The organism is Rhodoferax sp. GT1R46, assembly GCF_056521285.1.
Genome location: NZ_JBWMBC010000006.1, coordinates 55,627 through 109,660, shown reverse-complemented (window position 1 = coordinate 109,660; position 54,034 = coordinate 55,627). Strand labels below are relative to the sequence as shown.

Sequence of the window (54,034 nt, the reverse complement as noted above, 5' to 3'; positions counted from 1 at the left end):
ATTGATTCGCCGCACATAAACGCGACGCGAAGGATCTGCTTGCAATGTCACTTCAACACGGTTGGTTGAACGGTCAATGTCAGTGCGTGCCTCGGCCCTGGCGAAGGCGAAACCAAAGTTGCCAAAGTAGTCAGTAAACGCTTTGGTGGTTTGCGTGACTTGGTCGGCGTTGTAAGCCTCTCCAGCCTGAATGGTGATCAGAGATCTGAATTCTTCTTCCTTGCCCAGGAAGTTGCCCGCGAGCTTGATCTTGGAGACAACGAATCGTTCACCCTCCGTCACGTTAATGGTGATGCTGACATCCTGCTTGTTGGGGGAAATTGCGACCTGTGTCGAATCAACCTTGAACTCAAGGTATCCACGCGTCAAATAATAGGAACGCAACGACTCGATATCTGCGTTCAACTTGGCCCGGGAATAGCGATTTGACTTCGTGTACCAACTTAGCCAGCTACCCGTATCCTGATCGAATAATCCCTTCAGAGTTGACTCTGAAAACGCCTTGGTTCCGACAATCCGGATGTCGTTGATCTTGGCCGTATCGCCTTCTACAACCGCAAAGCTCAGATTTACCCGATTTCGCTCAATAGGAGTCACTGTCGTAATCACTTCCGTCGCATACATGCTGCGATTGATGTACTGACGCTTCAATTCCTGCTCAGCCCGATCAACCAATGCTTTGTCGAACGGCCGTCCATCTGCCAGACCGATATCGCGAAGGGCCTTTTTCAACACGTCTTTGTCAAACTCTTTCGTTCCAGTGAACTCAACATCGGCAATGGACGGCCGTTCTTCAACGATGACCACCAGCACACCGGCATTGACCTCAATGCGAACATCCTTGAAGAGACCTAATCCAAACAGCGCGCGAATGGAGGCTGCGGCCTTTTCATCGCTGTACATATCCCCGACCCTGACAGGTAACGAGGCAAAAATGGTTCCAGCCTCGACCCGCTGCAATCCCTCGACACGAATATCGCGCACAGCAAAAGGCTCCACGGCCCAAGCGACCTGCAAAACCACCAGTGAAGCCACAGCGACACCGGTACGATGCAAAAAACTACGATCAAAGTACATTTTTTAATTTAATTGCGCCGGAATTCCACTGGAAATTCAGACGATCAACCCAACAAACGAGTCAGGTCATTGAAAACGGCGACGGACATCATCAATAGCAAAATGGCCACTCCCATTCGCTGCAGCGCGTCCATCCACGATTCTGACACGGGCTCTCCGGCAAGCAACTCCCAAAGATAATACATCAGGTGTCCACCATCCAGCACGGGCAGCGGTAACAGGTTCAAGACCCCCAAACTGATGCTGATCAGAGCGAGAAACACTAAAAACTGAGAACCACCCATGGCAGCCGACTTTCCAGCGTAATCAGCAATGGTAAGCGGCCCGCTCAGATTTTTCAGAGATGCATCTCCAATGATGATCTTGCCCATCATCTTCAGTGTCAGAACAGACACCTCCCAAGTCCGCCCTAACGCCCGCGCTAAACCATCAACCGGACCATACCGCACCGTTGTAAAGACCGGGAGGGTTCCGATGTAGGCCCCGACTCGTCCAACGGACCCATCGACATCTTTTTCAATCTTTGGCTTCACCGTGATGGTGATTTGACCTGTTCCACGCTGAACCAGCCAGACCTGCGGCATCGGAATTCCGCTCTTGCCCGACTGGCGTATCAATTCGCGCAACTGCGCAGCATCGACAATGCGCTTTTCATCCACCCGCAAGACCAGGTCTCCAGTCTGCAATCCGGCGCTTCTCGCAGCTCCGTCTTCTGACAACTCACCCAACTTTGCGTGTGAAAATGGACCCAGCACACCAATGTCCCGAAACAACTGTGCATCCGCATTACGCGCATCAACACCGCTCAGTGTCAAAAGAGCCTGCTTTCGCTGATCTACACCCTCAGGTGAAAACTCAACTTGCAAATTCTTTCCTGCCAGCACCCCACGCGTGAGCCACCAACGAAAATCATCGAATGAGACGACGTCTTCAAGTGCGTCCCCCTCAAAACCTGCCTTGGTGATCCGCTCGGCGCCCGTAAATCCGGCTTGTGCAACTACCGAGCCCGCGAGTGGTTGTGCCAGCACGGCTTGCGGTTGCTCGACGCCCATCCAATTAACCAAGGTGTACAGGACCACTGCGAATACCAGGTTCGCCACTGGCCCCGCCGCAACAATCGCTGCCCGACTCTTGAGTGGCTGGGTATTGAAGGCTTTACACCTTTCATCCTGTGCCACAGGGCCCTCCCGCTCATCCAGCATCTTCACAAAGCCACCAAATGGCAGCATTCCCACCACAAATTCAGTGCCTGAAGTTTGCGAGCGCCAGCCCCACAATTTAGGACCGAAACCCACTGAAAATCGCAAAACTTTTACGCCACACACACGGGCTGCACCATAGTGACCCAACTCGTGTACAGCGACCAAAAGGCCGATGGCAACAACGAATGCAACGAAGGTCAGCATGTCAACAACCCAGGGGGATCAATCAGCAAACCGTGCTATCGCGTCTTCAGCCGCTCGGCGCGACAGCTGATCAAGCCCCAATAAGTCAGCCAAGGATCCCGGTGGCTGAGGGCTAACCCTGTTCAATGTTTCTGTGTTCACACTGTGAATCTGGTCATAGCGGATCCTGCGCTCCAAAAATGCAGCTACGGCAATTTCGTTGGCAGCATTCAGCACCGCTGTGGTCCCTGCCGGAGCCCTCAAAACAGCCCAAGCCAAGTCCAGTCCCGGGAATCTCTCTTTATGCCCTTCAGTATCGAGTGCTTCAAACGTCAAACCAGACATAGTTGAAAAGTCTAAAACTGAAGCTCCCGACGTCACGCGATCCGGCCAGGACAAGCCATAGGCAATGGGGCCACGCATGTCAGGAGTACCCATTTGGGCGATCACTGAATGGTCCACGTATTGAACCATTGAATGAATAACGCTCTGGGGATGTATCACAACCTCGATTTTGTCGGGTGCCATGCCAAACAGGAATTTGGCCTCAATGACCTCAAGCGCCTTGTTCATCATGGTTGCAGAGTCGACAGAAATCTTGCGCCCCATTACCCAGTTTGGGTGAGCGCAGGCCTCTTCCGGAGTAACGTCCCGCAGTGTCTTGGGATCTCGGGTCCGAAACGGGCCACCCGACGCGGTGAGAATGATTTTGTCGACACGAGCGCCCCAGTCCCGCGGATCTTGCGGCAGTGACTGAAAAATTGCCGAATGTTCACTGTCAATTGGCAATAAGGTAGCACCACCAGTAGCAACAGCATCCATAAAAAGTTGCCCCCCCACCACGAGCGCTTCTTTATTGGCGAGCAAGAGGCGCTTGCCCGAGCGAGCAGCTGCCATGCAAGGAGCCAGTCCTGCGGCACCAACGATCGCCGCCATGACGATATCGACCAATTCATGCTCGGCAACCATTTCAATCGCGCTGGCACCCCAAAGGACTTTTGTGCGCAATCCGGTGGAGCGGCATATCGCCTCCAATTGGCGTCCATGGGCTTCACTGGCCATGACTGCACAAGCCGGCTTGTGCTTGGCACACTGCGCGGCCATGGCATCTACGCTGGTAGAGGCGGTCAGCGCAAAGACCTCAAACCGATCAGGATGCCGCTCGATTACATCCAGCGTATTGACACCAATGGAGCCTGTAGAGCCCAACACCACAACCCGCGATTTTTCAATATTCATAGTGTGACGAGCATCATCGCAAGGGGCAGAATCGGGAGCAAAGCATCCACACGGTCAAGCACACCCCCGTGACCGGGCAACAACGCACTGCTGTCCTTGACGCCGGCGCTGCGTTTGAAAAGTGATTCCACCAAATCTCCAACAACACTCATCATTGCCATGAAAACCACGGCGAGCAGCAAAAATGGGACACCAAAATTACCCAATCGGGTGTAAATGCTGGATTGCCCCTGAAGGCCCACATGGTCCAGGCTGCGCCACAGCAACGCGCAAATCACTACACCTATCATGCCACCACAGACACCCTCCCAAGTCTTGCCAGGGCTAATGGTGGGAGCCAATTTCTGTTTAAAGAATCGACCGCCGAACAGGCGACCAGAAAAATAAGCAAATATGTCGGCAATCCAGACCAACACGAGTACCGAAAAAAGAAAGTTGACGCCCATCATGCGGGCTTGGACGACGGCAAGCCAGGCTACCCAGAGCGCGAAGACACCTCCCGCTAGACGTAACAAACGTGGCACTGCAGACCACCCCTTGACTCCGACATACAGAAGCCAGGCGCCAAGAACAACCCACGCGCTTCCGGCAATCAGCCAAAGCAACCTCTGCGGCAAATAGACAAACCCGGTAACCCAGGAGGCAACGCATAGCCCCGCGCAAAGCGCTGATACGGCGAGGGAAGTCAATGGCTTGCACAGGTTCAAATTAGCCCACTCCCAAGCACCTGCGGAAATCAGAATCACCGTGATGACGCCAAAAGCCTCGGGTGATGGGTAGAAAACTGATGGAAGCAAAATAGCCAGCAACACCAGAGCGGTAATGATTCTTTGCTTCAACATGGGCAATCCTTGATTAGGTCCGGGTCTCAACAACAGCAGCGACCTGGTCCGAGGTTTTCCCAAATCGGCGTTCGCGCGAAGCATATTCAACCAGGGCTTTGTCCAACGCAGATTCGTCGAAATCTGGCCAAAGCAACTCACTGAAATGCAGTTCTGAGTAGGCTGCTTGCCAAAGAAGAAAATTGCTTAGTCTTTTTTCACCGCCGGTACGAATCACCAGATCGGGATCGGAACAATATGCCATTGACAAGGCTCTGGACAGGCTATCCTCCGTAATAGGCTGTCCAGCGGCTGCCAAGCGAGCAGCAGCAGTTGCAATGTCCCATCGACCGCCGTAGTTGAAACAGACATTCAGCACTAGCCGGGAATTCATCGCGGTCGCTGACTCCGCCTCTTGCAGACCTTGCCTGACGCGCGCAGACAACGCATCACGAGCGCCCACAAAATGCAGCTGTACACCATCACGCTTGAGTTGTGACACTTCTCGCGACAACGCCATCACCAGAATATCCATCAGACCCGACACTTCCTCCGCAGGTCGATTCCAGTTTTCCGAAGAAAATGCAAACACAGTCAGCACCGCGACACTGCGCCGGGCACACGCGCTGACCATTCGCTTCAGCGTTTCTACGCCTTGCTTATGACCGGCAATTCTGGGAAGGAATCGCCGTGATGCCCAGCGCCCATTTCCATCCATCACGATAGCTACATGGTGAGGTACAGCCACCGGATCTGTCATATCAACAATCAAATCAGGAACGAGATATGTCCGAGTCAAACCGCCATGATGTCGTGCTCTTTGGCTGTTACCAGGCGATCCACATCGGTAATGTGCCTGTCGGTAAGCTTCTGGATTTCCGATTCAGATCGTTTCTGATCATCTTCAGAAGCGACTTTGTCTTTCACCAGCTTCTTGACGGCCTCGTTTGCATCGCGCCGGAGATTGCGTATGGCGATTTTCGCATTTTCACCTTCGCCGCGAACGACTTTGCTGAGCTCACGTCGACGCTCCTCGGTCATTGCCGGCATGGGAACACGTATCAGGTCGCCCATGCTTGACGGGTTCAAACCAAGATCGCTGTCGCGAATGGCTTTCTCAATTTTGGCAGCCATCCCTTTTTCCCAAGGTTGCACGCTGATAGTGCGAGCGTCCAGCAGGGAAAGGTTGGCAACCTGGCTAATCGGTAAAAAGGAGCCGTAGTAATCCACCTGCACTGAGTCCAGCAAGGCGGGATTGGCGCGCCCAGTCCGTATTTTTGTGAGGTTGTGCTTGAATGCCACTATGGACAGATCCATTTTGGATTCAAGATTTTTTTTGATTTCATCGGTTGCCATAGTTCCCCCTCAGCTCATCAAAGTCATCGAAAAAGCACTAAACCGCTTGTCAAACGTGAACAAGCGTACCTTCATCCTCACCCAAAACCACGCGCTTGAGTGCACCGTGCTTGAAGATTGAAAAAACCTTGATCGGAAGTTTTTGATCCCTGCACAGCGCAAACGCGGCCGCATCCATAATCCCCAGATTTTGCGACATCGCATCATCGAATGAGATTTTTGCGTAGCGGGTTGCGTGTGCATCTTTTTTGGGATCAGAGGTATAGACTCCGTCCACTTTAGTGGCCTTGAGGACTATTTCCGCTCCAATCTCAGCCCCCCGCAAGGCAGCCGCGGTGTCAGTCGTAAAGAACGGATTCCCCGTTCCTGCGGCAAAAATCACCACTTTGCCTTCTTCCAGATATTGAAGCGCTTTGGGCCTCACGTAAGGCTCGACTACTTGCTCAATACCGATAGCGGACATCACACGGGCAATCAGGCCAGCCTTGTTCATCGTGTCGCCCAAGGCCAACGCATTCATGACCGTTGCAAGCATTCCCATGTAGTCAGCGGTTGCACGGTCCATTCCAACCGATCCACCGGCAACGCCCCTGAAAATATTACCACCGCCGATAACAACGGCCACTTCAACCCCCAGTCGGGTCACCTCGGCGATTTCGTCAACCATACGCACGATAGTGTCCCGGTTGATGCCAAATTGGTCGTCACCCATCAGAGCCTCGCCCGACAATTTCAGCAAAATTCGCTTGTATGCTGGCTTCTCTTGATTCATGGATGACTCCCGATGATGCATGGTTTCAGGGCTGGCGCTTTCGAGCTGTTGGCGATCAAGCAGCCTGCTTTGACGCTGCAACCTGAGCAGCTACTTCGGCAGCGAAGTCGTCTACTTTCTTTTCAATGCCCTCACCCACAACGTACATGGTGAACCCCTTAACGGTGGTACCGGCAGCCTTGAGCATTTGCTCGACTGTCTGCTTGTCATTCTTGACAAAAGACTGATTGAAAAGCGACACCTCCTTGAGGTATTTCTGGACACCACCATCGATGCGCTTGGCAACAATTTCTGGTGACTGCACTGGCTTGCCTGCAGCGGTTGCCACTGAAGCGTCTTCAGCCGCCTTTGCCGCTGCAACAGAGCGCTCACGCTCCACCAGCTCGGCAGGCACATCGCCACTGGACAAGGCAACAGGCTTCATTGCCGCGACGTGCATTGCAACATCTTTTGCAGCAACGTCATCTCCCTCGAACTCCACCACAACGCCGATACGCGTGCCGTGCAGATACGACGCGAGCTTGGCACCGGATGCAAAGCGCTTGAACCGGCGAAAGGTCATGTTTTCGCCAATTTTTCCAATCAAACCCTTGCGAACATCTTCCAGTGTCGGTCCAAAGCCATCCTGAGAATATTCCACGGCACCCAACGCTGCAACATCAGCCGGATTGTGCTTCGCCACCAGGGCAGCAGCAGCATTGGCCAACGAGAGGAAGCTGTCGTTTTTGGTCACGAAATCAGTTTCACAATTGACTTCGATCATGGCACCAACGGCACCATCCATATGGGTCGTGACAACGCCTTCTGCAGTGATGCGCGCAGCAGCCTTGCCAGCCTTGCTTCCCAACTTCACACGCAGCAATTCCTCCGCTTTGGCCATATCGCCATCAGCTTCAGTCAAAGCTTTCTTGCACTCCATCATTGGTGCGTCAGTTTTTCCACGCAGTTCAGCGACCATGCTTGCGGTAATTACAGCCATCTTGCTTCTCCGAAAATCGTTTCAATATTTCAATAAAGACTAAAAAAAAGGGGCCACTAAGCCCCCTTTTTAGGGCGAAAGAAACTTCAGGCAGAAGCTTCGCTCACCTCAACAAACTCATCCTTGCTTTCGGCCGCAACAGCCTTGACAACATCATCCACCGCGTTGGAGCGACCTTCAATGATTGCATCGGCAATACCACGTGCGTACAACGTTACAGCCTTGGCCGAGTCATCATTACCAGGAATCACGTAGTCGATCGCTTCAGGAGAGTGATTGGAATCAACCACACCAATCAGTGGTATGCCCAACTTGCGCGCCTCAGCGATAGCAATTTTGTGGTAACCGACGTCGATCACAAAAATCGCATCCGGCAAGGCCGTCATATCCTGAATGCCACCAATGTCTTTTTCGAGCTTCTGCAATTCGCGAGCGAACATCAACTGCTCTTTCTTGCTCATGCTTTCAAGACCGGCTTCTTGCTGGACCTTCATTTCCTTCAAGCGCTTGATTGACGTCTTGACGGTCTTGAAGTTGGTCAACATGCCACCCAACCAGCGCTGATCCACATAAGGCACACCAGCACGTTGCGCCTCTGCAGCTACTGTTTCGCGCGCTTGGCGCTTGGTACCCACCATCAAAATGGTGCCACGTTTAGCCGACAACTGGCGAACGAACTTGGCCGCATCCTGGAACATCGGAAGCGACTTTTCCAAGTTAATGATGTGGATTTTATTGCGATGACCGAAAATAAACGGCGCCATCTTGGGGTTCCAGAAGCGAGTTTGATGTCCAAAATGAACACCCGCCTCAAGCATCTCACGCATTGTTACAGCCATAAATTACTCCAAAGGTTAGATCTAAAACTCAGCCCCCTTATCACCACAACGAGAACATCTCGATCGAGTGACACCTTGACGGGGCTGGTTTGCGATTGAATTGCCAATAGCGCGGCGCGCAGGCAGCAAAGCCGTTGGAGTATAACATGGCGTGGCCCGCCGACACCCCTGCATAACGGCTTGCCACTCAAGTATCCGCAACTTAAGGGCTCAAGACTAGACGCCCGTCTTTTTATAGTACGCGATCTGCTGACACAATGCGTGAATCGTCACACTTAATGCCCATGAGTCCAGAACTATCCCAAAAGCTTGCCGCTGCGGTCGATGCCATGCCGGCATTCCCTAAAAGTGTCCAAAAAATTCTGGAATTGACGCGGGATGTCAACAGCACACCCAAGGACCTGGTTGAGGTGATTGACAAGGACCCGGTTGTAACCGTCAAAATTTTGAAAGTAGTCAACTCGGCCTACTACAGCCTTCCCAGACAAATTACTTCAGTGGGCCACGCCGTCGTCTATCTGGGCTTCAACACCATCAAGAATCTGGCTCTCAGCATTGCCGCGATTGGCATGCTACCTAAAGACAATGAATCGGGATTCGACGTACAGAAGTACCTTTTGCACTCTTTGGCCACAGCAGGAATTGCAAAGCAACTGGCAGCGAGAGTCAGTGATGCTGACCCGATGGACTGTTTTATCGCAGGACTGTTGCATGACTTCGGTAAGGTTGTTTTTGCACAAATAATGCCCCATGAGTTTCGGAGGTCGCTGCTTATCAGCCAGGAAACCGGAGGTTCGCTGCACGCGGCGTTGCAACAGGAAATTGGCGCCGATCACGTGATTGTCGGTGCAATGCTGGTCGAAAAATGGCGGTTTGCGCCCCACCTGATCGAGACCATCCGCCATCAACACGTCGCTGACTTCAAAGACACCGACATGATTGCATGCGTGTTTGGAGCCAATCAGATCAGCAAAAAAATGAATTTCGGCTTTGGCGGAAATCTGTTTATTGACGAGTTTCCGGAAACCGTGCAACAACGCTTGGGGGGCACTCTGGACCAAGTCATCGCTTCATTGGGAGACTTGAATCCTCTGTTTGAAGAGGCTAAAGTCTTCGCGAGAGGCTAAGGAATCGACCATGAAAGTAAGATTCTGGGGAGTTCGTGGGTCCATTGCGTCCCCTGGACCAAAAACCGTACGGTATGGCGGCAACACGACTTGCATCGAAATACGCACGGACGATAACGAGCTCATCATTCTGGATGCTGGAACGGGTATTTTCCCGCTCTCACAAACGCTGTTGGCAGAACTCCCCGTTACAGCCAACGTGCTGATCACCCATTCCCACTGGGATCATATTCAAGGCCTTCCCTTTTTCATACCAAACTTTATCCCGGGCAACACTTTGCGCTTGCATGGTGGCTTTGATCCGGTATCTGGGAAAGGTATTGAACAAGTCATGGCAGTACAACTGCAGTACAGCTATTTTCCGGTTCGCGAAGCAGAAATGAAAGCGCGCATTGAGTACGTGACCCTGACGCCAGAACAATCCATCCAAATTGGATCAGCAAAGGTTACACCCTACCTGCTGAACCATCCCGTGATTGACTTCGGCTATCGCATCGAAAGCAATGGAAAGTCCGTCTTTTTTACCGGCGATCACGAGCCACCGTATAACATTTACGAGCCCACAGATGTAGGCTTTGGAGAATACCAGGTGTTTGTTGATGAGAAGGCCCAAGCGATTCAGGATGCGATACGTGGTGTCGATGTTTTCATTGCAGATTGTTCCTATACTGACGCTGAGTACCCCGCCAAGAAAGGCTGGGGGCATGGCACGTATAAATCCAGCATCGCAAGCGCCAAGGATGCAGGGGTGAAGGTTCTGTTTTGCACCCACCACGAGCCGACGCGAAGTGATGACGCGCTGGAGGAGGCGTTTAGTTCAGCACTCAACGCCAATGCGGCGCTTGCAAACGGGATGGATATACGCCTCGCGCGCGAAGGAGAAACCTACGAATTCTGAGCGCATTCTGAGCACCATCGATTTCGGTGCAATCGCTGCGAGAAGCCTTTTCAGTCGCGGTGTTGCGCGCGCCATTGAAGAGTCCGCTGCCGCCGAATTACCAGCGCATGCGCTTATTCAAAGGGCGGGCCTTTCCATCGCGCGCTTTGCTATGGCCATAGCACCCCACTCCGGGGTGATATGGATTCCGTGCGGCCCCGGAAATAACGGGGGTGACGGTTTTGAGGCAGCTGTGCACCTCAAGCACTGGGGGAAAACTCCCGTTGTCACGTGTCTATCCAGATCGGGAAGTCTGCCTGCAGACGCGGCCGCTACCCGACGGCGGGCGTTGCAGGCAGGCGTGACATTTTCTGATGAGAGACCTGATCACTACGACTTGTGCATTGATGCCTTGTTTGGAATCGGCCACCTAAGGGGATTTGACGATCGATGTGTGGCTTGGATCAAGCAGATCAATTCGGGCGCAGCGCCAGTCATTGCCGTCGATTTGCCGTCGGGACTTGACGCGGATACAGGCGCGGTAAATACACTGTGTGTCAAAGCCGATTTCACGCTGAGCTTGCTGACACTGAAGCCCGGCCTTTTCACGGCAAATGGACGTGATGCGTGCGGCGCCATCTGGTTCAATGCATTGGGAGTACCGGAAGCCTCCGGCGCCTGTGCACAGCTCAACGGTACGCCCCTGCCCTTGGCACGCCCGCACAACTCCCACAAGGGGAGTTATGGCGATGTCGGCATAGTAGGCGGGGCTTCTGGCATGGCAGGCGCAGCGCTGCTTGCTGCCAAAGGAGCGTTGCATGGCGGTGCAGGACGCGTCTATGTCTGCCTATTGGATGCAAGCCTGTCGCTACTGGACATCGACCAACCTGAACTGATGTTCCGAAAGCCGGCGCAACTTGCGTACGAGGCAATGACAGTGGTTGCAGGGTGTGGTGGTGGTGACAGCATCCACGCGCACTTGGGTGACATCCTGGCCCGTTCATCCCGATTGGTGCTTGATGCCGACGCACTCAACCACATTGCAATGGACCCAGCGCTTCAGGATCAATTGACGCGAAGAATCAAAAACACAACCGTGCTGACACCCCATCCACTGGAAGCCGCTCGCCTGTTAGGCACAGACAGCAAGCACGTCCAGTCCAATCGGCTTGAAGCCGCGCAGGCCTTGGCCGATCGATTTGGCGCCACTGTTGTACTAAAGGGATCTGGCACGGTGATCGCTGCGCCAGAGACGCTGACCCGCATCAACCCCACGGGGAATGCCCGACTGGCAACGGCAGGCACGGGCGATGTTCTCGCCGGACTGATCGGTGCCCAGCTTGCCGCCGGAGGCACTGTTTTCGAAGGCGCATGCCAGGCAGTCTTCCGGCACGGCCACGTTGCGGACATGTGGTGCGCCAAAACAACCATGACAGCCCAGGATCTTTCACACGCTTTGTGAGCACGTCGCCCAGTCAATCCTGAACGGGAGTTGAAAACCTCGCAAACACCCGGCTTAACGGCGTTTTCGGGGCGCCTTTTTTTGCGGGGCCGCTAACTTGTCCTGGGTTCTGGAAGTCTTCGGGCCTTTGCCAGTTGTGCGCTTGCGTGATTCCGCCATGAAAGCAATGGGTTGGCTATCCGATTGCGAATCGAATCGGTCCGCCGACTGTGCGCGCGCCTTCGTATCCCGCTGCCCGCCTTTGTCCGCCACTGGGCGGCCCACAAGCCCTTCGCCCTCTTGAACCAGGCGAAAGTCAATTTTGCGACCGTCCAGATCAACACGGCTCACCTGAATACGCACACGGGTACCAATCGCGTAGCGGGTCCCGGTTCTCTCTCCGCGCAACTCTTGTCGCGCTTCATCGAACCGGAAATACTCCCCTCCCAGTTCAGTGATGTGCACCAATCCTTCCACAAACATTTCGTCCAGCGTCACGAAGACTCCGAATGTCGTAGCAGCAGTCACCACACCACCGTATTCTTCGCCGAGGTGCTCTTTCATGTATTTGCACTTCAGCCAAGCCTCCACGTCCCGACTGGCTTCGTCCGCGCGGCGTTCATTGGCACTGCAATGCAGCCCGGCGGCCAGCCACGCCATACCCTCGGCATTGGTTTTTTTCGGTGCCAGAGTCGGTTGACCTACTTTGGAAGCCAAACCTTTTTCCAGGCGACGAGCCAACTTGGCATGCGCCTCCCCCGGTGTTGGCAAAACGGGCAACTGGTATCGCGTCTTCGCCAGAACGGATTTGATGACCCGGTGTACCAATAAATCCGGGTATCTACGGATGGGGCTGGTGAAATGGGTGTACGCGACAAAAGCAAGGCCGAAATGCCCGCTGTTCGCCGGCGTATAAATTGCCTGCTGCATGGAGCGTAACAACATGGAATGAATTTGTTGCGCGTCAGGCCGCCCTTTGGTGGCTTCGGCAATCGCCTGAAACTCACCCGGTGTCGGATCGTCGCTGATCGTCATACCGATACCGGTTGCCTTGAGGTAACTCCGCAAGATTTCCTTCTTCTCAGGAGTCGGGCCTTCATGCACGCGGAACAAGCCAGGGTGCTTGCTTTGCGCAATAAAGTCAGCGCTGCACACATTGGCAGCCAACATGGCCTCTTCAATCAAACGGTGCGCCACATTGCGGGTGCGCGGAACAATCTTTTCGATTCGTCCGCTCTCATCACAAATGATTTGCGTCTCAGTGGTCTCGAAATCCACGGCACCACGTTTCTGGCGCGACTTGAGGAGGGCCTGATACACACCATGCAAATTAAGCAAGTCACCCACACGCTCTTTGCGTTTGATTGCTTCAGGTCCACGGGTATTGCCGAGAATCGATGCCACCTCGGTGTAGGTAAAGCGCGCATGACTCCACATTAAGGCGGGATAGAACTGATACGCGCTGACTTCGCCCTCAGAGGACACGAACATGTCGCAGACCATGCACAGACGTTCCACCTCCGGGTTGAGAGAGCACAAACCATTGGACAACTTTTCCGGCAGCATCGGAATGACACGACGCGGAAAATACACGCTGGTTGCGCGGTCATAGGCATCCACATCAATCGCTGATCCAGTCTCGACATAGTGACTCACATCGGCAATGGCGACCAATAGCCGCCATCCCTCGGCTGCGGATTTACCCCTGCCCTTGGTGGCGGGTTCGCAATAGACCGCATCATCGAAATCGCGTGCGTCTTCACCGTCAATGGTTACCAGCGGGATGTCGGTGAGATCAATGCGATCGACCCGATCCTGCGGACGCACCTTGTCAGGCAGGGTCCGAGCCAGCGCAATACATGATTCGGAGAACTCGTGCGGCACGCTGTACTTGCGAACGGCGATTTCAATCTCCATCCCCGGGTCGTCCACCTCACCCAGCACCTCTTTGATGCGGCCAACCGGCTGCCCAAAGAGCGCCGGTGGTTCCACCAGTTCGACGACAACCACCTGCCCCACTTTTGCAACACTAGTGGCCCCTTTGGGAATCAGTACATCCTGCCCATATCGCTTGTCTTCAGGTGCCACCAGCCAGACGCCACTTTCCTGCAGCAGCCGCCCAATAATGGGCTGGGTCGATCGCTCGATGATTTCAACAACACGCCCCTCAGGTCGCCCTTTGCGATCACTTCGAACGATGCGAACCTTGACCCGATCCTTGTGCAGCACCGCACGCATCTCGTTTGGGGGCAAATAGATATCGGGCGCGCCGTCATCACGAGACACAAATCCATGACCATCACGGTGGCCCTGAACTATTCCCTCGACTTCATCCAGCAAGCCGCTGGTCTGGCTAATATTTTTGATAAAGATGCTCTCTTTCCTGAGACGCCCAGGCGGCGGAATGGGTAGATTAACCAGCAGTTACGCTGGTAACACCCTACCCATACTATCCGCCAAGCACTGGAAATAATTGGTAGTTTCAACAACTCGATTCCCGCGCCAATCGACTGGCAATGACTGCGGTAACCGCAGTAGATGATAGGGTTTCCCGATGGCAGATTTGTTTCCGTAGCATCAAATATGCGCTAAAAATTTCGGCTATAATTTGAAGCGTTGCCCGGGTGGCGGAATTGGTAGACGCATACGGTTCAGGTCCGTACGCCGCAAGGTGTGGAGATTCGAGTTCTCTCCCGGGCACCACCATCATACAAAAAGCCTGTTACGAAAGTAACAGGCCTTTTTCTTTGGTCGCAGCGCAATGTACACAGTGCATCCACTTGTACACATGTATATCTCTTGAGTAGCCGCTGATCTTCAGCGGCTACTTTGAAGGCAACCTGCGGTACTGCAACCCCAGCTATATCGGCATTGCAACCAGATCGTGACCTTGCGCGCCCACAATACGGGCCCGGGTAAATTCTCCCACTTTCAGTGTCTTGCTGATTTTCTCAGGCGGCAATAGTCGCACCACGCCATCAATTTCCGGGGCATCTGCGTAGCTGCGGCCAATTCCACCCTTTTTACCCATACCCGGCGCTGAATCAATCAGCACCTGCATGGTGGAGCCCACCCGGTTTTGAAGTCGCGTGGCAGAGACTTCTTCCGCCACAGCCATGAAGCGTGCGCGGCGCTCTTCCCGAAGTTCGATGGGCAGCATGCCTGGCAGGTCATTTGCAGTGGCACCCTTGACGGCACTGTAGGCAAAACAACCTGCACGGTCAATTTTTGCCTCACGAACAAAGTCCAGCAAATGCGCGAATTCTTCTTCCGTTTCACCTGGAAAACCCGCAATAAAGGTGCTGCGAATAACGATTTCTGGACAGGCATCACGCCATTGCTGCAGGCGCTCCAGATTGCGCTCCCCGCTCGCAGGGCGTTTCATGCGGCGTAGCACATCCGGGTGGCTGTGCTGCAGAGGCACATCCAGGTACGGCAACACCTTGCCCGTAGCCATTAGAGGGATGATCTCGTCCACACTCGGATAGGGATACACGTAGTGCAGACGCACCCAGGCACCATAAGGCTCAGCGATTTCCCCGAGCGCTTGCACCAACTCCAGCATGCGGGTTTTGATGGGTTTGCCGTCCCAGAACCCAGTTCGGTATTTCACGTCCACACCATACGCAGAGGTGTCTTGACTGATCACCAGCAATTCCCGAACGCCACCTTCGAACAGCGCGCGAGCTTCTGTCAGAACATCTCCGATAGGCCGGGAAACCAAATCGCCCCGCATGGACGGAATGATGCAGAACGTGCAGCGGTGATTGCACCCTTCGCTGATTTTCAGATAGGCATAGTGCCGGGGCGTTAACTTGATCCCTGCAACGCCAAAACTGTTGGGCACCAGGTCCATAAACGGATCATGTGGTTTGGGCAAATGAATATGCACCGCATCCATCACTTCTTGCGTCGCATGAGGTCCAGTCACCGCCAGCACCTTCGGGTGCATTTGCAGCACCAGATTTTGGCCATCGTCAGCCGCTTTGGCGCCCAGGCAACCCGTCACAATCACACGCCCATTTTCGGCAAGCGCTTCGCCAATGGTGTCCAGGCTCTCCTTGATTGCATCGTCAATAAAACCACAGGTGTTAACGATCACCAGATCTGCGCCCTGGAAGGTTTTCGAGGTCTGATACCCCTCTGCACTGAGTTGGGTCAGAATTAGCTCGGAATCGGTCAATGCTTTGGGGCACCCAAGGGATACCCAACCTATACTCGGGATTTTGTTCTTAAGTTCTATCATAGGGGCGTAGTTTGACAGGTCTTGTTTATAGTTACACGCGGTTTAGTGATCCGCGTCAGGCCACAGGGCATAGTAGTGAGCGCCAGATGGCCTATGCCGCCAAGTGGGCGGCTGAACATGGGCTGCTGCTGGACGATAAGCTATCGCTGAGAGATGAGGGATTATCCGCCTACCACCAACGCCACATCAAATCCGGGGCTCTAGGAGTCTTTTTGGTCGCGGTAGAGCAAGGCCGAATACCCCATGGGTCCGTACTGGTGGTGGAAGGCCTTGACCGCCTCTCGCGGGCTGAGCCCATCCAGGCGCAGGCACAACTGGCGCAGATTGTAAATGCTGGCATCACAGTAGTCACGGCGAGCGATGGGAAAAAGTACAGCCGCGAACACCTCAAAGCCAACCCGATGGACCTGGTGTATTCGCTCCTGGTCATGATCCGCGCCCACGAAGAGAGCGACACCAAGAGCAAGCGTGTCACGGCCTCAATTCGAAAACAGTGCGAAAACTGGATTGCCGGAACGTCTAAAAATGTGATCAGAAACGGGAAAGATCCCCTTTGGCTGCAGCGTGTCGATAACGAGTGGCAGCAGATACCCGACCGGGTCATAGCCGCCCGAGAGGCCATCGCGCTCTACAAGCGCGGGTATGGCGCAACAGCCATCATTAAAAAACTGCAGCAAGACGGCTTGTCGCTGACTGGCGGAGGGCCGCAGACACTGCAAATCTACCGACTGATCAAACAGCGGGGGTTGATTGGTGAAAAGGAGCTGGAGATCGATGGAGAAAAATTCCAGCTGCAAGGCTACTACCCGCCCATCCTATCGGCCAGCGAGTGGTCCGAATTGGAAGCAATCGCCAACGGCCGCGCCAGACGACAAGGTAAGGGCGTTGTTCCCCACATCCTCACCGGATTGGGCATCACGGTGTGCGGATATTGCGGCCGCGCCATGGTCGGGCAAAACATAGGCACCCGCAGAAAGAATGACAGCGACCCTATTCAAGACGGCTACAGGCGTCTGCACTGCACCAGCAACTCCCACGGCGGATGCAACGTGTATGGGTCAACCTCGGTTGCCCCCTTCGAGCGGGCGCTAATGGCCTACTGCTCGGACATCGTCAACCTGCAGGCACTGTACGGTGCGGATCGTTCTGCAGGACCACTGGCGGCCCTGCAGAACGCCAGGCAGCAGCTGGCCGACGTGGCTACCAAGCTGGAGCGCCTGACCGATGCCATGCTGGCCAGCAGTGAGGGCGGAGTGCCGGCCACCTTCGCCAAGCGAGCACGCGAGCTGGAAGCCGAGCAGCAGCGACTGGAGGCCACCGTCCAGGCGGCTGAGCGCGATCTAACGGCGACGGCTCGCACTGACATCAAGGGCACCGATGAGGCATGGAAGCGCCTGGTGGACGGCGTGGAGGCCCAGGACTACGATGCACGCCTGCAGACCCGCCAGCTGGTGGCCGATACCTTTGAGCGCATCGTGATCTACCACCGGGGCACCCGCCCATCCCCCAAAGGTGACAAGGGCCCAATGGACATGATGCTGCTGGCCAAGGGGGGCACGGCCCGCCTACTGCGCATCGATCGCGCGGGGAAGCTGATCATGTCCGAGAGCCTGGCCGGCGCATAGGCACAAGCGAAAAAAAGCCCCCCACCCCGTGAGGGATGGAGGGCATAAAGGCCGTGAACCTTGGCACGGCAGGAGACAACTGAAAATTGTCAGTTTGCACAATTTCGCAAACTCAAGGGATCGACCTCACTGCGTAGGCGTCTGCACGGCAGCTGGCGTAGGCGACGTTGATGGTGTCGGCGTCTGCTGCTTGTCCGAGAAGAAATTCAGTAAGCTGTTTTGATAAAAGCCCACCGGCTTCGGCAGGGTCTGCTGTACGACCACCGGGGGCGGGGGCAGCTTCACCTGGGGCGCTACCACCACTTGGCCCACATCCAGAGGCCTGGACTGCATATGGGTCGCGCAACCGCCCAGAGGAAGTAGCGAGAGTGCGTAAACGGCTAGACAAATCAGCAACTGTCTTCTGATGGGTAGCATCTTGTAACTCCTGGGTATTTTTGAAATCCTGCAGGGCCTGTTCGGCGGTGCGGGTTTTGTTGGTCTCGATGAGAAGCTGGCCAGCGGCCTCGCGCTTCACTTTCTCGATGGCCGCGTTGTCCTCGGCCCTGGCGCGGTCGTAGCCGCGCCCCTCGATGTACTGCTCGCCGAAAAACAGCGCGGCCAGCAGCGCCACCACGACGGCGATCTTTATGAGGATGTCGGTCATGCCAGCACCTCCTTCGCCGCCTCATACAGCGCTAGGCGCTCGTCATAGCCGTTGAGTCCACCGTTGATGCGTCGAGTGACGCGCATGAAGTCGCCCACATCGGCCAGCTCGTTCAACCCATGTTCTTTCCAAAACCAAGCAGCTGATCGCGCTGCCAGCTCGGGGGTGGACAGTTGCTCGGGATCGGCCATCAGGTCAATGCCCAGCGCATCGCCTACTGCCTGAAAATTGGACCGGCCAGTGATCTGAATCAGCCCACGACCACGGAACTTGAAGCCGTCGCCCGCCTCAGTGTTTCCCAGATCGGTGCGGCCCTCGTAGTGAGACTGGGCCAGTGTTGGGCCCCAAATCTCCACCAGCCAGTGCAAACCACCAGACTCATGGCCCACTTGCGCCAGGAATGCCGCCTGTCGCTCGGGGGTGTTGATGTCAAACTCAACCATAGCCGCTTCTATGACGGCCTGAAACTCGGAGGCACGGTCAATCCGCGCACCGGTACATTGCGCAATTTCTGTGGGTGTCATGGTTTATCCTTCTTTGACGCGGGTTCGGATGATCAGGACAGCAAACCCCAGCAGCACGGCGGTTTCTGCGAATGACGGCGCTTGATGCAGCACCATCTGTGATGTGCTTGAGTGCACACCCATAGCGCCCAAGATGGGCGTGGCTACAGCGCCACCGGCACCGATGGCAAGGAAGCACCAGGCCAGCGCCTTGAGGCCGTCCACGATGCGGTCGTGACGGGTCAGGCCCGGTGCAAACGGCGTGGTGCGCTCCAGCTTGTTGAGCGCCTCGGCCAGGGCGATGAATCCGGCCAGCCAATGCAGGATCTGCAGCGACGTGGTCATTGGTTGGCACCTCCTGTGGGAGCCGGTGGAGCACCGAGCCTCAAAATGAACATGAGCAGCACCCGCTGGGCAAATCCCCCTACGCCAAAGGCGGCGCAGAGGAACATCGGGTCCGGCAGGTTGGCCACCAGCAAGGCAAGCGGCGTCAGGTAGCCCGCTGTCACGCTGCTGGCCACCGCCACAAACATGCGCTTGAAGGTGGTGCGCAGCAGATGCTGCCAGGTGTCACCCTCGCTGGGAACGCTGTTGAGCAGGATGATCGCCACCAGGCTGCCGAAGAAGCCCGCAATGAGGATGTCCGCTCGCAAGCCCAGCGGCACCCCGAAGGCGGTGATCATGGGCACGGTAAGTCCTGCAGCGGCGTAGGTAGCAACCGCCGCTGCAGTGGTTGTAGTTGGCTCTGGCATCTGTGCCCTCTCAGCGTTTTGAAAGGGCATAGAGCCCGTATGTGGTGTGCTGGCCGGTCTTATCGAAAGGCTCCAGGAAGCGGCCGACAACTTGCACCGCCAGCGCCTTGCGCCACCCTGCGCCTGTACGGATCAGGTCATCCATGCGGGCACTCAAGAAGCCGCGATCAAGGGACGGCGGCTGCAAGAACAACACCGTGCCCCAGGTGATGTTGACCCACACATCCATCGGCGCACCGACAAGAAAAAGGGCCATTGCGATGGCCCTTAGTGGAGTGGGTATGGAACCCTGCGTTTTCTCTCGCCCCAGTATCCAGTACAGCGGCACGAAGATCAGCCACAGCAAAACTGGAGCCACCAGGGTAAACAAGCCCAGATTCGTCCAAGTCAAATAGGCCATCCAGTTCATGGCTGCACCCCGTTGAAGGCGCTGGCGACATTCGCAGGCGCTGCAGCCACCACAGCCAGCCAGGCAGCCGTGAATGCGGCTTCGATGTCGGCCTGTGTCTTGGAGCCACTCAGGTCAATGTCGGGCAAGACCTTGAGCATGTCTTGCAGGCCGCTGATTGCCATAGCCGTGGTCGTGTCACCGCTGGCCAGCGATTGAGACTGGATGCCAGCCAGCGTGGCGAACACGGGAACGCGCATGGTGCGGACCTTGGTTTTTGCAGTCGCAATCAGGTCAGGCAGCGGAGTAGGCACTGGGTCGGTCAGTACCGGCGCACCGTTGGTGTCAGCCGTAATGACCTTACCTACCGACTGCCCAGCCAAAATGGCAGCATACGCATCGGTGGTGATTTCAATGGCATCGGAAGGGATGTCGTCACCGTGAATTTCTGAAAGATAAAAGCCCTTGGTGGATTTTGAGTAAAGCATTTTTTTCCTTTATTTTCCGATTGCAAACCAGTATTTCGATTCAACGGAGGCATAGTTGTTTTGCAAGTTGTACTGCGATGCCGACACAATCCCGGCGCATACAGTCTGGGTGCTACCAGGCGTCGAAGTGCTCGCAACGATTGCAAAGCAGGCGGTTGGAAACGCTATCGGGAATGAATAAGTCGTAGTGGTTGAGCCCGCAATAGATTGATTTCCCCATTGAATAATCAGCCCACTCGGCAGCTTCTGGTAGCCACTGCCAGAGAGGGATGATCCAGGGTTTACAAATGCTGTGGTCGCTACTTTAGTGCTGCTGTCATTGGTCGCTTGAGTCTGGAATACACCAGCTGCACGAAGTGCCTGCAGAAGCTGCGTAACGTCCCCCTGTGCGGGCGTCAAACCAGCAGCAACCAGCACACCTCGAATCTCCTCCGTCATCATGTGATACCAGTACGGCCCCGGCTTGGTGGCCGGTGTGCCGGTGCCCGGGTTACCCGAAGTGGGGTAACCAATTGAAGGGCTGCCAGGCGCGGCCGGTGGGCTGGCCGAAGACCCGGATGAAAAAGCACGATCCATGTCGATCTCTCCTGTAATAGGTTGGTGGTGGGTTAGGTGTAGCTGAATAAAACGGTTGATTGCGCAGGTGCCAGGCGCCTGATGACGCACTCCAGCAGGCTGTTGCCCCAGATGGCCAGTGCGTCGTCCACGGTGCTGTCCACAGTCAGATCCGTGACGGTGTTGAGCGCGGCATTGACCTGCCAGGCGAAGTTCCAGGCCGCATCAAACAGGTAGCAATTCACATCGTCATTGACCGAGTGCTGCTGGAATTCGGTGATCGTGATGGCATAGCCCAAGGCCGCTGCCACACCGATGAAATAGGCGGGCGAGGCCCCACCGAGCGTAGTCAAGCGCCCAATGAGCGCCGAGCGGCGCTGCGCCACGGTCTGGTCGCCGCCAAAGGCCACGGCGCAGGCATCAGGCAGGCCTGCCACACGCTCCCAGTCGCTGAAAAGCTCCGCCACCGTGCGAGGGTCTGCCTCTTCCACCAGCTGCAGCACGCGGCCGTCTACGCGGGCCAGCTCTTGCGCCAGGCCGTTGAATAGGTGGGTGATGAACGAGGTGTCATCGCTGGACCAGGCCGGACCCGGTGGCAGGAGCGCCTGCAGCTGCTGCAGGTAGTCCGAACTAGTCAGAGCCATGTGATGGCCCCCATCGTGCTCATGTTGCCGGTGGTGCTCACTACGTTGGCGACCGGGCTGGTAAGGACGAAGTCGGTCTCACCAGCGGCGCTGGAAATCGCCGCACGGATATGGCTGAGCAGCAGCGTGCCGCCTGGTGTGGCTTCCCGCAGCAGCAGGTCCTGCAGCTCAGCCAGCACAGCGGCCTGCACCGTGGTCGTGGCGGGCACCAGACCGCTGATGGTGAAGTTGAGCGGCACCGCAGCCGGGGCCACCACAGTGCACTGCGCGGTGACCGGGCGACGTGCGTCGATGTAGGCCTGCACAGCGGCCACCTCGGTGCTGTCCGGGATGATGAGCGATCCGCTGCCGTCGTTGTCGCGCACGAAACGCACAGTGACCGTGCCAGCGCCCAGCTCTTGCGCATACACCCAGGCGCGCGTGACGCCCGGCACTGCCAAGGCCCAGGCCACGTAGTCGGTGGAGGTACCACCTTGTGGCGGCTGCTGGATACGGGCCAGCAGCCGGGCACGCAGCGCGTCGTCCGTTTCTACGTCTGCACCGCCACTCAGCAAGCCTGCCGTCGCGGTGGACTGCACGCCGACCACCGGCGAGACCAGCGCCAGGATCTGCCCGGTGGCGCGATTGCTGGCCGCTGCAGCCACCACCGCCACGACCGGCGCGGTGGCCGTGGGTGCGGTCACCGTGGCGTCTGCCGTGGTCTGGTACTGCACGCCATCAAGCGCCTGCAGCAGCGTGCCGGAAGCTATTACCGCACCGGCCTGGACCGCGAAAGTCACGGTGCCAGTTGATGCGGCCGCAGCCTTGCGCGTGAGGCCCCAGATCGAGCACCAGCGCTCCAGGTATTCCACCGAGGCGGTGTCATAGATCACCTGGTCAGAGAGCCAATCGATGAAGCCATACAGGCCGTGGGCGACACCGCCCATCACGCGGGCAAACACCTCGGCATCGGCCCGACGCAATACATCGTCAGTGGTGAGGCGCGACAGCACATCGGTGCGGACGCGCTGCACCAGGTCAGCCAGAGCGGGACGGCTATACATTGAGGAACCCCCATACATCGGTAAATCGGATGTCCACCGGCACCGTGCCGTCAGACTTGTAAATGCGCACACCAATCGCCAGCGTGGACAGGCCTTGACGCTCTGTGCGGACGTCTACACGCGCCGCCACGCCGTCATCCACCAGCCAGGCCAGCGCCTCTTCGGCATACTCCTTGGCAAGCGCCACCGTCTCAGGCAGCAGCTTGGAGCGGCTCAGCAGCCAGAGCCGCGAGCCGATCCGGTCGTTGTCCACCGTGGCGAAGGTGTCCCCCCACCAGCCCATGCGCCCAAAGTTGTCGGCACTGCCGGGCAGCTTGTCGTCCGGGTTGGCCCGCCGCCAGGTGAACAGGCTCATAACGACAGCACGCACCAGCGGCTGCACCGATTGCAGGCCGAGCGAGACTGTCTGGCCATCCAATTGAATGGTCAGTGGTTGGTCGTTGATCATGGTTTTTAGTTAGGTGCGCCGGTATTACCCGCGCCGGTTTGAACGCCGGAGTGCGTATGCGTAATGCCGGACTTGCCGCCGAATGTGACGTTGGTGGTGCCCACCAGGTTGGGTGCGGTCACCGTGGTGCCTGCTGTGATGCTTCCAGCCACCTGCAGGTTGCCGCTCATGGTGACCAGCGGGCTGGTGATCTGCGCCTTGGTCTGCGCGATCACATCGAGCGTGCCGTCTGCCTTCAGGTGCACCTTGTTGCCATAGGCATCGTGCAGTGCCACCTCGCCATCCGCCAGCGTAGTGAGCCGGTAGCGCCGGTCTGCCACCACCACCGTGACGCCATGCGAGCGGTCGCCATCAAAAAACAGGGTGACGTGCTCAGCACCGGCCAGCGGCTTGCTGGTGAAGCCAAACGGCTCGAAGTGCTCCACGTTGTCCTTCTGTTCGTCGGACATCAGGCGCAGCTGCAGCGTCTGCATCTTGGTGGTGGACTTCACCGCGCTCACGGCTCCCCGGCTGACCAGGTTGCCCAAGCGGCGTGCGTAGGGCCCAAGCAGTTTTGCAAACTCTTTCATTTCATATCACTCCATGCGGGTCCACCGCCTTTTTGCGATTTCTTGAGCTTGCCTGCCTTGGACACATAGCCGTCTTGCGGGCCGACGCGGATCTCGGTGCGCAGGCCCTGGCTGTCCATTACCCAGGCCGCCTCGGCGATCACCATCTCGGTGTCAAAGCCGATCACCTTGTCGCGCACGCGCACCAGCTGATTGGGCAGCCACAAGCTGCCGTCAGCCTGCCGCCACCCAGCCAAGGTGTACGACGTCTGCAGGGCCTGCGCTGCGCGGTGTGCCCGCTCGTAGTCAGCGCGGTCCTGGCACGTTCCCTCATCAGCTTGGCCAGACTGCTTGATGACCAAGATGCGCATGCGTTTGGCGCGGGCGTCTGCCGTGATGGCGGTCTCGCCTGTCACCGTGGTGGTGCTCACGTCAGAGGCATCGCCCTCCTCTTCTGACACGTCGCTGGCGTAGGTGTCATCGGTACCAGCGCGCTGGCCCTTCACGATGTACTGGCTGAAGACGCCTTTGTAGTCCAGATCCGCACTGCCTGCCATTACGTTGACGCCCAGCTCGATGGCAGTACCGGCCCGCCCTGCACTACCCACGTCGATGAACACCAGATCGCCACGCTCGTTGTCTGTGCTCAGCACATGGCGCAGGCGCATCATGCGGTCGATGCTCTCGAATACGCTTTCGCCCACTTGCACCTGGTGGTCACTGATCACGCGGCCGGTGTCGGTCTCGGAGATCACGCGCACGCCATAGGGTGCCGCAAGCGCTGCAGCGATCACTTCGAGCTTGAGGTTGCGCCACTGTGCGGCTGACTTGGAAGGCGGGGCGATCACATTGGGCTTCTTACCGTCCGGGCCGATCACGTCGCGCCAGGAGCCGCCACCGGAGCCGATGGCCTTGCCGGTGGGCATAGGGCAGCAGTCCACCAGGTCAGCGGTCTTGCTGCGGCCCTTGACGCCCACGCTCACGCTCTTGCCGTCGTATTTGATGGGGGTGGCGTCCACGTAACCGGTCATCACCAGATCCGTGCCGATGTACACCTGGCACGCATCGCCGGGTTGAATGCGCCGTGGCACGTTCGTCTGCCCCGGCCAGCGGTCGGTTACTTCCAGCTCGAAGTCCCGCGCCTGGCGCTCGATGCCCGCGCTGATGCGCACGGACTTCCAGCCGCCATACTCGGCCCCGCCGACAACCAGGCGAACGCGGTTGATGGTGGGGTTGGCGGTATCTTGTGGATCACTCATCGTGTCAGTACTCTCAGTGGCACGGGTGGCACAAAGCCGGGGTGGCGCACCCGGTTGCGTGTAACGATATCGGTGGCGCGGTTAGCGTCTTCATACAGGTCGTATGCAAGCGCCAGGGCGGGCATAGTCTCAGATGGCGTGGTGGTGGTCAGGCGGGCACTATCACGGGCTCGGGTGGTCAGGTCGCGCCACACAGTCCCGCGTGCGTCGACCAACGCGGTGAAAGCAGTGTCTGACGCATTCAGCGCCTCGGCATCCAGCGCACTGGCAATAAAGCTGCGCAGCGCCACCGTGTCGTCATGCACGCTTGACGCCGTGAAGCTGGTGGCACCCACCGCTTGCGCCAGGATCACCTGCCGAGCCAGGGAGTTGACGGCCTTGGTGTTGGTGAAGGCCTGCTGCCGCGATGGCGTGTAGGTCACCGGCACATAGGGCGGCGTGAACGCGTTGTGCTGGCTCAGGCGCACCAGTGCGGTAGACAGCGCGGCCCAGCGGTAACCGGTGTTGATGTAAGGCGCAATGCCCAGGAAGCCCACAATGCCCCAACCCAGCGACGTGGGCGAGGCCAGCAGGCTGATGGCGCTCTGTAGGTAGCTCGCAGCCCGGTTGGCATAGCCCAGCGCCGCCAAGCCTGGCACGCTGCCACCGCTCACCACACCGAACAGCGCCGTGATGTCAGCCGTGGCCTGCGAGGTCACAAAGTCCTGCACCTTGGCCACCGAGAAGCTGCTGGCAAAGTCGGCCACGGCGGCAGTCTGAATATTCTCGGCTGCAATGCGCGAAAGCGAGGGAGTGGAGTCACCCGCTACCGGAAACTCCAGCTCACCCGACTCAACAAACGACAGCGTGAAGCGCGCCTGCCCGAGCTGTGCATTAAACGACACACGGGCCATATCCTTCTGGCTGACCTTGAGCGTGCCAAACCACGGATGCACCAGCGTGGCAGTGCCTGCCTGCTCCAACGCAGCCAGCAGGCGGTTGGCCTGCGCCACATAGTCAGGCCCCACCACAAAGCCGTCAAACGACAACTCGCGCGCGGCGCGGCCCAGGTCTTCCACCCAGGGCGTGTCTCGCTGCGGATACTCATGCAGCTGCGTTCGACGGCCCACACCCATGTCGGTGCTGTCTACCTGAAACGGCACGCCACGGTAGCTGGCAGGGCGTAGGCTCTTGGAGAGTTTTTCGGCCATTACGGCATTCCTGTTGCGAAGGAGTTGATGCCCATATCGAGGTTGATCGGCATGGTTCCGCTACCCAATTTATCTACCCGTGCGCCCTGCGGCATGCCATCAAACCTGATGGTGACTTGCCCATCAACCCGGCTTTTTGCCTGGGGAGCGACCAAGGAGCTGCGACCACCATTCGGGGCGGCATTGCTGCCTGAGGGCGATGCGCCTGCGGCACTGCTGCCGCCAAAGATGCTGCCCACCGAATGGGCCAGATCAGAGGCCCAGCCCACGATTGCCTGGAACTTGTCACCAATCCAGCCAAAGAAGTTGGTAAACCAGACCTTGAGCGTGCCCCAGTTTTGGTAGATCAGCACGGCCGCAGTGGCAAGGCCCAGGATGATGCCTAGCGGGTTAGCCAGCAGCGCAGCACCAATGCCTCGGACCGCCAGCGTGACCATTCCCATGGCACCGCTGATAATGCCGCCCGCTGCCGCAGCCGACGTGCCAACCCAGGCGAACGCAGCACCAATGGCACCGATAGGGCCAGCCGTTGCCACGGCGACCACTGCCAGGCGTGCCATGCTGAGGAGCCCCGCATTGCCCGCCACATAGGCTTGTGCCGCCATCACCACGAACGCAAGACCCGCCTTAACCACGCCCGCCACGATGCCGTACAGCGCCGCAATGGTCTCGATGTTCATGTACAGCACCAGGGCGATCAGCGCATTCTTGGCACCGCCCACCATGTCCACAAAGCTGCCAAAGCCTTTGACCAGGTCACCCACGCCCTGCAGGATGGCCTTGAAGTCGATGGTCTTGAGGTAAGCGCCCAGATCTTTGGCCATCTTGGACACGTCCTGCGCAATGAGCTGCTTGTTCGCTGCAAACCAGTCCACCAGGTCTTTGATCATGGGCTGCAGCACCGGCACCAGCGCCTTGGCGATGGTGTTGGAAAAGCCCTTCAGGACAATGTCCATGTCCTTCATGGTCTTGCCGAATTCGACGGCACCTTTAATGTCATTCGCGCTCATCACACCTTTGAGGCGCTTCATCCGCTCCAGGCTCTCGCTGATGCCCTCAGAGCCTTCCATGAGCATGGGCAGCATGGCTTGATACTGCTTGCCAAATACAGCCATGCCCATAGCGCCGACCATGCCGCTGTCTTTGTTGCGAGCAAACCCATCGGCCAGCTCGGGCAGCAGGTCGATGCCGTCACGGATATGACCATTGGAATCGCGCATATTGATGCCCAGACGCTGCATAAGCAAGGCCAGGTCTTTGCTTTTACCATTGGCTGCCTTACCCATATTGATGCTGAGCTTGCCCATTGCCACTTCCAACGACTCAGCGCTGATGCCAGCCTGATCAGCAACATACTTCATGCGCTGGTACTGCTCTACAGACATCTGTGCCCGCAGGCTGCCCCGATAGATGGCCTCGCCCATCTCGCCAAAGCCCTGAACCGCGTCCTTGATTTTGGCGATGCCAAAGCCTGCCAGCAGACCAGACATTGCCGCAAAAGGCAGCCCAATCTTGCCGCTCAACTTGCCCGCAGAGCTGGCCACATCGGACAGGTATTTGCGGGTGTCCTTGGACATGGCGTTGACGGTTTTAAGCGCGCCAATCATGCTGTCCGCTTTTGCAGAAATGACTGCCTTGAGTTGCCAGTTGTCAGCCACGTTTTACTCCTCAGATTGAGCTTGTCTCAGCTCTGCAATGCGGCGGGCCTGACGTTCATACGCATCGAAGCGTTCCAACGTCAGGCCCAAGATGACGGCAGGGTCAACCCGCCAAAAATACGCTACGTCGAAGACGGTGTCGTTGAAGTCGGCGTCGTTTCGCCACCGCCACTGAAGAAAAAACCCATCACCGCGCCTTGCAGGCTGGTGAAGTCGCCCAAAGACAGCGCCTTGACGCTGGACAGCGGAATAGCACCCAGGCGCATGATGTATTGGCCGATGACTTTGGCGCGAATTTCAACCGCCACGCTTTCACCATCGGCAGTAGGCACCAGCAGCTGGGGTGAGCCCACCTGCATGACATCGTCCGCAGTGGGTTCGCGCAAAGTGATTTCGCTGATCTCTTCACCGTGGGCGGTAATGGGCTTAGCCAGTTTGATGGTGATGCTCATTGCCATTGCCCCTTGGTGCCGCCAAATTCCAGATCTACGGTGCCCTCTTCGCCCTTGATGGTGGGCTCACCCTTGATGAAGGCGCCCGACAGGGTGTAGACCTTGCCGTTGGACAGCTCAGCAGTCACGGTGATTTCGGTATTGGTACGCAGGGCTTCCAGTGGGAACGACGGCATAAAAATAGCCGTCACCTTCACAAAGGGCTCCAACGCTGTTTCCTTGTAGCCCGCGGGGCCCGCCATGCCCATGACGGTTTCCCGTTTGACGTCGACCAGCGGCACTTCAATGCCGCCTGACACCTCAAGCTGCTCGCCGTCGCATTTGATGTAACAAATGCCAGCAATACGTTTTGCCATGATTTTTTTCCTTTCAAAGGGGGGCGCATGGCCCCCCGGTTGTTATGCGTTGGAGGCGTATTGAAGCCTGAATTGTTGCAACACGGCGAACACTCTGAGCTGGTTGACAAGGTCAGGCGGCAGCAGCACATCCAGCCGGTTCGGGTTGGTGGCGTTGCGCTCGACGATCAGATACTTCTTGAACAGTGCGGCGTTCTCCACCAAGCCCAGCAGCTCCATGTCGGCGTACTCCGCAATCAGCTCACCCTTGATCACGCTGGGCGTGACGATGGCCTGGCCAGCGCCGAAGCGGGTGCCATCGTTGGCCAGTTTGTGGCGCGGGTACTTATTGGTGATGCGGCTGCGCAGGCGGCGGGTGATCTCGGTGAGCTGGTGCAGCGTCTCGCTGTCCAGGTAGCTTGGATCTGCCTGACTGAATGCGTTTTTCTGGTACGTGGTGATGGCACGTTCCACACGCAGCACGCCGCCCGACACATAGCTGGTGGCAATGCCGTAGTTGAGCAAGCTCTGGCGCTCGGTCAACAGGAAGCGCTTGCCTGCGCGGGGCACCAGCACGCCGTTGAGCATGGTGGTCTGCGTGGGGCGGGCCACATCGCTATTGAGGCACACCGCGTTGGCTGCACCATAGGCTGCGGCGTATTCCCACAGCGGTGTTGGGCAGTCCAAATCGATGCCCGCAATAGTCTGGTGCGGGTCGTTGCGTAAGGCACCGGCCGTGGTGAGAGCGCTCAGCGTGCCACGCAGGGTGGTGTACACATGCCCATAGACCTGACGGCTCCAGCTCCAGCGGCCAGCGGCGTCGCCGTATTCAGCCAAAAAGGCATCCAGGCTGGTGCTGTCGTTGTAGGGGTGGATGACGTAGTCATATTCATCGTCGCCCATGGCGGTGATCACGCCAGTGGTCAGCGTGGGGTTGGTGGTGCCGCCCGTGAGGAAGTTGCTGCCGGTGTAGGCCAGCGCAATGCCTGCAGGCAGGGCCTGGCCACCGCTGAAGCCACGGAAGCTGTCTTGCACGTTGATGTCGTTGCCGGTGGGGCCTTTCCAGCGGGCCGTCAGGGTGACTACGCTGGTTGCCACGGTACTGGTGACCGGCAAATCGAGCGAGGCATTGACGGCCGTGTTGATGTTGGCTGCGATCGCAGTGGCGGCATCGCCGGACGCCACTGCCACGCTGACCAGCTGGCCACCGATGTACAGGCCGATGGTGCCCGATGCCGTGGCCGGGCCGGTGACCGTGATGGTGCCGGTGGCGGCAACACCCGCGCCCGCGTCTGCAACCGCAATGCACCAGACCTCACCAAAGGGGTCTTGCGCACGGTAGGCGGCATGCATGCGGGCCAGCATGGACCCTGTGCCAAACAAGGTCTTGGCCTGGTCAGTCGTGCTGACGATGGTCGCGGCATTCACAGCCTGCGTACCTGCTGCGAGCTTTTGCCCGATCAGCAGTGCCCGCTTGTTTTGCGTGAAGTACCCGGCTTGGGTATTGTCCATTTCCGCATAGAACAGCGGTACCCGGACATTGGCGGGGATGTTGTTAAACGACATTGGCATGACTGATTACTCCTTGCTTTGCTTGGATACGGGTTGAGGGCTGGCCTCGACCACATCGCCATCGGAGATGCGGCGCTGCCAGTACTGGGTGGGCTCGACGTTGCGGCCTTCGGGCGGAAGGACGTCACCACGGTCCGGGTCGGGCACTTGCGTGCCCTGGGTGGGCTTGAGAAACATGGGTAGGTCTCCAGGGGGTTAATGGGGAAGCGGGGGGTTAAAAAATCAGGTCGGCAGGTTGCCGGTTTTGGGAAACACGAAACCGGACTCGATGCGGCCATCCGGTGCAGGCGTCTGCACCATGTTGGCATCGTGCGGGTCAATCGCATCGACTTTGAGCGTGCCGCCGTCAAAGTGGGTGAGCGTGGCCAGGTAAATCTCTTGCCAACCGTCAGAGGGTTCGATCTCCATGGCTGCGGCAAAGTCAAACTGGTACCAGAGCCGGGCGCGGTCCATGGCCAGCAGCTGGCCGCCCTGGTAGGTGATGCCGTCATACCGGGAAGCTGGCTGCCAGCCTAAGAGCGAGGCCCACAGCACGCTGCGGATGGCATCGATGGTGTGCACGCCGCCCTGCCCTTTTTCATCGGCCACGTTGCTGACTGCCACGACCACGGCAAAGCTGTCTTGCAGCATCTGGCGCACGCTGTTCATGGCCATGGACTCGCCGGGGTTGTCATCCAGCGGAATGACAAAGGCACAGGGCACGGGCAGCGCGGCGTTTTCTTGCAGCTGCTTAAACTCTGCCGCGCCTGCGATGTAGGTGCCAAACGTGGCACCGGCCCGCGTGCGTAGCGCGGAAATAATGGGTTCGAGTTGCATGGTTAACGGGGCACTAACGAGTCTTTGAGGGCTGAGCGGATCACGCTGCGAACGGCATCACGCTTGTTTTGCAATGCATCGACCATGAAGTTGTTGCGCTTCTTGATTGATCCGTCCAAGCGCCCGTAGAACAAGATGGCAGGATAAAAAAAGTTTGCGGCCATGCCCGCCTTACTGAATGTGCGAGGGCCGACTTTGATCCAGCCATCCTGAGTTCCCTTGGTAATCACTCCAAGAGAACGCTTGAGGCGACCTGTCACAACACCGGGGTCTCCGCCAGGCGCAGAAATCGCCCGACTAGACACCAGTCGCCGCGCTTCTTGAATAACTCCTCGTGCACCACCACGCAGCGCCTTGCGCATCGCCTTGCGGTCGTAATCAATCGTTTTATGGAACTCAAGGCCAACTTCAATACGGCCAAGGCCCATATCGTTGCCAGATATAAATTTCGCTTTGTTCATCTTTGCCATCAAATCGCTCCCAGGTCTTTTGCAGTGATGCGGGTGAATTCGTGCAGGTCTTCCACGTCGATGGTGTCCAGCACCCGGTACCGGCGCGAGGCGTACTCGATCACATGGGCTGCAGTGAAGTCGGCCGGTTTGGTACCCGAGGCCCAGCGCACCCAAAACAAGTCGGTGGGGGATTCGTCGGTGTTCATGCCGGCGCGGATGGCGATGCTGTGGATGGGCTCTTTTTTGGCCCATCGCCAGATGCCTGCGCTGAATGTCTGGTCCACACCAAACTGGGCGTTTGGTACATCGATTTGCAGGCGGATCAGGATGCGGCGGGTGAGGTCGCCAGCACTTGGAATCTTGGCTTCCATAGTCACACGCTCCAGACTTTGTAGCGATCGAGCAGCCGGTCAGCAAAGCCCAGCGACAAGAGAGCACCTTTTTCAACGACTTCGGACTGGCGGTGCAGGTACATGGAACCCACCTGCAGCTTGATCCAGGACTTGATGCTCTCGGGCACATTGGCCGCCGTGGCGTAGCCGGCCACGTAGCGCAGGGCTACTGCGTTGATCTGGTCTCGGCTGGTGGGCCAGGCACCGCTGTAGACCGGCACCACGTAGGCGTTGCCAAAGTCGTTAGTGCTGTCTAGCGTGTACAGGTTGTTGGCCAGCGTTTGCTGCGCACCGGTAATGTCCCAATATTTGAGACTGGTGATGCTGGCAGCGGGTACGCGGGTTAGCTCGAATGCACTGGGGAAGGCGTCCAACGTCAGCTCCCAGGTCTGGGGCATAAGTGCCCGGCCGGTGGCCTGCTCGGCCATTTCAGTAGCCGCCGTGATGTAGGCGGCGATCAGCGTGTCTTCATCCGTCGTGTCCACACGCAGGTGCAGCTTGGCGTCTGCCAGGCTGAGGGCCGGGTCGGTCGCTGGGGTGATGAGTTTGAGGGCCATATTGACGTAAAAAAAAGCACCTTGCGGGTGCTTGCGTTTGCTGTGTGTCGGCTATCGCGCCGGTCTGCTTCCTGTCTGTACCCTCGCAGGGCGAGTGCTGTCTGCTGCCATCCTCGCAGGGCGAATGCTGTCTGCTGCCATCCGTCTACCTGCCATCGCGCCGGGTATGTACGCCTCAAAGACGCCTGCATAGGCTATTGGCAAGCCAATAGAGCCGACAGCCGATGCGCCTGCCGGATATGCACGCGCCGCGCCGGTTGCTATCACGGTGCCGATATAGCTGAGCGCCTGCACGCCAGATGGCTGCACAGTGGCTGCACCTGATATGCCAGCGCTTACAACTGGCGTTCCGACTGCCGATGCCGCCTGTACGCCTGCCGGGAGTGCCGTCGCGGGTATTGATGTGCCGCCAAATGCTGCTGGCGTGCCAACGTTTGCTGCTACTGATACGCCCGCGGGCATTGCGTTTGCCGCGCCCGTAGCAGAGGGAGTGCCTACGCTTGCCGTTGCCGATACACCAGGCGGCGTGACGGTGGCAGGTATCGACGTGCCACCCGTTGCGGTAGGCGCTCCGACTGATGCCGCGGCGCTAACGCCCGCTGGTGTAGCGAGTGCCGCACCTGTTGCTGCTGGTGTGCCGACTGATCCGGTAGCGGATACGCCGATCGGGATGACGGTTGCGGACCCGCCTGCCGAAACGGCATTGATCGGAATACCCTGTGCGGTGTACGGATTGCCTGAGGCCATTGTCCAGTTCAGCGAGCCCGTGCTGAAACTATAGCCGCCTGCGAACAGTTGGCCAGAGGCTGACCTCGTGCCAAGAAGCGTTGTATTGGCTCCTGCCACCTGTGAGCCTGCCGTACCGTAGGTGTTGTTCATCGCACCGAACAGCGCACCGTTGGCCGGGCAAGTCATGCTGCCCGTGGTTGCGGAGCCGCCACTTCCCGTTGCCGATACTGCTGTTCCTACAGGCGTGGTCTGATCCACCCCAGTCCAGTCTGATACTGCGGCAACCGTCGCGCCATAGCCTGACAGTGCGAACGACAGGGTATTGGCACCGGTCGCTGGCGCTACCAGACTCCACATTTTCAAGCTGCCTGTCGTGCCCGAGTTGGTCATCGACACGCCGTTGTACGCGGCGGAATTTACCGTTGTGCCGAAGTTAAAACTTTGTGCGAGCAACAGCCGGTTGGCACCGCTTGAAGCCGTATAGGAAAACGATACCGTGGTGCCGGAATTTGTGCCCGATAAAACGCCAGTATTCAGCGCGACGGCCATGCTAGATCACCACATCAGTGTGCGGCACATCAAGTTGCGCCTTCAGACTGGCATCCACGCACAGCACTCCGCCAGTGACTTCCCACTCGGCAGGCGTCAGGCGCATCAACGAGACAACCACGCGGCCTGCAGACTGCACCACACCGTAATTCACTACAAGACTGCCGTCAGGACAGGCCACGGCTTGACCGGGCTTGCAGGGTCGTGTAGTCACTATGACGAGCCCCGTGTCCCACTCTGCATCTGTGCAGGCGACGGGTTTTGCGACAGTGCCGCTGGCAATACCACTGGCCTCTGCCGCCAAAATGGCAAACTCGCGGTTGATCGAACCGTCCGAGTTGACGACTGTGACAAGCCCCCACTTCGTAGACAGGTCGGTAAGCTCAAGTCCGGTCGGGATGTTCATCGGTAAGACTCCACCCACTCAGCCGAATCCTGCACAATCTTCTCGTTCACACGCACCCACAGCACGCCATCCTCGTCGCGCTTGGTGATCGGTGGATCAATGCGCTGGCCGGGGTTCTCAATCGACAGAGCTTGCGGCATCTGGTGGGCGTAGATGCACTGGTAGCGCGTGCCGTCCTCCAGCGCACGAAGTGTGTGAAAGCGGCCTTTCAGGATCAAGTGCCAGTTAATTTCATCGTCGGCACGGATGACCACGACCTTATCCACGGTGGCATTGAGCGGGTTGCCGTCAGCATTGACCTCGGTTGCGGTAAGCAGGCTGATTTCAATCGCGCCGTGCGTGACGAAAGTAGGATGGTCGAAGTTGTGCCGGTGACCCAGCACGACCTCATCTTTTTTCATAAACCCCTCATTGGGTTGGCGAATGTAGACCGGCCCGCAAATGAATTCCATGTCAGTCTCCTTTTATGCACTCAGCGCCGTAGAGGTCAGCGAGTAGTGTCATGGTGTTCTTTCACATCACCCCAACGCACGCGGCCACGAAAGAGCGGCGGCGGGCAGGTTTTGAGTTTTGGGTCGAGCGGTACATAGCTGACGATGCGCCCGCGTTCCCCGTAGAGAAAGTGCGGGAACATGCCCCAGTGGCTCTTACGAACCAGCAGGTAGCCGCGCCAGCGTCGACGCCAGAACAGCGCAACAGAAAAGAAGAGGCAGTTCGAGCGCATGGCATCACCCCAGCAACTTCCACGCCACAGCAGCGCCTAAAGCGGCCATATAGGTCAACCAGAAATAGCCTGCGGGCGTCATGCGATCCGAACCAATCCAGTAGCAGCCGCAGGCGCAGGAAGCTGAACCGTGAAGAGCGCAGCGGTAGAGGTGGCGCTAGTGAACTTGACAACTGCAACCGCTTTGTTTGTCTTGCTTGAGTTGTAGATCAGTGCCGTGTCAGCCGTGATCGTAGCCGCGGCCCATGCCGGGTCGGTTGTCCAGTCAAGAATGGCCGTATCGGTGTCAAGCGTCACCGAAAACCCAGTCAGCGCCATGCCGCCTACCGTGTAGCCGGCTCCAGTAATCTCGCCGATTGCGGTGTAGGCCGTGGTAGCTTTGCTCAACGACGCAGCAGCATCGGTGTACAAAGCGATCTTGTAAACGTCTGCTGCGGTATGGGGCGTCATCGCCAGAATCTCTTGCTTGAAGCTGTTGCAAAGTGCTGCGGTGGTTGCCATGTTTACTCCTGAAAATTTCTGTGGAATGCGCTACGGGGTGCAGCGCATTGCGCAACATTTGCGGGGTGTTTAGGCTGGGTCTTTCAGGCTCAGTGCATAAGCGACTGCGGCCTTGTTGCTGTCCACCTGGCCGCCTTCTTCGGCCTGCTTGGCGGTATCAGCAGGCAGGCTGACAACATCGTCGGGCTGGCCATGGGCACAGGCCACCAGCACACGCACCTTGACAGACTTGGCTTTGGACACAGGGGCCTGCGGCTCGTCGGCCAGCTTGGCCAGGCCTTGGGTTAGCAAGGGCTCAGCGGCATCGGGGGTTACATCGAATGCAGCACCTTCAAGAATTTCGGCAGAGTCGGCGGCGATGACGCCAGCAGCGATCACGGCCAGGGCAATGAGTTTGGTCATAGGGATTTAGGGATGGAGTTGAAGTACCACCAGGTGCAGGCTGGTATGCCTGCACCTGGTGAGGACTGGGCGCGCTGGATTAAGTGGCGCTGTGCTGGTACAGCTTGACGCTGTTGACATCGAGCAAGTTGCCGCCCGTGCGGGCCCATGCCAGGAAGCCGACTTGGCCGAGTTTCATGTAGGCCGAGTCATCAAAGCGGAACATCGTCACATCCATGGCGTCACGGATCAAGTACTTGCTAAAGTTGCCAAAGGCCAGCGACTTGGCATTGGCAGCGGGAACGGCCAGGTCGTTGTTGAGGTAGGTGGGGTAGCCCAACAGCATATCGGTGAACTCGCCCGCAATGCCTGCGTCGTAGTTGGGCGTCCAGATGGGGCGGCCTGCGGTGTCCTTGATCTTGCGAATCACGCGGCGCATGGTTTGCGAGAACATCCAGCCGGGTGCAGCACCCGACAGGTCTTGCGCGGTGCCAGAGTGGGCCAGGTAGGCGGCGTCCAGGCTGTCAATCATGTCGACCAGGTCGTCATAGATGATGGTGAGGGTTTGTCCAGAGAGGCCGATCTTGCCTACGCTGGCGGCAGTGACCAGACCGTTGGGGTCCGTCGCGCCGCCACCGGTGGTGAAGCCCACATTGCTGATGCGCCCAATGCGGTCTGCCAGGCGTTTGAACACCATGGCCTGGATGTCAATCTGGCTGTCTTGCAACAACTCGATCGGTACCGCGACCACTTTGCTGGATGCCTTGAACACGTTGACGGCCACAGTACCAAAGGTGGGGTCGGCAGAGGTGGCTGTGGTGTTTTGTGCGATCCACTCGCCGACTTCCGATGTGCCATCAGAGGTGGGGTAGCTCAGCGGGTTGCCCTGGTCGGTAGTGATCTGGCTGGAGACCTTGCGCATGAATCCGTAGGCCTTGAGCAGGTCCACCAGTTCTTTGGCAACCACACTCTGCATGGTGTATCCACCTTGGGCCGCCGTAGTGGTGCTCATGGTGTTGCGAACGGCCAGGGCTTCGTCCACAGTCATGTCCTTGAACGACTTGCGCAGGAACACGTTGAACGCCTTTTGCGCATCGGTCAGCGGCTTGCCATTCTTGGCATTGGCGGCGATGTTGTGGTCGCCGGCATCCGTGAAGTTTTCATCACGGTCTTTTGCAATCATGGTTTCATGGGCGGTGATCTGGCGCTGGGTGCGCTCAGCATCATCCATGTGATTGTCAAAAGTTGCCTGGTCTTCCTTGGACCAGGTCTGCGAGCCTTTGTCGGCCAGGAGGGCCTTGGCGGATTTGTTGGAAGCTGCGAGGCGCTCCCGGAGTGCTTGGATACTGCTCATTTGATTTCCTTGTAAAGAATGAGACGGACATAAAAAAAGCCGCTGAATTCAGCGGCTTCGGCATCGAACGCGGGAGCGTCAGATGGGGGCAATCAGCCGCATGCGGTTGCGGTTGAGTTGGATTTGTTGGGCTGCCAGCGCGGTTAGATCCGGCTCGGGTGGCTTTGCTTCTTGCTTGGGTGCGTTCGGGTAGGCAGCAAGGTTCCAGCGCGCCTGCGTGTCGCTGCCCTGCTTGGTGTTGGGGTCGATGGCGTCGATGAACTTCGCATCAAGCGCTTCTTGCGCGGTGAACCAGGTGGTGGCATCCATCCAGCCGACTACTGTTTCATTGGATGCGCCGGTCTTGCGGGCATAGTCGGAGACGATGGTGCCGTCGATCTTGTCCAGCAGGTCGGCCGTGGTGCGCAACTCTTCTTTGTTGCCATAAGCCATGGTCCAGCTGTTGTGCACCATGAATAGGCCGCCGTCGGTCATGCGGACTTCGTTGCAGGCCAATGCCAGGTAGGTTGCCGCACTGGCGCAGATGCCATCAATATGGGCAACCACTTTGCCCGGGTGAGCAACCACTGCGGCGGCCATGGCGCGGGCCTCAAACACATCACCACCGGGGCTGTTGATGTGCATGTGCACCGTTTTGTCTTGCTGGCCAGCCAGTGAGGTGATCAGCGCTTTGGCGCTGGCGCCCCAGTAGTTGTCAATCACGTCGTCGATATAGACATGGGCCTCGGTTTCAGTGGCGTCCATGCGGATCGCCACCGGGCCATCAGCGCGGGCGTTGTCCTTGAGTAGCTGCATCAGCTTGTTGAGTTTCATGCGGGTTGTCCTTCGGGAGGTGGGGTCTTTGGATCGGCGCCACGCTGGGCTTTGTAAAGGTCGTCACCGCCATCAATGCGCGGCAAGTTCTTGAGGCGTCGCACTTCATTCACAGTCATGTAGCCGTCGCCAGTTCCGGGGCCGCCCAATGCGGATTTGAAGCCCTCGTTTTGCGCCTTGCTGTCGCCCGCAAGCAGGCCATCAAGCTCAAACACAACAAACTGGCCAGCGTTGCGGAATAGTTTGCGATTCAGCTCTTCTTGCCAGCGGCACAGCATGGGCTTGATCGTGAATTTGACAAAACCAAGGGTGATTTGCTCAATGCCGGTGCCCCAGCTGCTGGCTTTGTTGCTGTCACCAATGATGATGGGGGGTACGCCCAGCGCCTGGCAGATGTCTTCTTTCTCGTACCGGCGCGATTCGATCAGCTGCAGATCAACCGGGCTGATGCTCAGCTCGGTGACCTTGCCGCCTTCGGTGAGCACCAAGGGGAGTTTGCGGGCGCCAACGCCGGTATAGGTGGACACAAAGCTGTCACGCAGCTGCTTGGCCTGCTCTGGGTTCATTTTGCCAGCGAACTCCAGCGCGATCTGGGGCATGGCACCCTCACCAATGGTGCGGCCTGTGAACTCGGCTGCGGCAAGACTGTTGCCGATGGATTGCTTGGCGGCGTACTGGATGGCGCTGATGCTGTGCAGGCCGTTGAAGCCGAAGCCCGCAAAGTGGAGCATGTCGTCCTGGTCAACCGTCTCCATTTTGCCGGTGTAGGGGTCGATGGTGTCGTACACCAGGCGATGCCCTGACTTGTTTGGCACCAACCGCGGCACAACCAGGTCGGGGTGCAGCGGCTGCAGGCCAATCACCTGGCCGCCTGTGTTGTTGTTGCTGCGCAGAATGCGGGTGTGTTGGTCGCCGCGCAATGCGACGCAGCGCACGATCCACTCTTTCCAGCTGGCCGATGTCCACAGATCATGCGGTGATTCGTTGAGCAGCCACCACAGGGGTGCGTTTTCTACACGCATGCGTTCGCCCGTTTTGTCGTAACGGTAGTGGCCAACGGGGAGTTGCAACACGGCGCCGGCCAACTTGCTGAGGCAGGCATACACCGTGCTGACGGCCATGGCCGTTCTATCGGTAACGGCGAATCCACTGGCCGAAGCAATGGGCTGAAACAGTGCCTTCATGGCGTCCACATCACTGCTGACCGTGCTGTAGACCTGCGCATTGCTGATGCGGGTGATCTGCGATCCATCAGCCAGGCGCTGGGATGCACCGGGGCGGGACTGGATGTATGCATCCAGCACGCGCGAGGTGTGTCGCTTTGCTTCCAGGTTAAAGGTGTTCACAGAATTACAAAGCCTTGTTGTATGTCGGTTGACTCATTGGTGGCCAATGCCCGGCCCAGTGCCATCAGCATGGCCATGGGGCCGTCGATCTTGTTTTCGGGTCGCTCTTTGGTGGGGGATCGCAGCTCGTTGAACTTGCTGACTTTGACCACCAAGTTGCTCACCATCCAGGTCATGACAGGGTTGCCGTCAAACTTCAGTTTCTTTTCAAGCACCAGGTTCTCCACCTGGATCAACGGGGGTGTGAAGAAAAGCGAGCGCTGGGTGATCTCGACCAGCGGCAGGCCTTCCTCAATCAATTTGCCGGCGAAATACATGCTCAAGGCGGGGTCAAACGCGATCTCTTGCACGTCAAACTGCTTGCAGTAACTGCGCATGTCGTCGGCCAATACGTCAAAGTCGGTGATGTCGCCATCGGTGACTTGTACGTAGCCCGATCTTGCCCAGCCGCTCAGGTGGGCGTTGCCGCTCTCCTGCACTGCCAACTCATTCAAGTACAGACGTGTGCACACGTGCCACACATCACCAACCAAGAACACCAAACACAGCGCGGCAAAGTCTTTTTTCTGCGCCAAGTCCAAGCCCATCCAGCACTTCATGCCGACAAAGTCGCTCAGCTGCATGGTCGGATCGCCGCAGCGCTCCCAGGCCCGCATGTCCATCCATGGGCTTTCGCCGTTGACCCAGACGTTGAGGCGCTTAGTCAGAAAGTTGTTCAAGGCACTAGGCATGGCAGCGGCCTTGCGGGCGGCTGACTCCATGTCATCCTTGAGCACCGACACGCCCCAGTTCGGGTTGGCCTTGGCCCAGCTCGCGGGCTCCATCGGGTCGTCTTTGTCGTCGATCGAATAGATGATGCCGAACATGCTGGCGTCATCAATCACCCGGTCCAGCACCTTGGTGATGTGCGTGCGCCGTTCGTAGCAGATGCCGCTGCGGTCCGTGCCGGCCGTGGTGATGAGCCAGAGCAAACTCTGCTCACGGGCACCACGGGCGGTATCGATCACGTCGTACAGGTCGCGCTTCTTGTGCGCGTGCAACTCGTCGATCACGGCACAGTGCACATTCAGCCCGTCCTGCGTGCTGGCTTCAGCGGCCAGTGGGGTGAACTTGCTGGAGCTGTGCGCGACCGTAATGCTGTGCGTCAGGATGGCCACGCCCAGGTAGGTACGCATGTCGGGTGTGCGCTCAGCCATGCCCTTGGCATCGTCAAATACGATGCGGGCCTGGTCGCGGGTTGTGGCCGCGCTGTACACCTCGGCACCCTGCTCACCATCGGCCGACAGCATATACAGGCCGATTCCGGCTGACACCAGGCTCTTGCCATTCTTGCGGGGCACCTCAATGTAGGCTTCGCGGAACCGGCGTAAACCGGTGTCACGGTGCACCCAGCCAAATACGGTGGTGACAATGAAGCACTGCCACGGGTCCAGCACCAGCAGGCGCTTTTCGCGTGCCCACTTGCCCTTGATGTGCGGCAGCAGCTCCAGGAATGCGCATATCCGCGCTGCCCGGTCTTCATCAAACACCCAGGGCCACTGCTCGCTGGGCTCCCGCTGCAGGTTTTCCACTTGCCGGTCAATCGCCAGGCGTGTCCATTTGCAGGTTGGGATTTCGCCCGCCTGTACTTGCTGCGCGTACACCTGCGCAGCCTCAACATACTTGTTCATGAGACTAACTGGGGGCGTGCTGCAAACTGGGCGAACCCTTGTGGCGCAGAGGTGGGCGCCGGGTCGATGCCTGGCAGCGAGGGCTGCACATAGTTTGATGCTTGTACCCGGCCCCGCGCCGCTGGGCTCAGGCCAAAGTGCATCAGGTAGCGGTTGACCTGCTCGCGGTGCGACTTGATCAGCTGCACGATCACGCTTTGCTGGGCGTAGCCGCTGGGGGTGACGGAGTGGCTGGCCGCATAAACGGCGTCTGCATAATCCATGGCGGGATGAACCTCGCCATCTTTTCCAGTGCCGCCAGCCATATGGCGATTCACGATGCCATTAAATGCTGTCTCCAGTTCAGAGAGCCGGCCAACGGATTGGCAGTACAGCGCCAGGGCAGCGCGGTCCAGGCCGGTGATCAAGCCCAACTCAAGCAGCTCGGGCGTGATGCGCTTCCATTCTTTGCGGGCCTCAACACTCAGGTGCTTCGGGGCGCTGGGGATCTGGTGCATGGGGTTGACCCCATCCGAAAGATTCAGTGAGCGCTTGCCGGGGTTTCCCTCCAATAGCTTCAGCGCGGCAGGCTTTGGCAGCGGTCCGCGTGATCCTGTCATGGTGATAAATCCTTGCCATCAATGATGGCGGTATGTTGGCTTGTCACGGGCGGCGGGGTACCCCTCCCCCCGAAACCTGCGCGTGTAAAAAAAGAGGGAAGCGATCGGTTTCCCGTCGGCCCGCCACCGAGTTTTGATCCCCCCCCTTACCGGGCCTTTCGCCTACCTCGAAGGGCCTCGGCCAGGCTCTTGGCTTCGTGACAGTCATGGCAAAGACCCTGTACGTTGTCATCGTCATCCGTTCCACCCTCAGCCAACGGCTTGATGTGGTCACGCTGTGTGGCCAGCGTGATGCGGCGCATCCGCTGGCACTCTACGCATAGCGGGTTACTGGCAAACAGACGTTCACGCATAGCTTGCAGCTTGCGGCCTGTCACACGTTTCGTGGCTGTTGGATTCTTCGTCCAGGCTTCGCGAGGGTGCTTGGGGCAACGGCTTGTGCCATCACGTACCAGCACACCGCAGCCGGGATGGTTGCAGGGCTTTGGTGCTGATACAGGCATAGGGGCAGGGTCAGTTCAGAATGGTCAGATGGCCGTGGCCATCAGGGTGTGGTGTTGAACTGCCCTGCTGTTAGTTGACGGCACCAGGGAGCTGCTTACCGACTTAATCCGCCTGACGCCCGTTGTTAAGAGACGCTAGGGCTGGGCGGGTATTTAGGCCCGTTATCCCTGCGCAGACGCGATGTCTTCAGCTTACTTTGTTGCCATCACATAAGCGGGCTGGGCTTGATTCCAGCTGTACTAAACGCTTGAGTTGAGGGTGAGGTCTCTACCCAGTAGCGCCGCGTTTCCATCAACGCCGCCGCTTATGTGATGACAAAGAAAAACCCCTGCAAGTAGTGGCCTGCAGGGGTTTGGGCTTATGTAATTGCGGGTGGTGACACGAATTCCACAGCCTGCCTGAAATGTACAGAAAAGTTCTATGTCGTAAAACTACTTTTTGCGGTGCTGGCCATCTTGTGTTTTGCAGCCTGTTTGTCATCCAGCCAGCGTTTGATAACGTAGTCGGCGTCTTCCAGGTTTTTGCTGATGGTGCTCTCAGCCCGGCACATGCGCTTGGCAACCAGGTGACGCGGTAGGCCCTTGGCATAGGTCAGCGTCAAGGCATGGTACAGATGCGACTGGGTGAACTGCAGCGACTTGACCGCATCATCGGTTTCACTGGCCTCAATGCTGTGCACCGGAATGGCATCGCCATTGCTGCGACCAGATGGCACGCCCATGCGCACAAAGGCCGACTGGGTTGGATACCCCAACGCGCCGCTGTCACTCTGTTGGCACCACTTGGCCCAGTTTTCCAGGCGATGCTTGATCCATTCAATTCGCGCCATCGGTACCTCCTGGTGCGGGTGGTGTAGCAATGAAGCCCGCAAACGAACAGCCCATGGTGATGGCGTATTGCTGATCCTTTGCGACCGGATGCGTGGCCGGGAACGGTGTGCCGAGCACATGGCCACGCTCCATGGCATAGAACAGGCCCGCTTCGCCCTTCAAGGCACGCCGGATGCAGTCGTTCACATAGTCCTTGCCGTATTCGACCCGCTTGCTATCGACCCACTTGGACGTTTCGGGCATCTGTTGCCGAAGATCGAACTTCGCACCCGTCTGGCTGGTGGGCTGTTGGCTCATGGACAAACTCCGTTAAAAGTGAAGGGGTGGACGTGCGGTGGACGGGGGGTGGACGTCGCAAACCCGCATGGATACTCAATCCGTCCATCCGTCCAACCCGACCACATGTGTGTGGGTAAGCTGCGCCCGCGTGAACGCGCGCAGACACGCGCCCCCACGTGTCTGCGTGTGTGCGCATGTGTGAGGCCGAAAGTGCCTTTTGGGGTGGACGGGTGGACGGATTCCAAAAACCCGTTTAAAAACAATAACTTACGCCGTCCACCCCCCGTCCACCGTACGTCCACCCCCGGCGGGGTGTGGACGGATGGACAAGTGGGGTGAACCCAGCGAATGGCGGCGGCGACAGGACCGAGTGAACGGGGCGTGACCAACCAGCATGGCATCCGCTTTGGCGACGACGCGCCAACGCAAGCATTGCTAGGGTTTTGGAGTTTACAGCGGGAGGTCATAGTCCTCTTCCACTGAATGGGGCATAACGGCCCCAATTTGGGCCACAGGTGCGTTTTGAGGCGCTGCCGGTGGGGTGGACGGGGGACGGCGCAAAAAGCCGCGTCTACGGCCTTTGGTCGTTTCCCGATAGCTATCAAAACCCAGCGATCGCATGGCATTGCTGATGCGCGTATCCATGTTGCCCGCGCCATCCATGCGGTCTGCCTTGATCAGCAGGGCTTTTTCATAAATCTCAGTGCGTGCAAAAAAATCCCGCTTGGCATTGACCTTTTCCAGTGGGTCGTCATGCTTGTCTGACGTATCCCGGTTGACGTACGCATCAATGATGTCCTCCCACGTGTCCGTCCGCTTGAAGGGTTCCTGCTCCGGAAAAACCAGATCATGCTCTTCCTGCCGTGACGGCCAGTAGCGCTCACCCGCATCGAGCCGGTGCAAGGCCTCAGCAAACAGCTGCAGCCGCATGCTGGCCAGCGTGTCTTCATTGACCTGGTGCACCTCCAGCGGCCAGAAGCGCCGGTCGCCCGTCGCGTCTTTCAGAAAGGTGTCCGCATTGGTGGTGCCCACGTTCACCGAGTGCCGCTTGGCCCGGATCAGTTGCGACCCATAGGGCGGGCGGAACATATCCTCTTGCGCGGACAGGAATTGCTTGATCTGCGTGGTCTCAGACTTATTGAGCGACTCCAGCTCAGCCGACTCAGCAATCCACACCAGTTGCATGGCCATCAGCGAATCCTTGTCACCCATGCGGATCGCGTTGTCGGTGAAGAAGGGGTAGGCCAGCGCCCGGAATGCGGTAGATTTTTTCAGGCCCTGCTCACCCTTGATGATCAGCATGTAATCGAACTTGCAGCCCGGCTGCAGTGCCCGCTTGACCAAGCCCATGATGAAGCACTTGCCGATCAACTTGGTGTAGGGCCGCTCCTCAATTTCATACACGTCGGTGAGCCAGTGTTCAAGGCGGTTGATGCCATCCCACTTTTCAGCGTGGATCAAGTCCAGCACCGGGTTGTATTTGGACGACCGCGCCGCCATCAACACGCCGTTGCGCAACGTTGTGGTGGCCTTCACGCCCATGCCAAAGTGGCGCAACAGATACTCCCCCAGCATCAGGTCGTCTTCCTCATTCCATTCCCCGGCTGGATGGCCCCAGGGCGTGGTGCGACTGCGCTCCAGCAAGTGGGTGAAGTCGTTTTGCTTGACCAGCTCTTTGAGGTTCGGATCGAGCTGCAGGCAGTACATAACGTTTTCGCGGCAATCCATGGGCCGCCCACGGTGGGTGACCAGGTGGGCTACCACGTCCACAAATTCAGCATCGTCCGCTGCAGGTGGGCCATCACCATCATCCGCACCTTGACCTCCCCCAGCGGGAGCCGGAGCGGTCGCGTTTTTTGGTTTTCGTGCGGGTGGCGGTGTCAGCTCCACACCAATTCGCTGGGCCAGCCAGTGCAGCGCCTCTTTGGGCTTGGCCGTGGGCAGCCACTCCATCACCAGGTCGATCGGCGTGCGCCTACCCTGCTTGGGGTCGCCCATGTCCGCAACCCCGAAGTCCACAATGCCCTCGGGCGCAATGCTCAGGTCTTCCTGGTTGGTGCGGTTGAGCGACTTGCTGGTGACCCGGTAGCCGCTGCCCTTGGGAATAGCCGATGCAAACAGCGACGGCACCCACACCTGCAGCGACTGCATGGCCGCCTCATTCACACGCCGGAAATCGTCAGCCCCCGAACTGTCTGGCTGCGCGTGGGGCGTGGCAGGCTTGGGAGCCGGTGCCGGCCGCGATGCTGCTGCCCGTATGGCCTTGGCTTCGTCAACCGTGGCGTGCAGACGCCTGAGCACACCTTCGTCAATCGTCTCCAGTGTGGGCGAAGAATCGGGAAACAACTGCCCAGTGAACGTGAAATATTGGCTGGTGCCAAAAATCTCCAGACCAATGTCATTGCTCTTGTTGTTGTGTGTGTTTCCCAAGACGATGATATGGACACCCTTGCCACTGGGTGAATATTCGGTGTAACTGTTGCAGGCCTTGATGATGTTGGCGCACCGCTCGGTCACCACCCCAGTAGCCGGGTCGATAGCGCCATCGATGTCAATGCCAATCAGGCCATCGTCAGGGAAGAAGCCGAAGCCCACACCCGACCACCCACCGCGCTCATACGCACGGCGCACCACGGCCAGCGTGGCCAGGCGCTGCCGGTCGCGGTCATCGCCCTGCCCGCCCGTGCGCCGACCGCCCTGCACGTAATACGGCATCTTGGCGGGCTTGGCCTGCCCTTCCTTGGCCTCGAACTTCCACAGCAGCCATTGCTGCCGTGTTGCTAAATCTTGGGGGATGTTGTCCCAAACCGGAGGCACCACCACCGGGGTTTGTGAGTCTGTCATTGTGTTTGGCTACCTCACCCAATCGGCCATGCACTGGCCCAAGTCAACCCAGCCCTGCTCTACCAGCGGCATGTCCACATCCACCGGCGCATACTCCGCCACGGGCCGGTTGCGGTAGTCCACCCGGCGCTCACCCACAATTTGCAGCGCCCCCGATCGGCGCATGTTGTCCACACAGCGGCGGGCTGCATCGCGCCCCACACAAGAGCGAGCTGCCAGCTCGGCCAGCGTTGCACCCCGGTTGGGCAAGCCCAGATCGGCCACCACATCACGCGCCGCCTGGATCAGCGCCTGCCGAATCTCGCCAGCCGGGCGCATCAGGCCACCGCCCGAATACCGCCACGGGCTTGAATGTGTTCAATGGCCTTGAGTGCCCGGTTCATGGTGTCGGCTGCGCCGTGGATCACCTCGGTCAGGTTTACCAGTTCGTCCGATGGGTCTTTACGCGATGGCCTGGCGTGCAATGTCTCATCACACATGTACGACAGCGGGTCATAGGCTTCGCAGTAACGCATCAGGCGCACCACCTGGCCAAACGTCAGCCGCTGGTCACCCGTGGGGCTGCAGCACTCCTTCAGCCTGGCATACGCGCTCTCGGGCTTCATGTCCGGGAAGATGTGCGCAGCCACTAGCTTGAAGGGCTTGCCGCTGCTGCCAATTGCGGTGGCAATGGCGTCAAATTCATCGTCGTAAAACAGCTTCATCGAAGGCTCCGTAATTTTTAGGGGTGTTTAGGGGAGACGAAAAAAGGCAAAAAAAACACACTGCAGGCATGCAGCAAATAAAAAGCACCCACCGCCCCGACGCACCAAAAGCCGTGCGTCTTCCCACGCGCGGCCAGAGTGAAAGGGAGGGAATCACTGAAGTGACCAGTGCGCCGGAATTGATGGCGGCGGGTGGAAAAATGGCGAGCGCCCCCAGCGGTGGACAATGGCGTTCTCACACAACCAAAACCACCAAAAGGGGAACTCATGAAACCGGACAACCCATTCGACCGAAAGATCGAACTGCAAAAAGACAGGCCATCGTTCGACCGAGATGCAGCCGTCGAACTGACCGCAACGCTGGAACTCTGCTGGGCAGCAGTGCAGGCCGTCTTCGACAAGAAGGCCAAACCCGAACACGCATTGGCGTTGCTACCGATGTTCATGGAGCGGGGAGACGCGAAACGTCAACAAGCATTAGCTCGCTATCAGGAGAATATGGACGCCGCATCTTCAAAACCCGCAGCTGCGAAACGTCGCAAGCCTCGCCCAGCGGAAGGCTGACCTCAGCGGCAAGCACATCGTCTTTATCGAGGGTCCGCGCCAGTAGTGCATCAAGGCGTGGAATGCGATCCCAGGCAGGGAGGCTTTCGAGGTATTGCTTTGCATCCATCTCAAGCCTCCCCCACCACATTGAGCTGACTCAGACTGATACCGCGGCGATCATCGTCGCCCCGCTGGCGCTGCAACCGGCGCTCAGCCACGCGGCGCACCCGGCCAGCGCGGAGGGCGTTCACGGGAGCGGCCTCGACTGCTACGTTTTCAGTAGCTGCTTGCGCAGGATTGGCGGGGGCTTTGGCCAGTTCTGGCATATAGATGTCGTTGAACGAAATGACGACACCACGCGAGCCAGCGAAGTCAATCAGCCGCTTGGCCGCATCAGGGGGCATGGTCTGCCCCCGCTCGTAATGCCCAACATTGCCTTGGGTGCAGCCCATACCGGCTGCCAGTGCGGTCTGGGTCACGCCCAGGCGCTTTCGGATGGATTTGATTGTGTTCATTGGTTGATTATGAGTGGCACTTGTATTGTAAGTCAACATTGCCACTGTTATTTGCTTTTAACAGTTCCGGTAATGATTTAGGCCATGGAGACAAAAACACGAAAAGCCAAGGTCACGCCGGAGACTCAAGCAGAGTCCGTAAGGCTCAAAGAAATTTGGGATGCGCAAAAGGAAAGGCCATCACAAGCAGTTTTTGGCGAGACATATCAAATTGGCAGCCAGTCGGCCGTGACTTCGTTCTTGAATGGGCACACACCGCTTAGCCTTAAAGCCGCCAAGGGGTTTGCCCGAGGGTTGGGTTGCCCGATCAGTGCCTTCAGCCCGCGACTGGCTGCCGAAGTGGTAGATGCAAGTGCCGCCAACCAAGCGGGCGACACGAATGTGGACAAGGCTTGGCCGTTCCTTACCGTGAGCCCAGCCCAGTACTACGAAGTGCTGACGCAGACTCAACGCGATATCCTGGAAGCCACCGCCCACTCGTTTGTCGGCACCAGAGAGCCACCGGTAAAACACGAATCGCCCGCGCCAAAATCCGCAAAGGCTCAATCAGCTTGACCTGTTTAGCGGCCAGGTTTTTTGTTTTGCATCCTATAAAAACAACCGGGCTAGAGTCGTTTGGAACAATAAATTTTGATGTTCAAAAGGGAGAGTGATTTGAAACACTGGCTTGTGATTGCTGCAGCGGCGGCCCTCGTATCCGCTTGTGGAGACAAGAAAACAACCATGCCGCCACAGGAGGTAGCTTTCTGCGATGCGGTCAATAAGTACCGCGATGCCTACGCAGATGAGGTGAGCAAAGATTCTTATATCGACCAAGATAAAAAACTGGCAAGCATTTTTTCCGAGAGAACCTCCCAACTTGTTCAAATCCTTGGCGATGGGAATGTCGTCGATTGGCATGGCACCATCAACCAGATCCTTTCAAGCAACGATGGCGCTTTTGTCTCGGTCACGCTGCCCTGCAAAGTTGAGCTGAAGCCCCAGGATGACCTCATCATCAAGGTCAACACCCCCCTACATGAATCGCTGCGGCTTTTTCATGAAAAATCTGAAATACGGTTTGCTGGCAATTTTCTGGTGAGCCCAACCAAAGCGCCTGGCGCTTACCCATACAAAGCCTATTACGGCGAAACGAGCTTTACTGTGGGCGGAAGCATGGGGAAGCCTGAGCTTCTTTTCATGTTCAGAGAGATTAAGTGACCAAGGGTTTGCCCGCATGGGCAGGAGTGCTCATTGCACTTTTCTGCATAGCTCCACTGACTGCTGACGCTGGTTATGCACGAGGTAAAGCTGCATTACGTGCATTCGTAAAACAGCAGGCCTGCCCCTCCACTGGGGAGCACCGCCTACCCTGTCCAAGCTACGTTATCGACCACATCAAGGCACTAGCCTGCGGCGGTGACGATACGCCCGCCAATATGCAGTGGCAGACCCGTGTGGAGGCAAAAGCCAAAGACCGATGGGAGCTGAAAGAATGCGGGAAATAGCCACACAAGCCCTCAAAAACGACCACCTCAGCTAATAAATCAAAAAATATTTAGCTCAATACAAGTGCCACTGTTGACATAATTTATAACCGGCACTAATAATCCACTCCAACCCGCCACCAACAGGCGGTCAAGGAGTGAATTTTGCAGACAACCAAAACCTCACCACTGCCAAGCGTGGTGGTCTATGGCCCGCAGGGCTGTGGCAAGACCCGCAATGCACGTCGCATTGCCAGGGCGCTCAATCTACCCACCATCGTTGCCGATTGGCACCTTGGTTCTGGCCATGCATGGCCGCGCACCGGCGCACTGCTGCTGACAAATACCCCACCGCCTGAGTGGTTCCGCTATTCCGTTGTCAGCTACGACGATGCAATGAAGCAGGTGGGCGCATGAGCCGCCCCAGCAAGCCTGCAGCGTCCAAGCTGCCCTACCCCGAACTGCCCGACACAGACAGCCCATGGTGGTTCCTCGCGTGGTACCTGCGCCAACTGGCCGAGCTGGAAGCCGTGTCCGCCCACTGGCGGCACGAAAACAGTAAACGCCGCCGCAGTGAGCCGCTGGTGATGGCCTTGATCGGCCTAGAGAACGAAATCTCGAATGAGATCAAAAAGCAGGACATCCCCGATCTGGTTCGCAAGGGCCAGCTGCTCTTTGCCTTCACAGGAACCACTGCGCTGCAGGTGGCTGCATGAAGCCCTACACCGTGCGCATCCAGCCCGCTGACGGACCGGCCTACAGCTTCACCGGCATCTACCCCGACAGCATTGCTGCCATCAACCACGCCACCGAGTTGACGTGGGGCCAGCGCGTGCGCATCAGCGCCAAGGTGGTGGCATGAACGGCGAGCAACACGTTGACCGCTTCGGCAATCCGGTCTACCGACCCGCTAAGCCAGACTGGCAGCACCGCGCCATCCGTGTGGCATCCATCGTCACCATCGTGGTGTGCCTGGGCATCATGGTGTGGGGGCGCTGATCATGCAGACGTCTGCACACCCCGCCTCTGCTCCCCAGCTGCTGCAATGGTCCGGCACCTTGATACACGCTGCCGAAGCCCGCACCCGCATCCTGGACGGTGAGTCCCACGCCGTGCCCGTGCTGTGCATGGACATCGAGCTGGACAACACGCTGCGCAACGTCATGCACGTCGAGCAGCCATTCCCGCCAGAGCACCACAAGCAGGCCGAAGCTGCCGCCCGCCGACTCAAAAAGGGCATGCACGTCACCGTCGATGTGCCGCCCCTGGACTTGCACTTTACCGCCCGCAACGTCTCCCATATCCACGTGATTGACCACGTCACCCCTGAACCCACACCGGCCCGAGAGGCCGACCTATTCCAGGAGCAAGCCGCGTAATGCCGTCCATCACCATCACCCTCACCGACACGCCCACAGGCGGCGTCTGCGTGCACAGCAACTACGTGCCCGCCATTGGCAAAAACACCAGCACAGCCCAGGCGGCGGCGTTGGACATCATCAACCGCACCTGCCGCGAATACGGCCTGCCCAACCCGCTCAAGACCGTCACCATGGCCCTGCGTGATGGTGTGGACATTGATGCCGTGCACCGCTCCCGCGATAACGTGGTGGGGGATGTTTGATGCAAACCCGCCTCTCATCCCTCATTGAAGCCGTGTTCAATGTCGCCATCGGCTTTGTTGTCAGTCTGGTGCTCACCGCCCTTGTGCTGCCCGCCTATGGCCATGCGGTGACCTTCAGCGAGAACTTGCAGATCACCGGCATCTTCACCATTGCCAGCATTGCCCGCAGTTACTGCGTGCGCCGCTGGTTCAACGCCCGCATCCATGCCACAGCCCAGCGCATTGCCGCTGAGGCCAGCCAGTTCAACTAACCCGGTGCACCTCATGAACCTAACGATACAACAGACTTTTGAACAACGCACGGAGAAAACATCCACAGGTTGCATTGAATGGATTGGTCCACGCGACAAAAATGGCTATGGTATTTTTATATTCAAGGGCAAACGGAAGCTAGCGCATCGTGCGTCTTATGAGTTGCACAACGGGCCTTTTTCCCCAGAAGCCTGCGTGTTGCATCGTTGCGATAACCCGTCCTGCGTAAACACTGACCACCTATTCCTTGGTGATCGTGGTGACAATGCCCGCGATATGGCCAGCAAGGGCCGCCAGTGGGTGCAAAAGAACCCAGCTGGACGTCCGACTCGCCCAATTGAATGCGCACCGCGCGGTTCTCAGCACCCCGCAGCAAAGCTAAACGAGGCCGATGTTCTTGCCATTCGCCGACGATCCAGCGCTGGCGAGCGCGGCAAAGACCTCGCAGTGGCGTTTGGCTGCGCAAAAACACTTATTTCGCAAATCATCCGGGGCCAAATTTGGACGCACGTCGGTGGCCCCATTCGCACTAAACCAATCCCGGAGAAAACCAATGATTGAATTTCTCAATATCGACATGCGCGCAATTGTTGAGTCCACATTCAACCCCCGAAAGAACTTCGACGGCAAAAAACTTGCTGAGTTAACTGAGTCGATCAAGACCAGCGGTGTTCTGCAACCGATCTTGGTTCGGCCACTCACAGGCAACCGCGTGGCAGATACAGATCGCACCGTAGAGTTTGAAATCATTGCAGGTGCAAGGCGGTTTCGGGCCTGCGAATTGGCCGGATTGAAGTCCATACCAGCCATTGTTCGCGTCATGGATACGAACACTGCCATGGAAGTCGCCATTTTGGAAAATCTACAGCGCGACGACCTCACCGAACTGGAGGAAGCCGAGGGCTATGAGACCCTGATGCAGCACGCCAACATCAGCGCCGACCAGGTGGGCGAGCGCATTGGCAAGAGCCGCAGCTACGTGTACGGCCGCATCAAGCTGCTCGACCTGTGCAGCGAGGCCCGTGTCAGCCTGCGCGATGGCGACATCGATGCCAGCCGCGCCCTGCTGGTGGCCCGCATACCCGACCACAAGCTGCAGATCAAGGCGATGAAGGAGATCGTGGCAGGCCGTGGCTACAGCATGCACAAAGAGCCCATGACCTACCGCGTGGCGCTGGAGCACTTGCAGCACAACTACATGCTTAAACTCAGCGAGGCCAAGTTCAAGATCACCAGCGTGGATCTGGTACCCGCAGCCGGCAGCTGCAAAACCTGCACCAAGCGCACTGGCCACGACCCCGATCTCTTCAGCGATGTGAAGGGTGCAGACATCTGCATCGACCCACCCTGCTTTCACAAGAAAGAAGAAGCCCACACCCTGCAGGTGGTCAAGGCTGCGCAAGAGAACGGCCAAAACGTAATCGCTGGCAAAGAAGCCGCTGAGCTGGCCACCGGCCCAAGCTACGCCAGCAAGTTCAAAGGCTACCGACGTTTAGACAGTGCGGAAGACAGCCCCACCAGCCAGCCATTGCGCAAGATCATCGGCACGCAGATGGCGGCCGATGGCATCAAACCGACCATGATCGAAAGCACCAAGGGTGAGCTGGTGGCGTGCCTGCCGAACGATGTAGCACTGCGCCTGCTCAAGACAGTGGAAGGCCATGCCCAGGCCGCCAAGACGGTAGCCAAGGAAGTGCGCGAGTTTGCCAATGAGAAAAAAGCCAAGGCCGATGCAAAAGCCAAGGCTGCATATGAACAAGACTGGCGCGACCAGCTGGTGGCACGCACGTGGGGATTGATGCAGCACTCCGACGACATCGTGATGGCCTTCAATGCCGAGGTGCACCGCTACGTCGCGCTGAAAACCGCCACCAATCTCAGCACCGACCAATCCGCCAAAGTGGGCAAGCTGCTTGGCCTGGACAAGGTGGGCACGCACAGCGCCCTGCTTGACCACATCAAGACCAGCTCAGAGCCCGACTCGATTCACATGCTGATGATCATGGTGCGTGACAGCAGCGCCAATGACTTCAGCTACAGCGACCGCGTTGCCAACGAAGGCATGCACCTGGTAGCGGGTGTTGTGCTGGGCGATGCGCTGAAATCGACCACAAAAGACATTCAAGCCGAAGCCCTGGCTAAGTATTTCCCCAAAGTGAGGGAGGAAAAAGCAAAACTCGCGACCGCTCCCGCTGCGCGGCCGGAGGTGGGTGCGGGAGGTGGGAAAGTGGGTGTGAAGGACAAGGCGGTGCCGGTCCTCAAAAAGCAACCCGCCCGCGTGGCGAAGCTGTCGGCCGAGGAGGCAACACTAGGCATCGCTGCCGCGATGCAAGGTATCGATGGGGCTGCTTCTGCGCCCGTAGGCGCAGTGGCGCTGCCCGCTGAGCCAGTAGGGGCGGCGGGTGGCTTTGTCGAAGGCCAGCATGTGCGCGTCACCACCATCGAAGACCGTCTGAGTAGCACCGCCCGCAAGTGGTCAGGTAAGGAAGGCACCGTCACCAAGACCAACGTCGACCACGACCCCGATCTGTACGACGTCACCTTCAAAGGCCGAAGCGGTGGCATCGCCATGTTCCGCACAGACCAGATCGAGGCGGTGGCGGTATGAGCACCAATAAGAAACCCCGCAAGGCCTACCGGCCGCGCCCGGTCACCGCCCACACTATGACCTTGGCCACCCACTACGCGACCAAGCCCGCGGCAGCCGATCGTAAGGAAGTCCTGGACATGCTGAGCAGCGCGATCCAGGCGCTGCGCGAAGGCGTGGCCACCGAGCACCAGTGGTCGATCGCGGCTGGCAGCGTCACCGTGGCGCTCGCCATAGATCACCGTGGCATTGTGCGCGGCCTGCTGGGCCACCTCAAAGCCGCCGAGCAGGCGCTGCAGGATATCTACGACCGCGCCTTGCGCACTGGT

General features: G+C 58.1%; 68 protein-coding genes and 1 tRNA gene (2 of these 69 running past the window's edge). 19 read left to right on the top strand and 50 right to left on the bottom strand.

The window, feature by feature from the left end; translation table 11 throughout:
• From bamA to rpsB, 9 genes are all read right to left on the bottom strand, one after another.
• A protein-coding gene (gene bamA, locus AC097W_RS14185; protein ID WP_479603269.1) for an outer membrane protein assembly factor BamA crosses the window boundary here: on the bottom strand, window positions 1-1,077 show its start. It extends 1,221 nt beyond the left edge of the window; only the first 1,077 of its 2,298 coding nucleotides appear in the window; the start codon lies at window positions 1,075-1,077; its stop codon lies beyond the left edge, outside the window.
• Window positions 1,078-1,121: 44 nt separating this feature from the next.
• Window positions 1,122-2,483, bottom strand: coding sequence for an RIP metalloprotease RseP (gene rseP / locus AC097W_RS14180; RefSeq protein ID WP_479603268.1), 1,362 nt, complete (start codon window positions 2,481-2,483; stop codon window positions 1,122-1,124).
• 18 nt (window positions 2,484-2,501) lie between these two features.
• Window positions 2,502-3,701: a 1-deoxy-D-xylulose-5-phosphate reductoisomerase gene (locus tag AC097W_RS14175; RefSeq protein WP_479603267.1), complete on the bottom strand. Its 1,200-nt coding sequence runs from the start codon at window positions 3,699-3,701 to the stop codon at window positions 2,502-2,504.
• Window positions 3,698-4,543: a phosphatidate cytidylyltransferase gene (locus tag AC097W_RS14170; RefSeq protein WP_479603266.1), complete on the bottom strand. Its 846-nt coding sequence runs from the start codon at window positions 4,541-4,543 to the stop codon at window positions 3,698-3,700. Before AC097W_RS14170 ends, AC097W_RS14175 begins: the two co-directional genes overlap by 4 nt.
• A 13-nt stretch (window positions 4,544-4,556) precedes the next feature.
• Window positions 4,557-5,282 carry a polyprenyl diphosphate synthase gene (gene uppS / locus AC097W_RS14165; protein WP_479603265.1) on the bottom strand — a complete coding sequence of 242 codons (726 nt, stop codon included), beginning with the start codon at window positions 5,280-5,282 and terminating at the stop codon, window positions 4,557-4,559.
• 35 nt (window positions 5,283-5,317) lie between these two features.
• Window positions 5,318-5,878 (bottom strand): ribosome recycling factor, encoded by a 561-nt coding sequence (frr, locus tag AC097W_RS14160; protein WP_479603264.1) that lies wholly within the window; start codon window positions 5,876-5,878, stop codon window positions 5,318-5,320.
• A 49-nt stretch (window positions 5,879-5,927) separates the two neighbouring features.
• Window positions 5,928-6,650, bottom strand: coding sequence for a UMP kinase (pyrH, locus tag AC097W_RS14155; RefSeq protein WP_479603413.1), 723 nt, complete (start codon window positions 6,648-6,650; stop codon window positions 5,928-5,930).
• 55 nt (window positions 6,651-6,705) lie between these two features.
• On the bottom strand, window positions 6,706-7,629 hold the full coding sequence (gene tsf / locus AC097W_RS14150; protein WP_479603263.1) for a translation elongation factor Ts: 924 nt from the start codon (window positions 7,627-7,629) through the stop codon (window positions 6,706-6,708).
• Between the two features lie 86 nt (window positions 7,630-7,715).
• Complete coding sequence (rpsB, locus tag AC097W_RS14145) at window positions 7,716-8,468, bottom strand: 30S ribosomal protein S2 (RefSeq protein WP_479603262.1); 753 nt, start codon at window positions 8,466-8,468, stop codon at window positions 7,716-7,718.
• A gap of 257 nt (window positions 8,469-8,725) precedes the next feature.
• Here rpsB and AC097W_RS14140 point away from each other — a divergent pair, with 257 nt between their 5' ends.
• The 3 genes from AC097W_RS14140 to AC097W_RS14130 are packed head-to-tail and all read left to right on the top strand — an operon-like array spanning window position 8,726 to window position 11,934.
• Window positions 8,726-9,595 (top strand): HDOD domain-containing protein, encoded by an 870-nt coding sequence (locus AC097W_RS14140; RefSeq protein ID WP_479603261.1) that lies wholly within the window; start codon window positions 8,726-8,728, stop codon window positions 9,593-9,595.
• Window positions 9,596-9,605: 10 nt separating this feature from the next.
• On the top strand, window positions 9,606-10,493 hold the full coding sequence (locus AC097W_RS14135) for an MBL fold metallo-hydrolase (protein WP_479603260.1): 888 nt from the start codon (window positions 9,606-9,608) through the stop codon (window positions 10,491-10,493).
• Window positions 10,387-11,934: an NAD(P)H-hydrate dehydratase gene (locus tag AC097W_RS14130; protein ID WP_479603259.1), complete on the top strand. Its 1,548-nt coding sequence runs from the start codon at window positions 10,387-10,389 to the stop codon at window positions 11,932-11,934. The genes AC097W_RS14135 and AC097W_RS14130 overlap by 107 nt, the downstream gene beginning before the upstream one ends.
• Before the next feature lie 54 nt (window positions 11,935-11,988).
• Here AC097W_RS14130 and rnr read toward each other — a convergent pair whose 3' ends face one another.
• The gene (rnr, locus tag AC097W_RS14125) at window positions 11,989-14,253 is read right to left on the bottom strand and encodes a ribonuclease R (protein WP_479603258.1); all 2,265 of its coding nucleotides are present in this window, start codon (window positions 14,251-14,253) and stop codon (window positions 11,989-11,991) included.
• Window positions 14,254-14,531: 278 nt separating this feature from the next.
• Between rnr and AC097W_RS14120 the strand changes: the two genes are divergently transcribed.
• Window positions 14,532-14,616: transfer RNA gene (locus AC097W_RS14120), tRNA-Leu, on the top strand.
• Window positions 14,617-14,773: 157 nt separating this feature from the next.
• Here the strand turns inward: AC097W_RS14120 and rimO are convergent.
• Complete coding sequence (rimO, locus tag AC097W_RS14115; RefSeq protein ID WP_479603257.1) at window positions 14,774-16,159, bottom strand: 30S ribosomal protein S12 methylthiotransferase RimO; 1,386 nt, start codon at window positions 16,157-16,159, stop codon at window positions 14,774-14,776.
• 11 nt (window positions 16,160-16,170) lie between these two features.
• Between rimO and AC097W_RS14110 the strand changes: the two genes are divergently transcribed.
• The gene (locus AC097W_RS14110) at window positions 16,171-17,784 is read left to right on the top strand and encodes a recombinase family protein (RefSeq protein WP_479603256.1); all 1,614 of its coding nucleotides are present in this window, start codon (window positions 16,171-16,173) and stop codon (window positions 17,782-17,784) included.
• A 112-nt stretch (window positions 17,785-17,896) separates the two neighbouring features.
• Here AC097W_RS14110 and AC097W_RS14105 read toward each other — a convergent pair whose 3' ends face one another.
• The 22 genes from AC097W_RS14105 to AC097W_RS14000 all read right to left on the bottom strand — a co-directional run bounded on the left by AC097W_RS14105 (window position 17,897) and on the right by AC097W_RS14000 (window position 32,482).
• A complete protein-coding gene (locus AC097W_RS14105) occupies window positions 17,897-18,430 on the bottom strand; it encodes a hypothetical protein (RefSeq protein WP_479603255.1) in 534 nt (177 codons plus the stop codon).
• Window positions 18,427-18,954 carry a glycoside hydrolase family 19 protein gene (locus AC097W_RS14100; RefSeq protein WP_479603254.1) on the bottom strand — a complete coding sequence of 176 codons (528 nt, stop codon included), beginning with the start codon at window positions 18,952-18,954 and terminating at the stop codon, window positions 18,427-18,429. Before AC097W_RS14100 ends, AC097W_RS14105 begins: the two co-directional genes overlap by 4 nt.
• A gap of 3 nt (window positions 18,955-18,957) precedes the next feature.
• The gene (locus tag AC097W_RS14095) at window positions 18,958-19,278 is read right to left on the bottom strand and encodes a hypothetical protein (protein ID WP_479603253.1); all 321 of its coding nucleotides are present in this window, start codon (window positions 19,276-19,278) and stop codon (window positions 18,958-18,960) included.
• On the bottom strand, window positions 19,275-19,685 hold the full coding sequence (locus tag AC097W_RS14090) for a hypothetical protein (RefSeq protein WP_479603252.1): 411 nt from the start codon (window positions 19,683-19,685) through the stop codon (window positions 19,275-19,277). Before AC097W_RS14090 ends, AC097W_RS14095 begins: the two co-directional genes overlap by 4 nt.
• Before the next feature lie 10 nt (window positions 19,686-19,695).
• Window positions 19,696-20,094 carry a hypothetical protein gene (locus AC097W_RS14085; RefSeq protein WP_479603251.1) on the bottom strand — a complete coding sequence of 133 codons (399 nt, stop codon included), beginning with the start codon at window positions 20,092-20,094 and terminating at the stop codon, window positions 19,696-19,698.
• Window positions 20,091-20,561 carry a hypothetical protein gene (locus AC097W_RS14080; protein ID WP_479603250.1) on the bottom strand — a complete coding sequence of 157 codons (471 nt, stop codon included), beginning with the start codon at window positions 20,559-20,561 and terminating at the stop codon, window positions 20,091-20,093. The genes AC097W_RS14085 and AC097W_RS14080 overlap by 4 nt, the downstream gene beginning before the upstream one ends.
• Before the next feature lie 9 nt (window positions 20,562-20,570).
• Window positions 20,571-21,137, bottom strand: a complete 567-nt coding sequence (locus AC097W_RS14075) for a gp53-like domain-containing protein (protein WP_479603249.1) — start codon at window positions 21,135-21,137, stop codon at window positions 20,571-20,573.
• 32 nt (window positions 21,138-21,169) lie between these two features.
• Complete coding sequence (locus AC097W_RS14070) at window positions 21,170-21,760, bottom strand: YmfQ family protein (RefSeq protein ID WP_479603248.1); 591 nt, start codon at window positions 21,758-21,760, stop codon at window positions 21,170-21,172.
• A complete protein-coding gene (locus AC097W_RS14065; RefSeq protein ID WP_479603247.1) occupies window positions 21,751-22,803 on the bottom strand; it encodes a baseplate J/gp47 family protein in 1,053 nt (350 codons plus the stop codon). The genes AC097W_RS14070 and AC097W_RS14065 overlap by 10 nt, the downstream gene beginning before the upstream one ends.
• Entirely contained in the window at window positions 22,796-23,251 is a 456-nt protein-coding gene (locus AC097W_RS14060) for a phage GP46 family protein (protein ID WP_479603246.1), read from the bottom strand. Before AC097W_RS14060 ends, AC097W_RS14065 begins: the two co-directional genes overlap by 8 nt.
• Window positions 23,252-23,256: 5 nt before the next feature.
• On the bottom strand, window positions 23,257-23,820 hold the full coding sequence (locus AC097W_RS14055) for a phage baseplate assembly protein V (protein ID WP_479603245.1): 564 nt from the start codon (window positions 23,818-23,820) through the stop codon (window positions 23,257-23,259).
• Complete coding sequence (locus AC097W_RS14050) at window positions 23,817-25,058, bottom strand: phage baseplate assembly protein (RefSeq protein WP_479603244.1); 1,242 nt, start codon at window positions 25,056-25,058, stop codon at window positions 23,817-23,819. The genes AC097W_RS14055 and AC097W_RS14050 overlap by 4 nt, the downstream gene beginning before the upstream one ends.
• Window positions 25,055-26,248 (bottom strand): DNA circularization protein, encoded by a 1,194-nt coding sequence (locus tag AC097W_RS14045; protein WP_479603243.1) that lies wholly within the window; start codon window positions 26,246-26,248, stop codon window positions 25,055-25,057. Before AC097W_RS14045 ends, AC097W_RS14050 begins: the two co-directional genes overlap by 4 nt.
• A complete protein-coding gene (locus AC097W_RS14040) occupies window positions 26,248-27,906 on the bottom strand; it encodes a phage tail tape measure protein (RefSeq protein ID WP_479603242.1) in 1,659 nt (552 codons plus the stop codon). The genes AC097W_RS14045 and AC097W_RS14040 overlap by 1 nt, the downstream gene beginning before the upstream one ends.
• A gap of 122 nt (window positions 27,907-28,028) precedes the next feature.
• Window positions 28,029-28,358, bottom strand: a complete 330-nt coding sequence (locus AC097W_RS14035; protein ID WP_479603241.1) for a phage tail assembly protein — start codon at window positions 28,356-28,358, stop codon at window positions 28,029-28,031.
• The gene (locus AC097W_RS14030; RefSeq protein WP_479603240.1) at window positions 28,355-28,714 is read right to left on the bottom strand and encodes a phage tail tube protein; all 360 of its coding nucleotides are present in this window, start codon (window positions 28,712-28,714) and stop codon (window positions 28,355-28,357) included. The genes AC097W_RS14035 and AC097W_RS14030 overlap by 4 nt, the downstream gene beginning before the upstream one ends.
• Before the next feature lie 42 nt (window positions 28,715-28,756).
• Complete coding sequence (locus tag AC097W_RS14025) at window positions 28,757-30,265, bottom strand: phage tail sheath subtilisin-like domain-containing protein (RefSeq protein ID WP_479603239.1); 1,509 nt, start codon at window positions 30,263-30,265, stop codon at window positions 28,757-28,759.
• 6 nt (window positions 30,266-30,271) lie between these two features.
• Window positions 30,272-30,442: a DUF2635 domain-containing protein gene (locus tag AC097W_RS14020; protein WP_479603238.1), complete on the bottom strand. Its 171-nt coding sequence runs from the start codon at window positions 30,440-30,442 to the stop codon at window positions 30,272-30,274.
• A gap of 45 nt (window positions 30,443-30,487) precedes the next feature.
• On the bottom strand, window positions 30,488-31,081 hold the full coding sequence (locus AC097W_RS14015) for a phage tail terminator protein (RefSeq protein ID WP_479603237.1): 594 nt from the start codon (window positions 31,079-31,081) through the stop codon (window positions 30,488-30,490).
• Window positions 31,082-31,083: 2 nt separating this feature from the next.
• Window positions 31,084-31,551 carry a hypothetical protein gene (locus AC097W_RS14010; protein WP_479603236.1) on the bottom strand — a complete coding sequence of 156 codons (468 nt, stop codon included), beginning with the start codon at window positions 31,549-31,551 and terminating at the stop codon, window positions 31,084-31,086.
• Window positions 31,551-31,904 carry a head-tail adaptor protein gene (locus AC097W_RS14005; RefSeq protein ID WP_479603235.1) on the bottom strand — a complete coding sequence of 118 codons (354 nt, stop codon included), beginning with the start codon at window positions 31,902-31,904 and terminating at the stop codon, window positions 31,551-31,553. Before AC097W_RS14005 ends, AC097W_RS14010 begins: the two co-directional genes overlap by 1 nt.
• A gap of 2 nt (window positions 31,905-31,906) precedes the next feature.
• A complete protein-coding gene (locus AC097W_RS14000) occupies window positions 31,907-32,482 on the bottom strand; it encodes a head-tail connector protein (protein WP_479603234.1) in 576 nt (191 codons plus the stop codon).
• A gap of 325 nt (window positions 32,483-32,807) precedes the next feature.
• Between AC097W_RS14000 and AC097W_RS13995 the strand changes: the two genes are divergently transcribed.
• Entirely contained in the window at window positions 32,808-33,263 is a 456-nt protein-coding gene (locus AC097W_RS13995; protein WP_479603233.1) for a hypothetical protein, read from the top strand.
• Window positions 33,264-33,761: 498 nt separating this feature from the next.
• On the opposite strand, the gene AC097W_RS13990 is transcribed toward AC097W_RS13995, so the two are convergent.
• The 16 genes from AC097W_RS13990 to AC097W_RS13915 form a co-directional block, all read right to left on the bottom strand.
• Window positions 33,762-34,166 (bottom strand): hypothetical protein, encoded by a 405-nt coding sequence (locus tag AC097W_RS13990; protein ID WP_479603232.1) that lies wholly within the window; start codon window positions 34,164-34,166, stop codon window positions 33,762-33,764.
• Window positions 34,163-34,618, bottom strand: coding sequence for a hypothetical protein (locus AC097W_RS13985; RefSeq protein ID WP_479603231.1), 456 nt, complete (start codon window positions 34,616-34,618; stop codon window positions 34,163-34,165). Before AC097W_RS13985 ends, AC097W_RS13990 begins: the two co-directional genes overlap by 4 nt.
• Window positions 34,619-34,653: 35 nt before the next feature.
• Window positions 34,654-34,890, bottom strand: a complete 237-nt coding sequence (locus tag AC097W_RS13980; protein ID WP_479603230.1) for a hypothetical protein — start codon at window positions 34,888-34,890, stop codon at window positions 34,654-34,656.
• A gap of 78 nt (window positions 34,891-34,968) precedes the next feature.
• Window positions 34,969-35,391, bottom strand: coding sequence for a hypothetical protein (locus tag AC097W_RS13975; protein ID WP_479603229.1), 423 nt, complete (start codon window positions 35,389-35,391; stop codon window positions 34,969-34,971).
• Window positions 35,392-35,460: 69 nt separating this feature from the next.
• Window positions 35,461-35,793: a hypothetical protein gene (locus AC097W_RS13970; RefSeq protein ID WP_479603228.1), complete on the bottom strand. Its 333-nt coding sequence runs from the start codon at window positions 35,791-35,793 to the stop codon at window positions 35,461-35,463.
• Between the two features lie 79 nt (window positions 35,794-35,872).
• Window positions 35,873-37,126, bottom strand: coding sequence for a phage major capsid protein (locus AC097W_RS13965; RefSeq protein WP_479603227.1), 1,254 nt, complete (start codon window positions 37,124-37,126; stop codon window positions 35,873-35,875).
• Between the two features lie 78 nt (window positions 37,127-37,204).
• On the bottom strand, window positions 37,205-37,939 hold the full coding sequence (locus AC097W_RS13960) for a head maturation protease, ClpP-related (protein ID WP_479603226.1): 735 nt from the start codon (window positions 37,937-37,939) through the stop codon (window positions 37,205-37,207).
• Window positions 37,936-39,285, bottom strand: a complete 1,350-nt coding sequence (locus AC097W_RS13955; RefSeq protein WP_479603225.1) for a phage portal protein — start codon at window positions 39,283-39,285, stop codon at window positions 37,936-37,938. Before AC097W_RS13955 ends, AC097W_RS13960 begins: the two co-directional genes overlap by 4 nt.
• A complete protein-coding gene (locus AC097W_RS13950; protein ID WP_479603224.1) occupies window positions 39,282-40,955 on the bottom strand; it encodes a terminase large subunit in 1,674 nt (557 codons plus the stop codon). The genes AC097W_RS13955 and AC097W_RS13950 overlap by 4 nt, the downstream gene beginning before the upstream one ends.
• Complete coding sequence (locus AC097W_RS13945; protein WP_479603223.1) at window positions 40,952-41,554, bottom strand: phage terminase small subunit P27 family; 603 nt, start codon at window positions 41,552-41,554, stop codon at window positions 40,952-40,954. Before AC097W_RS13945 ends, AC097W_RS13950 begins: the two co-directional genes overlap by 4 nt.
• A 146-nt stretch (window positions 41,555-41,700) precedes the next feature.
• Entirely contained in the window at window positions 41,701-41,856 is a 156-nt protein-coding gene (locus tag AC097W_RS13940; protein WP_479603412.1) for an HNH endonuclease, read from the bottom strand.
• A gap of 620 nt (window positions 41,857-42,476) precedes the next feature.
• Window positions 42,477-42,887: a hypothetical protein gene (locus tag AC097W_RS13935; protein ID WP_479603222.1), complete on the bottom strand. Its 411-nt coding sequence runs from the start codon at window positions 42,885-42,887 to the stop codon at window positions 42,477-42,479.
• The gene (locus AC097W_RS13930; protein ID WP_479603221.1) at window positions 42,874-43,185 is read right to left on the bottom strand and encodes a hypothetical protein; all 312 of its coding nucleotides are present in this window, start codon (window positions 43,183-43,185) and stop codon (window positions 42,874-42,876) included. The genes AC097W_RS13935 and AC097W_RS13930 overlap by 14 nt, the downstream gene beginning before the upstream one ends.
• Before the next feature lie 432 nt (window positions 43,186-43,617).
• Complete coding sequence (locus tag AC097W_RS13925; protein ID WP_479603220.1) at window positions 43,618-46,011, bottom strand: virulence-associated E family protein; 2,394 nt, start codon at window positions 46,009-46,011, stop codon at window positions 43,618-43,620.
• 9 nt (window positions 46,012-46,020) lie between these two features.
• Entirely contained in the window at window positions 46,021-46,329 is a 309-nt protein-coding gene (locus AC097W_RS13920; protein WP_479603219.1) for a hypothetical protein, read from the bottom strand.
• Window positions 46,329-46,715 (bottom strand): hypothetical protein, encoded by a 387-nt coding sequence (locus AC097W_RS13915; protein WP_479603218.1) that lies wholly within the window; start codon window positions 46,713-46,715, stop codon window positions 46,329-46,331. The genes AC097W_RS13920 and AC097W_RS13915 overlap by 1 nt, the downstream gene beginning before the upstream one ends.
• A 267-nt stretch (window positions 46,716-46,982) precedes the next feature.
• Between AC097W_RS13915 and AC097W_RS13910 the strand changes: the two genes are divergently transcribed.
• Window positions 46,983-47,279: a hypothetical protein gene (locus AC097W_RS13910; protein ID WP_479603217.1), complete on the top strand. Its 297-nt coding sequence runs from the start codon at window positions 46,983-46,985 to the stop codon at window positions 47,277-47,279.
• Between the two features lie 110 nt (window positions 47,280-47,389).
• On the opposite strand, the gene AC097W_RS13905 is transcribed toward AC097W_RS13910, so the two are convergent.
• A complete protein-coding gene (locus tag AC097W_RS13905; protein WP_479603216.1) occupies window positions 47,390-47,776 on the bottom strand; it encodes a helix-turn-helix domain-containing protein in 387 nt (128 codons plus the stop codon).
• 84 nt (window positions 47,777-47,860) lie between these two features.
• On the opposite strand from AC097W_RS13905, the gene AC097W_RS13900 reads away from it, so the two are divergent.
• The 12 genes from AC097W_RS13900 to AC097W_RS13845 form a co-directional block, all read left to right on the top strand.
• Complete coding sequence (locus AC097W_RS13900) at window positions 47,861-48,331, top strand: hypothetical protein (RefSeq protein WP_479603215.1); 471 nt, start codon at window positions 47,861-47,863, stop codon at window positions 48,329-48,331.
• Between the two features lie 99 nt (window positions 48,332-48,430).
• Window positions 48,431-48,976 (top strand): hypothetical protein, encoded by a 546-nt coding sequence (locus AC097W_RS13895; protein WP_479603214.1) that lies wholly within the window; start codon window positions 48,431-48,433, stop codon window positions 48,974-48,976.
• A gap of 431 nt (window positions 48,977-49,407) precedes the next feature.
• A complete protein-coding gene (locus tag AC097W_RS13890) occupies window positions 49,408-49,659 on the top strand; it encodes a hypothetical protein (protein ID WP_479603213.1) in 252 nt (83 codons plus the stop codon).
• Window positions 49,656-49,958 (top strand): hypothetical protein, encoded by a 303-nt coding sequence (locus tag AC097W_RS13885; RefSeq protein ID WP_479603212.1) that lies wholly within the window; start codon window positions 49,656-49,658, stop codon window positions 49,956-49,958. Before AC097W_RS13890 ends, AC097W_RS13885 begins: the two co-directional genes overlap by 4 nt.
• A complete protein-coding gene (locus AC097W_RS13880; protein ID WP_479603211.1) occupies window positions 49,955-50,104 on the top strand; it encodes a hypothetical protein in 150 nt (49 codons plus the stop codon). Before AC097W_RS13885 ends, AC097W_RS13880 begins: the two co-directional genes overlap by 4 nt.
• Window positions 50,101-50,241, top strand: coding sequence for a hypothetical protein (locus tag AC097W_RS13875; RefSeq protein ID WP_479603210.1), 141 nt, complete (start codon window positions 50,101-50,103; stop codon window positions 50,239-50,241). The genes AC097W_RS13880 and AC097W_RS13875 overlap by 4 nt, the downstream gene beginning before the upstream one ends.
• Window positions 50,242-50,243: 2 nt before the next feature.
• Complete coding sequence (locus tag AC097W_RS13870) at window positions 50,244-50,621, top strand: hypothetical protein (protein WP_479603209.1); 378 nt, start codon at window positions 50,244-50,246, stop codon at window positions 50,619-50,621.
• The gene (locus tag AC097W_RS13865; protein WP_479603208.1) at window positions 50,621-50,866 is read left to right on the top strand and encodes a hypothetical protein; all 246 of its coding nucleotides are present in this window, start codon (window positions 50,621-50,623) and stop codon (window positions 50,864-50,866) included. The genes AC097W_RS13870 and AC097W_RS13865 overlap by 1 nt, the downstream gene beginning before the upstream one ends.
• On the top strand, window positions 50,866-51,117 hold the full coding sequence (locus AC097W_RS13860) for a DUF7220 family protein (RefSeq protein ID WP_479603207.1): 252 nt from the start codon (window positions 50,866-50,868) through the stop codon (window positions 51,115-51,117). Before AC097W_RS13865 ends, AC097W_RS13860 begins: the two co-directional genes overlap by 1 nt.
• A 13-nt stretch (window positions 51,118-51,130) precedes the next feature.
• Window positions 51,131-51,679 (top strand): HNH endonuclease signature motif containing protein, encoded by a 549-nt coding sequence (locus AC097W_RS13855; protein ID WP_479603206.1) that lies wholly within the window; start codon window positions 51,131-51,133, stop codon window positions 51,677-51,679.
• On the top strand, window positions 51,672-53,726 hold the full coding sequence (locus AC097W_RS13850; protein ID WP_479603205.1) for a ParB/RepB/Spo0J family partition protein: 2,055 nt from the start codon (window positions 51,672-51,674) through the stop codon (window positions 53,724-53,726). The genes AC097W_RS13855 and AC097W_RS13850 overlap by 8 nt, the downstream gene beginning before the upstream one ends.
• On the top strand, window positions 53,723-54,034 hold the 5' portion of the coding sequence (locus AC097W_RS13845; RefSeq protein ID WP_479603204.1) for a hypothetical protein. Its footprint extends 198 nt past the window's final position; the window shows 312 of its 510 coding nt (coding positions 1-312); it begins with the start codon at window positions 53,723-53,725; its stop codon lies off the right edge, out of view. The genes AC097W_RS13850 and AC097W_RS13845 overlap by 4 nt, the downstream gene beginning before the upstream one ends.

Coding starts and splice junctions, on each gene's coding strand:
- rseP (WP_479603268.1), bottom strand. CDS start 2,483: ATGCTGACCTTCGTTGCATTCGTTGTTGCCATCGGCCTTTTGGTCGCT.
- AC097W_RS14175 (WP_479603267.1), bottom strand. CDS start 3,701: ATGAATATTGAAAAATCGCGGGTTGTGGTGTTGGGCTCTACAGGCTCC.
- AC097W_RS14170 (WP_479603266.1), bottom strand. CDS start 4,543: ATGTTGAAGCAAAGAATCATTACCGCTCTGGTGTTGCTGGCTATTTTG.
- uppS (WP_479603265.1), bottom strand. CDS start 5,282: ATGACAGATCCGGTGGCTGTACCTCACCATGTAGCTATCGTGATGGAT.
- frr (WP_479603264.1), bottom strand. CDS start 5,878: ATGGCAACCGATGAAATCAAAAAAAATCTTGAATCCAAAATGGATCTG.
- pyrH (WP_479603413.1), bottom strand. CDS start 6,650: ATGAATCAAGAGAAGCCAGCATACAAGCGAATTTTGCTGAAATTGTCG.
- tsf (WP_479603263.1), bottom strand. CDS start 7,629: ATGGCTGTAATTACCGCAAGCATGGTCGCTGAACTGCGTGGAAAAACT.
- rpsB (WP_479603262.1), bottom strand. CDS start 8,468: ATGGCTGTAACAATGCGTGAGATGCTTGAGGCGGGTGTTCATTTTGGA.
- AC097W_RS14140 (WP_479603261.1), top strand. CDS start 8,726: ATGCGTGAATCGTCACACTTAATGCCCATGAGTCCAGAACTATCCCAA.
- AC097W_RS14135 (WP_479603260.1), top strand. CDS start 9,606: ATGAAAGTAAGATTCTGGGGAGTTCGTGGGTCCATTGCGTCCCCTGGA.
- AC097W_RS14130 (WP_479603259.1), top strand. CDS start 10,387: ATGACGCGCTGGAGGAGGCGTTTAGTTCAGCACTCAACGCCAATGCGG.
- rimO (WP_479603257.1), bottom strand. CDS start 16,159: ATGATAGAACTTAAGAACAAAATCCCGAGTATAGGTTGGGTATCCCTT.
- AC097W_RS14105 (WP_479603255.1), bottom strand. CDS start 18,430: ATGACCGACATCCTCATAAAGATCGCCGTCGTGGTGGCGCTGCTGGCC.
- AC097W_RS14100 (WP_479603254.1), bottom strand. CDS start 18,954: ATGACACCCACAGAAATTGCGCAATGTACCGGTGCGCGGATTGACCGT.
- AC097W_RS14095 (WP_479603253.1), bottom strand. CDS start 19,278: ATGACCACGTCGCTGCAGATCCTGCATTGGCTGGCCGGATTCATCGCC.
- AC097W_RS14090 (WP_479603252.1), bottom strand. CDS start 19,685: ATGCCAGAGCCAACTACAACCACTGCAGCGGCGGTTGCTACCTACGCC.
- AC097W_RS14085 (WP_479603251.1), bottom strand. CDS start 20,094: ATGAACTGGATGGCCTATTTGACTTGGACGAATCTGGGCTTGTTTACC.
- AC097W_RS14080 (WP_479603250.1), bottom strand. CDS start 20,561: ATGCTTTACTCAAAATCCACCAAGGGCTTTTATCTTTCAGAAATTCAC.
- AC097W_RS14075 (WP_479603249.1), bottom strand. CDS start 21,137: ATGGATCGTGCTTTTTCATCCGGGTCTTCGGCCAGCCCACCGGCCGCG.
- AC097W_RS14070 (WP_479603248.1), bottom strand. CDS start 21,760: ATGGCTCTGACTAGTTCGGACTACCTGCAGCAGCTGCAGGCGCTCCTG.
- AC097W_RS14065 (WP_479603247.1), bottom strand. CDS start 22,803: ATGTATAGCCGTCCCGCTCTGGCTGACCTGGTGCAGCGCGTCCGCACC.
- AC097W_RS14060 (WP_479603246.1), bottom strand. CDS start 23,251: ATGATCAACGACCAACCACTGACCATTCAATTGGATGGCCAGACAGTC.
- AC097W_RS14055 (WP_479603245.1), bottom strand. CDS start 23,820: ATGAAAGAGTTTGCAAAACTGCTTGGGCCCTACGCACGCCGCTTGGGC.
- AC097W_RS14050 (WP_479603244.1), bottom strand. CDS start 25,058: ATGAGTGATCCACAAGATACCGCCAACCCCACCATCAACCGCGTTCGC.
- AC097W_RS14045 (WP_479603243.1), bottom strand. CDS start 26,248: ATGGCCGAAAAACTCTCCAAGAGCCTACGCCCTGCCAGCTACCGTGGC.
- AC097W_RS14035 (WP_479603241.1), bottom strand. CDS start 28,358: ATGAGCATCACCATCAAACTGGCTAAGCCCATTACCGCCCACGGTGAA.
- AC097W_RS14030 (WP_479603240.1), bottom strand. CDS start 28,714: ATGGCAAAACGTATTGCTGGCATTTGTTACATCAAATGCGACGGCGAG.
- AC097W_RS14025 (WP_479603239.1), bottom strand. CDS start 30,265: ATGCCAATGTCGTTTAACAACATCCCCGCCAATGTCCGGGTACCGCTG.
- AC097W_RS14020 (WP_479603238.1), bottom strand. CDS start 30,442: ATGTTTCTCAAGCCCACCCAGGGCACGCAAGTGCCCGACCCGGACCGT.
- AC097W_RS14015 (WP_479603237.1), bottom strand. CDS start 31,081: ATGCAACTCGAACCCATTATTTCCGCGCTACGCACGCGGGCCGGTGCC.
- AC097W_RS14010 (WP_479603236.1), bottom strand. CDS start 31,551: ATGGCAAAGATGAACAAAGCGAAATTTATATCTGGCAACGATATGGGC.
- AC097W_RS14005 (WP_479603235.1), bottom strand. CDS start 31,904: ATGGAAGCCAAGATTCCAAGTGCTGGCGACCTCACCCGCCGCATCCTG.
- AC097W_RS14000 (WP_479603234.1), bottom strand. CDS start 32,482: ATGGCCCTCAAACTCATCACCCCAGCGACCGACCCGGCCCTCAGCCTG.
- AC097W_RS13995 (WP_479603233.1), top strand. CDS start 32,808: ATGCCAGCGCTTACAACTGGCGTTCCGACTGCCGATGCCGCCTGTACG.
- AC097W_RS13990 (WP_479603232.1), bottom strand. CDS start 34,166: ATGAACATCCCGACCGGACTTGAGCTTACCGACCTGTCTACGAAGTGG.
- AC097W_RS13985 (WP_479603231.1), bottom strand. CDS start 34,618: ATGGAATTCATTTGCGGGCCGGTCTACATTCGCCAACCCAATGAGGGG.
- AC097W_RS13980 (WP_479603230.1), bottom strand. CDS start 34,890: ATGCGCTCGAACTGCCTCTTCTTTTCTGTTGCGCTGTTCTGGCGTCGA.
- AC097W_RS13975 (WP_479603229.1), bottom strand. CDS start 35,391: ATGGCAACCACCGCAGCACTTTGCAACAGCTTCAAGCAAGAGATTCTG.
- AC097W_RS13970 (WP_479603228.1), bottom strand. CDS start 35,793: ATGACCAAACTCATTGCCCTGGCCGTGATCGCTGCTGGCGTCATCGCC.
- AC097W_RS13965 (WP_479603227.1), bottom strand. CDS start 37,126: ATGAGCAGTATCCAAGCACTCCGGGAGCGCCTCGCAGCTTCCAACAAA.
- AC097W_RS13960 (WP_479603226.1), bottom strand. CDS start 37,939: ATGAAACTCAACAAGCTGATGCAGCTACTCAAGGACAACGCCCGCGCT.
- AC097W_RS13950 (WP_479603224.1), bottom strand. CDS start 40,955: ATGAACAAGTATGTTGAGGCTGCGCAGGTGTACGCGCAGCAAGTACAG.
- AC097W_RS13945 (WP_479603223.1), bottom strand. CDS start 41,554: ATGACAGGATCACGCGGACCGCTGCCAAAGCCTGCCGCGCTGAAGCTA.
- AC097W_RS13940 (WP_479603412.1), bottom strand. CDS start 41,856: ATGCGCCGCATCACGCTGGCCACACAGCGTGACCACATCAAGCCGTTG.
- AC097W_RS13935 (WP_479603222.1), bottom strand. CDS start 42,887: ATGGCGCGAATTGAATGGATCAAGCATCGCCTGGAAAACTGGGCCAAG.
- AC097W_RS13930 (WP_479603221.1), bottom strand. CDS start 43,185: ATGAGCCAACAGCCCACCAGCCAGACGGGTGCGAAGTTCGATCTTCGG.
- AC097W_RS13925 (WP_479603220.1), bottom strand. CDS start 46,011: ATGACAGACTCACAAACCCCGGTGGTGGTGCCTCCGGTTTGGGACAAC.
- AC097W_RS13920 (WP_479603219.1), bottom strand. CDS start 46,329: ATGCGCCCGGCTGGCGAGATTCGGCAGGCGCTGATCCAGGCGGCGCGT.
- AC097W_RS13915 (WP_479603218.1), bottom strand. CDS start 46,715: ATGAAGCTGTTTTACGACGATGAATTTGACGCCATTGCCACCGCAATT.
- AC097W_RS13910 (WP_479603217.1), top strand. CDS start 46,983: ATGAAACCGGACAACCCATTCGACCGAAAGATCGAACTGCAAAAAGAC.
- AC097W_RS13905 (WP_479603216.1), bottom strand. CDS start 47,776: ATGAACACAATCAAATCCATCCGAAAGCGCCTGGGCGTGACCCAGACC.
- AC097W_RS13900 (WP_479603215.1), top strand. CDS start 47,861: ATGGAGACAAAAACACGAAAAGCCAAGGTCACGCCGGAGACTCAAGCA.
- AC097W_RS13885 (WP_479603212.1), top strand. CDS start 49,656: ATGAGCCGCCCCAGCAAGCCTGCAGCGTCCAAGCTGCCCTACCCCGAA.
- AC097W_RS13880 (WP_479603211.1), top strand. CDS start 49,955: ATGAAGCCCTACACCGTGCGCATCCAGCCCGCTGACGGACCGGCCTAC.
- AC097W_RS13875 (WP_479603210.1), top strand. CDS start 50,101: ATGAACGGCGAGCAACACGTTGACCGCTTCGGCAATCCGGTCTACCGA.
- AC097W_RS13870 (WP_479603209.1), top strand. CDS start 50,244: ATGCAGACGTCTGCACACCCCGCCTCTGCTCCCCAGCTGCTGCAATGG.
- AC097W_RS13865 (WP_479603208.1), top strand. CDS start 50,621: ATGCCGTCCATCACCATCACCCTCACCGACACGCCCACAGGCGGCGTC.
- AC097W_RS13860 (WP_479603207.1), top strand. CDS start 50,866: ATGCAAACCCGCCTCTCATCCCTCATTGAAGCCGTGTTCAATGTCGCC.
- AC097W_RS13855 (WP_479603206.1), top strand. CDS start 51,131: ATGAACCTAACGATACAACAGACTTTTGAACAACGCACGGAGAAAACA.
- AC097W_RS13850 (WP_479603205.1), top strand. CDS start 51,672: ATGATTGAATTTCTCAATATCGACATGCGCGCAATTGTTGAGTCCACA.